Here is a 57,082-nt window from a genome sequence, read left to right as displayed (position 1 = left end):
TGCGCGACCTGTCGATTATGACGGTGAACGAACTCGCAGCAGCCTTCGACAATATGGACGCGATTGTCTTCAGCGCGGGTTCGAACGGTGGCAGCCGGGAAACCACGAAGGCGATTGACGGCGACGGCATCGAGAAGGCCATCAAGGCGACCCGCATGGCCGGCGTCGACCGCTTCCTTTCGGTATCTGTGCTACCTGAATCCTGGCGGGAACGGGCACTGGGCGACGACGTGGAGTACTACTTCGCCATCAAGAAAAGTGCGGATGTGATACTCAGCCGGAGCGATCTGGACTGGGTGATCCTGCGACCATCCCTGCTAACCGATGAACCGGGCTCAGGCACCGTCTCCCTCGGTCCGGCGGAGCATCACCACCAGATTGCCCGCGAAGACGTCGCCCGCACGCTGGCAGAGCTGATCCACGAACCCCGGATCAGCCGGCAGATTCTGGAACTCAATGCCGGTTCGACGCCGATCAGCGCGGCGGTTCGGGCGAATGTTCGTGCCGATACCTCACGGGCGAAAATCCCGGTGTCCACCACACCAACCGGGATTTCCAAGTAACGTCAGAGTCGTGTCATGGCCCGCTCACTGCAGGTTCAGTTCGTAGACGCGCTCGTTGTTGGCGTTAACCTCCAGGAAAGTCGCGTTCGGAGCCTTATCCGCCACAAAGTTCAGGGCCCGGTTGGTATTGGGCACCCGGAAGACCGGCTTGACCGACGTTCCGCTGCTGATGGTGGCGAACGACCAGTTGCCGTCGGCCGTCGGCGTCACCGGGCTGTTGTTGCGAATGTAGTTCGCCAGGATGGTGCGGTTGGCATCGGGCGAATTGATGACGATGTGGTCGCTGCCCGTGCCGGGGAAGACCCCGCCGTTGGCACGGTAGTTGTTGGTGGCGACAATGAATTCCTGATCCGACGTTACCGCCGCACCCTGGTATTGCAGGTTCTGGATGCGATGGGCGCCGTCGTTGATGACGTTGCAGTCGCGGTCGTCCCGGGGTGGTTGGGTCACGTCGATCTCGTAGGTCACGCCGTCGATCACGTCGAAGTTGTACGTGGGAAAGCCGGTGTAATTGACCAGTTCCTGGGGGGCGCTGCTGCCGGTGTCAATCTGGTAGAACTGGGAGGCCGAACATTCCAGCCAGCCCCTCAACTCGTCACCGGTGACCTTCACCGCCACCAGGGTGTTGGGGTAAAGGTACAGGTCCGCCGCGTTGCGCAGGGTCAGCTCGCCAGCGGGCACGGTGGTAAAGCTGCCTTCGTCGCTGCAATCGCCGTTGCGGTCACAGGCCTTGAAAGGTGCCGCCGCCGACAGCACCGGCAGGTCCTGCAGGTTGACGTCCCCCTGAATCAGATCCTCGACATAGGCCTTCTGGGCGTCGCTGACAATCTGGATCGAGGGATCGTCCTTCACCAGCGCCAGGAAGCTGAACATATCGTCCGTCGAGGAACCGATCGGCGTGCTCATGTAATCCAGAGTCGCCTGATGGTCACTCGCGACCGCGGCGGTGATCGTGCTGTCCGCTTCCACCACCGATTGGCCATCCACCATCACCGGACGTGCCGCCACCTGACTGTCGGTGATCGTCCAGGCATCGTCGGCCGCACTGTAGTCCAGGGTCAGGTCGATGACGCCCAGATGGTCGCCCCAATAACCCGGCATGACGGCGGGCACGCCCTTGATGGTGCCCTTGTCGACATCCACGTCCGGGGTGTCCGCAAAGGTGTCGGACGGGAACACCAGGTGGCTGTGACCCATCATGATCACATCGATGCCCGGCACGTCCGCCAGGTACCAGCTGCTGTTCTCAGTCTTGGCGGCGGGATCATAGGGCTTGGTGCTGATGCCGGAATGGGCGATCGCCACCACCACGTCGGCGCCTTCGGCCTTCATCTGCGGTACATAGCGCTCCGCCATGGCCTTGATGTCCTTGGTGATGACGTGACCCTGCAGGTTGGACTTGTCCCACTGCATGATCTGGGGCGGCACGAAACCGATGAAGCCGATCGTCAGCTCATGCACATTGCCGTCGCGATCCTGGACCGTTTTATCGACCAGCTTGTAGGGGCTGAAATACGGCTCGTCGTTGTCCGGATTGTCATCGCCATCGTCCTTGAAGATATTGGCGCTGATGTAGGGAAAGTCGGCGTCGTTGACGCTCTCGGCCAGGTAGTCGAGACCGTAGTTGAACTCATGGTTGCCGTAGTTGGCGACGGTGTAGTCCAGCAGGTTCATCGCCTTGTAGACCGGATGCACTTCGCCCGGCGCCAGCCCCGCGGCCTGACGCCAGTCGCCCATCGGGCTCCCCTGGATCAGGTCGCCGTTATCCACGAGCACGTAGTTGCCGGGCTCGCTCAGCTCGGCCCTGGCCTGACGGATCAGGCTGGCCGTGCGGACCAGTCCGATCTGGGGATCCGGCACGTCGCTGTAGTAGTTGTAGTCCATCACGTTGGAATGGATATCCGTCGTCTCCATCAACCGCAGGTCGACGGTGGCCTCGCTGGCCGTACTGTCATCATCGGAATTGCACCCGCTCAGCAAAGCGGCGCCGGCCATCACGCAGAGGGGCAGGATTCGGACAAAGTGACGCATTCAAGTTCCTTCTTATGCTGGTTATGCTGGTTTCAGGGTTGAGAGAGGCCTACTCACGATCGGCGCTCAAGGGCACCCGCTGGGCAACGTCAGTTGGGTGACCGATTCCACGCTGGGCGTGCTCATGTACTCGTCGCGCTGGCCGTCCACTTCCAGCACCTGACCAATCACTCCCGGGTTATTGGCCGGGCTGTAGTAGGCGCGTTGGTCGGCTTCCAGCTTGACGTAGATCGATGTGGAACCGTCCAGGTCAGCCAGTTCCAGGGCGTAAGGGTCGTTGATGCCCTGCACCACGGTGCCGATCACAGTCAGGGGCGTGCCGATTGAGCTGGCGTAGGCGGTACTGACCGACACCGCATCGGCGGATCCGCAGTCGGCGGTCGAACCACCACCGCTGCTCACCAGCTGCATGTCCGTGACGTATTCCACGCTGGGCTCGGACATATAGTCGTCCCGCGTTCCGGAGACCTGCAGGGTCTGGCCCACCAGCGACGGATCGTTCTGGGGACTGAAGGTGTCCCGGTACTGGCTGTCCAGCTTGACGTAGAGGGTGGCGGACGCGTCCTGCGGATCGGCGATCTCCAGTGCGTACTCTCCGTTGATCGCCTGAGTGATGGTGCCGGTGACGGTCACGTCCGTGCCATTGGGCTGGGCCAGTGCGGCACTGACGCTGATGGCGTCTCCGCCCGGCGTGGTGCTGCCGCCTCCGGCCGGATTGGCCGCCCCGTAGGCACCGTCGGCGAAGGAGGCGGCATCCCATGGGTTATAGCCGCCGGAAGGCGTGCTCCAGGGCTGGCCGCCGTCCGGATCGCTCTGCTCCTCGCTGGCCATGGGGTTGGGTGTGGCGTCACCGGCAGGGTGGGCGCTGCTGTCGAAGTGGGTATAGCTTTCCGGCTGGGCGAGCCAGTTCACCAGATTGACGGCGAGGACGGCGGCATTACCGGCGTCGGTCCAGCCGGGATAGGTGGACTTGGTGGAACCGGAGTCCTGTCGCAGATAGAGCGGCGAGTCGTCCTCGATGGGACTGGAATCCCCGATGAAAGCCGCCTTACCGGCGCCAGCTTTGGAAATGGCCACATAAGGCCCTTCATCCCGGCCGCCAAAATAAACACCGGAATCCACCGCATGGCTCCAGCGGGCCGGGCTGTCTGCATTGGAGAAATAAACCAGCCCCTTGGCCCGGGACGGATCAGTGATCGCCAGCGTGGAGCCACCGGCCATCAGGATCGGATCAACGCCCTGGGTAATCCCCTCCCCCTGACCGCTGCCAACGATGCCGCTGACGCCGGAGAGCCAGTCGATGGCATTGAAGCGAAAACGCAGACCGAAGGTCTGGGCCAGCCAGCCGGCGCCGGCCTGTCCTGGATTGCGCAGGTCGCCATAGGCGCCGCCGATATTGAACTGGCTCAGGGTCGCGCGGTTATAGCCGTTGAAGACTTCCGTACTGTCCCAGGTGTTGAGGTTGCGGTCGGCGTTGTAGTGGTCAGCGATAAAAAACACGCCTTTTCCGCTGGCCACGAAATCCGCCAGCGCCGACTGCTCGGCCTGGGTAAACGGGCGATTGCTCTCGGCCAGTATCAGTACGTCCGCCACGCTGATACCGGCTGCTGTAATGACCGCCTCGTTGGCGCTGGTGGCGGCGCTGCCTGGTGCCGTGTAGTCATCCACAAACTGGATAACGCCGTCGCCATTCTTGTCGACGCCACGATACTCTTGCACCGTGTAGCCCTCGGCCACCAGCGCATCGGCAAAGTCGGAGAACCCACCGTTGATGACCCAGTCGGCGTTGCCTTCGGTGCCGCCGTGGGACACATCAAACATCACCACCTTGCCGTTGCTGTTACCAGCCGCTGGCGTTTTGAGGGGAGCTGGGTAATTCCAGGTGTAGGGCGTCGCCAGGACACTGGCGGAGATGAGGGTGAGAGCGAGAGCAAACAGCAGGCGAAATCGGATCCATCCGGTCATGACATTCTCCAAGGGGGCGCAGAAAAAACGCCTCCACTCTGGAACACTCACATGACCGAATGATGGCCCTCAGTTGACCTTTTAATGACGTTCCTGTGTCACTGGCTACCTCCTTTCAGGCCGCCGGATGCTTCATACCGGCGGCAGCCAGGGGGGGAAGAATCAGTGATCCTTCCAGTCCGGCTTGCGCTTATCCAGAAACGCGCAGATGCCCTCCTGAGCGTCGTGGGCCTGCATGTTGTCCGCCATCACGGTGGAGGTGTACGCATAGGCCTCGGCCAACGGCATTTCCAGCTGGCGGTAGAACGCCTCCTTTCCGATTTTCAGCGTGTGGCCGGATTTGTCGGCAATCGTCCGGGCCATTTTGTGCACCGTGTCGTCCAGGACCTGCTCGTCGACCGCCCGATTCACCAGGCCGATTTCCTCGGCCCTCGCGGCGCTGATCATTTCCCCCGTGAGCAGCATCTCCATCGCGTGCTTGCGGGACACGTTCCGGGACAACGCCACCATCGGAGTGGAACAGAACAGCCCGATGTTGACGCCGGGCGTTGCAAAGCGCGCGGTATCAGCGGCCACCGCCAGATCACAGCTGGCCACCAGTTGGCAACCCGCGGCCGTCGCCACGCCCACCACCCGGGCAATGACCGGCTTCGGCAACGACACCATCTGCTGCATCACTTTGCTGCACTGGTTGAACAGGGCCAGCTGGAAATCCGGGTTATCAAATTGCTCCCGGATTTCGCCCAGGTCATGCCCTGCGCAAAACGTCGGCCCCTGTGCGGCCAGGATGACGACTCGGGTCGACGCATCACCCGCAATGGCGTCCAGTTCGACCGACAGGGCTTCAAGCATGGCCATCGATAAACTGTTGCGACGCTGCGGGTGGTTCAGGGTGAGCGTCGTGATGCCTTCTTCGGTCACTCGACTCACCAACGATTCCTGTCCTGACATGCGGATTCCCCTCCTCCCGACGATGGCCGGATGTCATGTACGCGCTGATTCAGTATCGAACAGGTGATCCGGGCTGTCGAACCCGGGCGGTACCTCGCGCCCTCCCGATTTTCGATACCGCACTCGCCCCAACCGGGCCATTTTGCGCTAAGGTAGCAACCCCAACACCCCGTACAGGAGATTCGCCATGGCAGCCCCATCACTCAAAGAACAGCTGGCCAGCGCCGTCAAGGATGCGATGCGCAACAAGGATAAAGATCGACTGACGACCCTGCGCATGGCCCAGGCTGCGGTCAAACAGATCGAGATTGATGAGCGCCGCGAGCTGGGCGATGACGAAGTGCTGACGGTGCTGGACAAGATGTTGAAGCAGCGCCGCGATGCCGCCAGTCAGTACGACGATGCCGGCCGCCCGGAACTGGCCGACAAGGAGCGGGCGGAAATGGTCATCATTGAGGAATTCATGCCCGCCGCACTCACCGAGGACGAGCTGGACGGCCTCATCCGCCAGGCCATCAGCACAACCGATGCCCAGGGCATGGCCGACATGGGCAAGGTGATGAACGAACTGCGCCCGCAAGTACTGGGACGCGTGGAAATGGGCCATCTGAGCAAGAAGGTCCGGGCGGCTCTGGCCGGATAACCCATCGCGCTGCCGTGACGATCTTGAATCGCAAGTCAGCTATCGAGAGATTCACGCCTCGACAGGCTTGCCGATGAGCGCCTGGCATCGCCTGGGCGCTCAGGGATAATGCCTATTAAATAAGATTGGCAATTATCGACACAACGGCGTAGAGTGCATCGGGTAGAAACGATAGAGCAAAGCATTTCAGAATAAGACGTTACATTGTCGTAGTGAGTCGTGCACCGTCCTGTTTTTGATTCCGCGCGTTTTTAGTTTCCGCACAACGCTGATCGGGCATCCTGTCGATGCGCCGAAGGCACTCTAAATTTTTGCATACAGGATTGATTATTATGTCGACCACTAACGGTACCGTTAAGTTCTTCAACGAAACCAAAGGCTTTGGCTTCATTACCCGCGAAGAAGGTCCGGACGTTTTCGTTCACTACAGCGCCATTCAGGGCGGCGGTTTCAAGACCCTGGCCGAAGGCCAAGCGGTTGAGTTCACCGTGACCCAGGGCCAGAAAGGCCCGCAAGCGGAAAACGTGGTTGCTGTCTGATTAGCTAGCCACCACCCGCTCTGAAAAAGGCAGCTTCGGCTGCCTTTTTTATAGCCGTTGACCCGTCCTGAATACACGCCGACCGGCACCTTTTAACTGTCTTTTTTGATCCAGGCCCTTGAAGCGGCCAATTCATCTCAATCCAGATCCCCTCTGCCCGCCAACTGCGCTACGCTGAAAGAGATTCTTGGCTTCAGGGAGGACATCCCGATGTTTGGGAATCGCCGGTCCCATTGGGTCGCGATCGGCCTGTTACTGTCAGCCAGTATGGCCAGCCTCTGGCTACGCCCACTCCTTCCCGTCGATGAAACGCGTTACCTGTCTGTCGCGTGGGAAATGTGGCAGAAAGGCGATTTTATCCTGCCCACCCTCAATGGCGATCCTTACACGCACAAGCCCCCGCTGCTGTTCTGGCTGATCCACGCGGAGTGGGCCGTGTTGGGTGTCAACGCCTATGCACCGCGCCTGATTTCTCTAGTGTGTGCGCTGGTTTCCCTGCCACTGGTCTCGAACCTGGCCGCCAACCTGTGGCCGGAGCGACCGGTTATCAGGGACTATACGCCTTTAATACTGGCCAGCTTCATGTGTTGGCTGGTGTACAGTACAACGCTCATGTTCGACGTGTTGCTGGGCGTGTTTGTCTTGGCCGCCATCGCCGCAGGTGTCAGGGCGTCGCTTTCGGGACGCATCGCCTGGTTTGCAGTTTGCGGGACCCTGCTGGGCGCAGGCTTGTTGACCAAAGGTCCGGTGATCCTGCTGAGCACATTGCCGGTCCTGCTGCTGATGCCATGGTGGCGCCGCTCGGAGAACCGGCTGCCGCTGGGCCGCTGGTACGCCGGCCTGGCGCTGGCCGTCGTTACCGGAGCCGCCATCATGCTGGCCTGGGTTTATCCGGCCATCCTGCGGGGCGGTCCAACCTTCTCCCATGAACTGATCTGGAAGCAGACGGCAGGTCGAATCGCCGAATCGTTTGCCCATGCCCATCCCTGGTATTGGTACTTGATGCTGCTACCACTACTCCTTTTCCCGTGGGGCGTGCTGGTCTGGGAGAAGGCCTGGCGCGGACGACTCTGGCGCGATCCGGGAGAGCGTTTCTGTGTCGCCTGGTTTGGCGTTTCCCTGATAGCGTTTTCACTGGTCAGCGGCAAGCAGGTCCATTACCTGATCCCCACCCTGCCCGCCATCGCGCTCTGGCTCGCGGCACGGTATGCAGACCGCCCCATCACCCGCGTGAGCCAGGTATCTCTGGGAGGCATTTCAATTCTGGCTGGCCTGGCGCTGCTGTTTACACCGGAATGGTGCGAGCTGAGTGGCGTCGAAGAGGTCTGCACAAGCTCCCCGCGCCTGGGCGCCCTGCTCCCCCTGGCCATCGGTTTCATCCTGCTGCGTGCCCGACCGGACGCCGCACCACGGATGGCCTGGATCGCCATCACATCGGGTGCTCTGTTCCTTGGCCTGCTGATGAATTTTGTGACCATCTTCCGGCTACAGGATGTCCAGCCCCTTGCCCAGCGGATCAAGGCACTCCAGGACCAGGACATCAAGGTCGTCAATGTGGACAAATACCACGACCAGTACCAGTTCGCCGGACGGCTGGAAAAGCCACTCCTGGAAATCCGGGAACCCACACTCGACTCGTGGGCTGCGGAACATCCTGAAGCCTGCCTGATTTTTTATGTTCACAGCACCGACAATCCACTGGCCGAAATCGCCAGTGAGGTGTACCCCTACCGCGGCAAACAGGCGTTGATGATCACCGCGGAAGATTGGCTGGCCTACAAGCGGCGCAGCAAACCACCAATACAGATGACACATCAGGATTAGCGCCGTTGTCCTGAGCAATCCCCTTCCGTATGGCCCGGCCTGCACATTCCGAATGCGCGCGCGATCTTACGCATAAGGTCAATAAATGTTCTCTGCCCTGTCGATCCTCGGCGTCACCGCTCGACAACCTATAAAACCCAGCCCCATCACAGGAGACTGACATCATGAACCACGCCAGGAATACAATCTGCCTCTGGTACAACGGCGACGCCGAAGAGGCCGCCCGCTTCTATGCGGAGACATTTCCCGATTCATCGGTTGATGCCGTACACCTCGCCCCGGGTGACTATCCGGCGGGCGCAGAAGGCAACGTGCTGACCGTCGAATTCACGGTGATGGGCATTCCCTGCCTCGGACTCAATGGCGGTGCTGCGTTCAGGCACAGCGAAGCTTTTTCATTCCAGGTGGCCACCGCCGATCAGGAGGAAACCGACCGCTACTGGAACGCCATCGTGGGCAACGGCGGCCAGGCGAGCGCTTGTGGTTGGTGCAAGGACAAATGGGGACTCTCCTGGCAGATTACACCCATGGCGCTGACAGAAGCCGTCACGGACCCGGATCGCGCTGCCGCCAAGCGGGCGTTCGAGGCCATGATGCAGATGGGAAAGATTGACATAGCAGCAATTGAGGCGGCGCGGCGGGGCTGATCCCTGCGATACCTGGCGCCTTTTATTCCTTTGGCGCAAGCTGAGGGGGTCGTCCCGCTTTTTTCAGGGTGGTGCCGGAAGACTGGGCCTCCGGCCTCGCCCCTTGCTGGCTGGTCCCTACGGGCATGATTTCATTGCGCTGGGTCAGGTTGTTCATGATCTGCGATAGTTCGCCGGTGTGTCGCAAATGCAGCAGGCCCTTATTGAAGACCTTCTGTAACTTGGCGCCCCGGGGCGTTGCCCGGGTAAACAGCAGATGCAGCGACTGCTTGTGCAGCGGCTTTTCATTGCAGGTGATTTCGGCCCATCGCTCCGGCGGATAGAGCTCGTGAAGCATCGCAAATCCGACGGCCTTATCCTGGGGGTATACCTGGATACGCCCTTTCATCAGCAGGCGCATGTTGGTGGCATCGCTGGCAATGCGCATGATCTGCAGCTTGCCCTGTTTTTCCGCCGCTTCAAAAGCCTTGCCATAGTAATAGCCGAGCGTGCCGCCAATGACATAGCCACGCAGGTCGTCCACCGACGCCCAATCCAGGGGCGTATCGACGCGATGGAACAGAACCTGTTTGCCAGTAATGACCGTGTCACTGCAGAGATAGACATCCGCCCGATCCGGCGAGCAGTATGCCGGCATGAGGACATCGGCATCGCCTTCAAGGACCTGATCCTTGCTGCGTTTCCAGGGCTGGAAGACGTACTTGACCTGATAGCCGGCGTCGTTGAAGACGCGATCGATCACTTCCGCCATTGGGCCGTGCGGGAATCCCGACTGGGTCACGTAGGGAGGCCAGTCGCCCGTCACTACCGTGACCGTCCGTGATTCCATCGGTACGGGTTGCGCCTCCACGCCCACCGGCGTAGCCAGAAACCCGGCCCCCGCCAGTAACAACGCCGAACAGCGCCACATGAATGTGCTCCAGGCTTGCCTCACTCAAAACTCTCTTCGATCCATGTGCACGCAAGACTCCCGGCGCACCTGACATCAGTGTAGCAACTTTGGCGGGCAAGCCTGTATCGCGGCACGTTACCATTTTGGCTTACTGGCGCCTTTCACGATCAATGCCCAGGAAAATTGTCCTGAAACGCCCCATTGCGGTCTAATACCCCAGCCACACCCTGACCTGCTGATACGCCTGACTCTATGCCCCAAGCCACATCGTCCCAGTCGACTATCTCTGAAAGCGAGATCCAGCAGGCCATCCAGCTTGGAATTGCACGCTACTTCGAGGACTGCCGGACGCGGATCCCTGCCTTTATTGACCGCCACTTCCATTACCCCGGCGCTATCGAGACCAATCGGAAGGCGCTGGGATGGGACATGCTGCGCGCGCCCTTCAATCTGCTCTGGGCGCCGGTTTACGCCCTGGCGTGCCTCGTCAAGGTTCTGGTTCGACATCGCGCCAGACCGATGTGGCTGTATCGCTTGGCCGATCATGTCCCCGCCGGTTTTACCACCCAGGTGCAGCAGCACATCTCGGACCTGATCCTGACGGATCTGTTGAACGACGGTCGGACCGGCTTGCTGCTGGAAGATTATCTGGTCGACGCCCTGGAGACCGTCTATTCGCGCCACGCCAGTGAGCCGGTTGATCGCCAACACTTCACCACGCTGATCGAGCCGCTGCTTGCCGATGCTCTCAGTCAGTACCGAATCACCCGCACGGCATCCGCCGACATCACCAACAGCATTTCCTGCACAGTTTTGGGCGCGTTTGCGTTCCAGAAATTTACCCCGGGTGGGATCGGACTCGGTGTGGTGCTCGCCTCCATGCTGGCCAAGTTCATGGCGGCCAGGGACTTCATATTGGGTGAAACGATCGGCGGGTGGTATTACAGCTGGTTTCCACCGGAGCCCTCATTGACGACGACAGCCGGAGTCATGGTCGCCGTCATGGCCGCCCTGGCGGCGATTGCGGCGTTATCCGGAGTGATTTCCGATCCTATTCAGGCAGCGACGGGTTTGCACCGTCGGCGCCTGAACAAGCTGTTGGATCACCTGGAAAGAGACGTGTCACTCAGTACCCAAAACAGCTTTCGCCCCAAAGACCAGTACGTGGCCCGGATTCTGGATATGTTTGACATGATTCGGTCGGGGTTGATTTAGCGGTTTATTTCAACGCCAGAAAACGAGAGCGGTTGCATTCAATTTCAGCGCTCCGGAGCTGGCGCATCCTGATAGTCCCGAAGCACCTCACGCAGGGAAAAATCATAATCCTTCAGATTCGGATTTTCGGCGCGGGAGTATTGGGAGAAATCCACCCGATACAGGCTGTCCGGTTCCTTTTCGATCCGCCCCAAAACCGTCTGGACGTTCTCCACGTTGTCGCGCGTCACGATCAGAAGCGGCGTGTGGAATACCAGCCCCTGATCCTGGAAGTCCTTTCCGGCCAGATAATCATGGGCCAGGATCACCGCCCAGGCGCCCTCTACGTAGTGTCCGCCCGCCGTGACCGCCACCCGGCCGTCAGCCACCTGGCTCAGGGCCTGGGGATTGATGTCGTAGCCATTCACCAACACGTCGCGCCCCGGCGTCCGTCCGGCGTCATCGAGCGCCTCAAGTATGCCGTTCGTCGTGCGGTAGTTGGCTGACCAGATCACGTTGACGGCAGGATAGCGACGCAGCAATCCAGCGGTGCGGACATAGGCTTGCCGAGCACCCCAATCGGTGTAGAACACCTGTTTGAGTTTGGCGCCATCGGCTTCTTCGGCCACCCGCCGCAGCCCCCCTTCCCGCTTGATGGCCGGGGCGTCCGCCTGGTATCCGTTGACTGCGGCGATCGCAATCGGGCGATCAGCGTTGTTCTGCCGTGCCTGCTGAATCAGCTCCCGAGTAATCGCCATACTGGAACCGGTGTCATCGGGAATCAGTTGGGCAATCCATTGGGGATTGGGACGACGTGGCGCTCCGAGCTGATCGTCGGCCAGACCACTGTTGAATAATATGCAGGGTGTTTCCAGGCGTTGGCACTGCACCAGGAAGTGGCCGGCCGTCCGGAGAAAATTGGGAAACAGCCACGCGTCGAAACGATCCGGCGTGCTCGACACCTGCTTGAGTTGACGCAGAAGCTTGAGCCGGTCGGCATCGGCATCAAACACCGTCAGTTGGACATCCAGATCACCCGCGGCCGCCTGGGCAAACAGCGCCACGCGATTCCAGAACGGGGTATCGTCGGGAAGGAACAGCGCCATGCGGGAATCGCCCCAGGCCGGCATCATGCCAAGCCAGAGCAGGATGACGAGGATTACAATTCGGGACACAGCCATACTCTTCTGTCGACAAATCTGCGCATGCCACAACATACGACGTTCGAGGGTATCCCTGCCTGCGGCCGGGTTATGCCGACCGATACATTGAATCATTTTACGGTGATTGTTTAACCCCATTATGGCGAAGGCCTGAGCGATGTCGAATCGGCCGTGGCAGATGATGCCATTTCAAACCGGCAGTTCGATGACCTCACCGACCACACCGTCTTCGGTCACTTCCAATCGCCCAACCGTGATGGGCAGCGTGAAACGCCGGGGGCCCGCGCCTCCGGGATTGAAATAAAGCACTCCATCGACCCTCTCGTTCCGGGGTTTGTGGGAATGGCCGGCGATCACCACCTGATAACGGCCTTGCGGATCGAAATCGAGGGTTTTGACATCGTGGAGCATGTAGACCGCATGGCCGAGGCATTCCAACGCCTGCACATCGGGCAGGTCGGCGGCGCGGCCTGTTTTGTCGATGTTGCCGCGAATCGCCACCAGCGGTGCAATCGCCTCAAGCGCATCCAGAACCTCGTCCCGCCCAACGTCACCGGCGTGAAGGATCAAGTCCGAACCTTCCAAGACGCGCAGGGCTTCGGGGCGCATTTTGCCGTGGGTGTCTGCGATAACGCCGATTTGCATGAGCCAGCCTTATATCACTATTTTCATAGAGGCGGGTGACTGGGAGTGGTGGTTCATTCCGGATTCTAGCTGAATCGGATGGCCAGAGCAGGTGGGTCTTTCCTAAATCTTTGGATCACCGAATATCACTATTCAGGGAGCATCGTTTCCAGTGTCACTTCAGCCGATTAACTTTGCGAAACAGTCAAAACCTCATTAAAGTGAATATGTATTCAAATATTGCATATACTGTTTTTTTGCTGCGCAGGAAGGCGGTGAATGAGTTCAGTTCAAGGTCCACATGAAACGCTTACAGTGGATGTCATTCTGGTGGCTCCGGGAGCGCCGCCCTGCGGCTGCGTGATTTCCGATGTCGGCCGCCTGAACCGTCAGGTCACGCTCTCGCTCAGCCAACTGACCTCCCCTTCGGCAAGACTTCATCTCTCTGACGGCCACGCCCATCAGGCTGAATTGCACTTGTTCCAGCTCACAGACGCCGAAGATCAGCGTATCCACTTCAAAGGCAGAGCCACCTGGGACAGCGGGCAGGCATTGACCTTCCAAGCGCAACCGAATCAGCCGGCGCTGGATGCACTACAGGCGCTGAAACAACCGCCATGGCCTCGCAACCATGTGGACGTCGAGCCGCTGAAGCCGCTCTACTGGCAACACAGCATTCGCCTGCTGGAAAGGCTGCTTCCCGAGTTTCTGGAGAACGCCCGGGACGGCATTGAAAAGGACCTGGACAACGCCGCCGAACTTCGCGAAATGACCCGGCTGAAAGACATGCGGTTTATCTTCAACAGCCGCCAGACCCAGATCTTTCGGGATTTCGAAGCCCGCTTTTCGGCCATCAATGGCAATCTGGCGACGGCAAGCGCCGCCAGCGACCAAAGCAATGAGCTGCACCTGCTTCACCAGCAGGTCTTTGAGGACTGGCTGGGCTTGCAACGAGTCGCCGCCCGGCTGGCCGACAGCCATGCCAATACGCTGTTTATCCTGAACCAGTTGCTCAGTCGGATTTCCGGGCAGGACGTGAGGGACCCCGATAATCCCCTGTCGCCCAGATCGTTGTGTGTCTGCCTGCAATACGCCGTCGACCGGTTGGGTATCAGCCGGGAACACCGGCAAACCATCTACCACGCGTTCGAACTTGCCCTGAACGAGGTCTGGCCCCGGGCGGTGCAGTCGTTGATCCGTGACGGCCACCGGGCTGGGCTCAGAACGCTGAATTACAGCGATCTACCATCAAACTGGTCACTGCGAGAAAGCACCCCGTCCGAAGCACCTCAGACGGACGATACCGCCACCGATACGTATCCACCCTCCCGGGACAGCGCCGCCCCTACGGAAGAAGCTCACAGCCCCCCACACACACCGGAACAATCGATCTTCCGTTTAATGGGCCTGCAGCACAGCCTCGATGGCAACCTGGAAGGCTGGCACCGATCCAATCCTCAATTCTGCGAAAACCTGAAACCCAAGCGGGCCGACCTGCTCAAAAAGCTGCGAACCGATCATCCGGAAATCAGCCGTGCCATTCATGAGCTGGCCGAGAGCGATCCCGACTTTTACGACTCCCTGGATCCGCAAACCCTGGAAAAGGCCGATCTGGTCGACCAGCTTTTTTTACCCCTGCAAAGTGAGAACGGGCTGTCCGATGCCCTGCGGAACCAATTGGAACAACTCCGCCTCCCGATCTTCGAAGACTTGCTCAATACGCCAGAGTTCATCAACGAGAAAGACCACCCCGCCCGAGAAATCGTTAATGACCTGATGAAGCTTAGCTTTGCGGACCGGATTTCCAGCAAGACCCTGGAATCCACCGTTTCCTCGATTGTCGAAGAGCTCATCCAGCCCGGAGCCAGGGACTCGGGGCGAATTCAGGATCTAAACCAGACCCTCAAAAAGCTGGTCGAACGGCAGGAGCAGTCCTTCCTCAGGAACTCCGAGCGGCTTGCCAAGGCCCTCGAAGGCAAGGAACGCCTGAGGAAGACTCGCAGGCACGTCCAGCGCGAGCTGAATACACGACTCGCCGGAAACGACGTGCCTGCTGTGCTCCTGGATTTACTGGAGTCGGGCTGGGAGCAGCTTATGGTCCTCGCCCTCCTGCGAGAGGGGCCGGAAAGCCCGCACTACGAAGAGCTGCTGGAAGTGGTAACCCTGCTCCTCGAGTGGTTGTCACCCGAGGGACAACCGGAGGAGCGGGCGTTTGAGCGAGAGCTCGAAAGCGGTACGGTGCTGAACCTTATTGACCGTGAGCTGCGAAGTGCTGGCAATAACCCACGCTTTCAGTCGATCATGGCGGAGCTCACGGACCAGATCCAACACCCGCAGAGCTCGCGCACGGTGCGGATCGAGCAATATGGGGAAGACGACGAGCAACAGACACCTCCCGAAGAGCCCGACGCCAGCCGCTGGATTCATCGGGCCCGGGCGCTGACAGCCGGCGACTGGGTCGAACTGGCGCTCAGCAGTGGCGAAAGGCGCCGCATTCGCATGATCTGGGGCGGTGAGGATGTGCTGCGCTTTGTGTTTCTCTCGCCTAAAGGAATGAGCGAGATCAGCTTCGAATTCACTGAATTTGTCCACAAACTCGCCACCGGCGAGGCCTGGCTCGTGGACGAAGGCGACGCGCCATTCGTGGACCAGGGGCTTTTCAATATCGTTCAGAACGTCTATCAGCGGCTGAACTTCCAGGCGACCCACGACGCCCTGACCGGCTGCATGTACCGGCACGATTTCGAGAAACATCTCGCCGCCGTGCTCACTGACTCCCCGGATAACGCTACCGGTGCCCTCGTCGTGCTCGACATCGACGAGTTCAGCGTCATTAACGCCTCCTACGGGTCTCAGTCCGGCGACGCCATGCTCAAGGCAACGGCTCAACTGATCCAGCGGCATGTCGAGAAACGGGAATCGGAAACCTACCTTGGCCGAATCAGTGGCAATGAATTCGCCATCCTGCTCGGCAGGACATCCGTTGAAGAAGGCCTCGATTTCGCCGAAATCCTGCGCCGGGATTTCGAAAAGCAGACCTTCCACCACGACGAGGCACGATTCGGAGCCACCATCAGCTCATGCGTCTGCCCGGTCACCCGCGATACCGGCTCGGCCGGTGACCTGCTGAACCGGACCAGCCTCTCGTTGAAAGCGGTCAAGCGCCTGGGCGGCAATCGTACGGAGCTGGTTCGGGACGCATCGACCCCTTCCCAGACGACAACGCCCCAATGGGTTTCCGAGATCGATCGCAGCATTCGCGATCGCAGCCTGTACCTTCGGGCCCAGCCGATCATTGCCCTCGATAACGTTCACGGAAAAGGCAAATCTTACGAACTCCTGCTGGGACTGACGGATCCCTCCGGCAAAGAAGTCTCGCCCCAGAACTACATTGAAGCCGCGGAAAAATTCCGACGGAGTACCCTGGTCGACCTCTGGGTGGTGGACGAAGTCCTGGACTGGATGAACAGACATCCCCAAATCGTCGCGGGGATTGAGAGCCTCAACGTTAACCTCTCCGGGTCGTCACTGAGCGACGACACTTTCATGCTCAAGCTTGAATCGGTTCTCCGGCAGAACCGCAGTCTGACCCCCAAAATCTGCTTTGAGATCACCGAAACCTCAGCGGTCTCCAACCTGCACTACACCGCCGACTTCATGAGAGAGCTGAAACGGCTGGATTGCCGGTTCGCCTTGGATGATTTCGGGACCGGAATGTCGTCTTACGCCTACCTTCAGAAACTACCGGTGGACTATGTCAAGATTGACGGAATGTTCGTCCGTGACATGGAAACCAACCTGACCAACTACGCCATGGTCCGCTCCATCAATGAACTCAGTCATTTCCTGGATCTGAAAACAGTCGCCGAATACGTTGAAAACCTGGAGATCCTTGAAACCCTGAAAGAGATTCAGGTGGATTTCGCCCAGGGATACGGCATCGCCAAGCCAAGAAGACTGGACAGCCTCAAAAAGGAATAAGCCAACGACACGGGTTCGCTCCCGGCGAACCCCTCCCATCGACTCGACGCACGTCCGGGTCGCCCCATAGCCCGACGACCCGAAATGCCCTCAGTGATGATGCCCACCTGGCCCATGCACATGACCGTGCGAGATCTCTTCCGGCTCAGCATCGCGCACTTCGATGACCTCGATGTCAAACGTCAGGGTTCGACCGGCCATCGGATGGTTCGTGTCGACATCGGCAAACTTGTGGCCGACCTTGGCGATGACCACATGGCGTGGGCCCTGTTCGGTTTGCACCTGGGCGATCATCCCGGGCTTCCAGCGCCTGGCACCGCGCAGATGTTTGATCGGCACGCGCTGGACCGCGTCCGGCTTGCGCGGGCCATAGCCTTTCTCGGGAGGCACGGTCACGCTGAAAGTCTCGCCAGCGTCGCGGCCTTCCAAGGCTTCTTCCAGGCCTTTGATAATGCCGCCTTGACCATGCAGGTAAGCGTTCGGTTCACCATCTCGGGAGGTTTCGACGACATTGCCCTGTTCATCACTGACGCTGTAATGAAACAGGACCACCTGGTTCTTTTCGATTGGCATAGGGTTCTCCGCGCCGGTTTTGGGGAAGCCATTATAGCCGGCCATGGCGTTGACTCCAGTAACTCCCATAGACAGTGACAGATCGCCAAATCCGCCTGGCGCTGGGCCACTGAGACAGTGGCCCGGTGCCTCTATATGACTGCCGGATCAGACTCGGCCATCAGCTCGGAAATTCTCGCATCGGCCCGTTTTTTGGCGGGACGCTCCAGCAGCGGGGTAACGTAGGCCTCGAATTCCGGCCTGCGCGGAATCACGCTGAAAGCCATCCCGAAGTTTAGCAACGAAGCCACATAGACATCCGCGGCACTGAAGCGATCACCCGCGACCCAGGAGCGTCCGTCCAGCCAGTCTGCCAGTGCGTCATAAGTCATCTCGAACGACCCATAGCCAAACTGTCGCTGCATCTCGGCCGTATCGACTTTCCAGCCGGCGGCGTGATTGGACATGGCCGGTTCGGCGCAGGCGGCGGTGAAGAACAACCAGCGGTAATAGTTGCCACGATCAGCCGGTGCCGGCGCCAGGCCGGCCTCGGGGAAGGCGTCGGCCAGATAGGCGCAGATCGCCGCCGCTTCGGTCACCACCACATCGCCGTGGCGGATGGCGGGCACCTTTCCCATGGGATTGATGGCCAGATAATCGGGAGCTTTCATGGTGGTGTCGAACGCCATAACCCGGGTCTCGTAGGGCTGGCCCACTTCCTCCAGCATCCATTGCACCGTGTTACCGCGTGACTGGGGATTGGTGTAGAAAATCAATTCCTTGCTCATGGTGTTCTCCTTCCACTTGGTGGGTGTCAGGAGACTCTAACGCTCACCACTGTCAGTTTTTGTCAGCAGCGTTTTCCGCCATTCCTTCACCATTTGATGACGGCGCTTGGGCGTTCTCTCGGGCAGCATACTGGCCCCGAGGATGCGATCAATGCGGAAGTGGCGGTAGGCGTTGCGCAGTTCACACCAGGCCGTCAACACCCGGGTGGAATCGAAGAAACCCACGTTCACCGGCCACACCACCCGTTCTGTCCTCGCCCCTTTCTGATCGGCATAGTCGAGGGCCAGCTTGCGCTCCTCACTCAGGGCCTGACGGATCAAGGGCAGGTCTTCCCGCTCCCGCGGCTGCCAGTTGGGGACAACCACCAGAGCATCGTCCTCAAAGCGAAAGCGCAGTTCCGCTGGCAACACCGCCCCGATCTTTGCCATGGCGTCCCGCGCAGCCCGCCCCATGGGCCCGTCGGTGCGCTGCCCGGCCCATTTGAGGCCCAGCGCCAGGGCCTCGATCTCCTGAGGCGAGAACATCAGCGGCGGCAACAGGAAGCCCGGCCTCAGGACATAGCCCATTCCCGGTTCACCCTCGATCTCCGCCCCCATGGATTGCAGGGTGGCGATATCCCGATAGAGTGTGCGCAGGGAGATTCTGGTTTCCCCCGCCAACACGGCACCACTCACCGGCCGGCGATGGCGGCGAAGAATCTGGAGGATGTCGAAGAGGCGTTCAGTTCTGGACATGGGCGCGCTTATGCTTGTGATGAAGCCCGGTTCGGGATCCGTTTCTAGGGAGCTTATAGATTCTATACCGGGATGCCACTTCCATTTCAGGGAGATCAAGCCCTGGGTGATCACAGTGCGGTCGCGTCTTCCATGCCGTGGGCGCTGCGCATTTCTTGCCCCATTCTGGAAGGTCGCTCCGACACCTTCCGTAGCCGACTCCAGCAGCGGCTGAGGGCGACATCAGCTACGCTTGATAAACTGAATTTGGCGATGAGCCAGATCGCCATTGTCTGGTTTCTTCATAGCCCGATCGATCGACGAGGTGATTGTGAGCAAACACGAAAAACGCCCCCTGTACATTCCCTACGCCGGCCCCTCCCTCCTGGAGATGCCGTTGCTGAACAAAGGCAGCGCGTTCACGCAACAGGAGCGTCGGGATTTCAACCTGATCGGCCTGCTGCCCAATAACGTCGAAACCATCGGGGAACAGGCAGAGCGAGCCTACAAACAGTACGAATTATGCCAGACCGATCTCGACCGGCATGTCACCCTGCGCGCGATCCAGGACGACAACGAAACGCTTTTCTTCCACCTGCTGGAAGATCACCTGGAAGAGATGCTTCCGATTATCTACACCCCGACCGTAGGTGAAGCGTGCGAGGAGTTCTCCAACATCTACCGCAACCACCGCGGCCTCTTCGTGTCCTATCCCGATCGGGAGCACATGGATTACCTGCTGCGCAGCGCCACCAAGGACAACGTGAAAGTCATCGTGGTGACCGACGGCGAACGCATCCTGGGCCTGGGCGACCAGGGCATCGGTGGCATGGGCATCCCCATCGGGAAGCTGTCGCTGTATACCGCCTGCGGTGGGATCAGCCCGGCCAACACGCTGCCCATCGTCCTGGATGTGGGCACCAACAACCAGGCGCTGCTCGACGACCCGATGTACATGGGGTGGCGTCACAAGCGCATCGGCCAGAAGGAATACGACGATTTCGTGTCCGCCTTCATGACAGCGGTGCAGCGCCGCTGGCCCAAGGCCCTGGTGCAGTTCGAGGATTTTGCGCAGACCAACGCCATGCGCCTGCTGAAGCAATACCGCGACGAAGCCTGCTGCTTCAACGACGACATCCAGGGTACCGCAGCGGTATGCCTGGCCACATTGCTGGCCGCGTGCAAAACGAAGGACGAGAAACTCAGCGACCAGACGGTTGTCTTTCTGGGCGCCGGATCCGCCGGCTGCGGCATCGCCGAACAGATCATCGTCGCCATGACGGACGAAGGCGTGTCGGAACGTGAAGCGCGGCAACGGGTCTACATGGTCGACCGTGACGGACTGCTGACCACTGATATGACCGGCCTGCAGGACTTCCAGTCCGCCCTGGCCCAGCATCCGGAGCGAATCAGGGACTGGTCAGGGCGAGAGCTGATCGACGTGGTGAAGGAAGCCAGGCCCACCGTGCTGATTGGCGTCTCCGGTCAACGTGGCCTGTTCAGTGAAGACGTGATCAAGACGATGCATGCGAACTGTGCGAAGCCCCTGGTGATGCCGCTGTCCAACCCCACCTCCCGGGTCGAGGCCACACCCGACGACATCCTGGCATGGACCCATGGCGAAGCGCTGGTCGCCACCGGCAGCCCGTTCAAGCCGGTGAAGCTGAACGGCCACAGCCACCCCATCGCCCAATGCAACAACGCCTATATCTTCCCTGGCCTGGGCCTCGGCGTCGTTGCCGCCGGCGCCACCCGGGTGACCGACGCCATGTTGATGGCCGCGGCCAATGCCTTGGCGAAACAGGCCCCCATCGTCCAGCAAACCGGCGAACAACTGTTGCCCAGCCTGGCCAGCATCCAGGACATCAGTCGAGTGATTGCTTTCGATGTGGCCAAGCAGGCACAGGAAGAGGGTTTTGCCTTGCGCTCCGACGATGACACCATTCACCGGGCCATTGAAAAGAACTTTTGGCGGCCACGGTATCGGCGTTATCTGCGGCGGGCGATTTAGGGGGGTAAAACCTGCGGCACGGCTGACCGGGAAGCGTGTTTTCGAGCCAGGCTAAGCGCCCGTTCTGCCACCGTCCCGGTGTTATCAGAATCTTGATCACAGAAACGATCCAGCTTTTCAGAACATCATCGGGACCGTGCCATACTGCCCCATGCCAACGATCAGGAATGCCTCAAACCAAGAAAAAAGGAAGACAAGATGAAACCTGAAACCCTTGCCCTGCACGCCGGCTTCAGCGGCGATCCAACCACTCACGCGGCCACCACCCCGATCTACCAGACCACCTCCTACACGTTCGACGACACCCAGCATGGTGCCGACCTGTTCGATCTGAAGGTCCAGGGCAACATCTATACGCGCATCATGAACCCTACCAACGGGGTGCTGGAAGAGCGACTGGCCCAACTCGAAGGGGGTGTGGGCGCGCTGGCCGTGGCGTCCGGGATGGCGGCGATCACCTACGCCCTGCAAACCATCTGCAAAGTGGGCAACAACATCGTCAGCACCAGCCAGCTCTACGGCGGCACCTACAACCTGTTCGCCCACTCGCTGCCGAACCAGGGCATCGAGACCCGATTCGCCCCGCATGATGATTTCGACGCGGTGGAAAAAGCGATCGACGACAACACCCGGGCCCTGTTCTGCGAATCCATCGGCAACCCGGCGGGCAACATCGTGGATATCCAGCGCTGGGCTGAGATTGCCCACAAACACGGCATCCCGCTGATCGTCGACAACACTGTGGCGACACCCTTCCTGTGTCGGCCCTTCGAACATGGCGCGGACATTGTCGTCCACTCCCTGACCAAGTACATCGGCGGTCACGGCACTACCGTGGCCGGTGTCGTGGTGGATTCGGGCCAGTTCGACTGGGCCGCCCACAAAGACAAGTTCCCGATGCTCAACGAGCCGGATCCGTCCTACCATGGCGTGGTCTACACCGAGGCGTTGGGTGCCGCCGCGTTTATTGGCCGCTGCCGGGTGGTGCCGCTTCGGAACACCGGCGCCGCGCTGTCACCGTTCAACTCGTTCCTGATCATGCAGGGGCTGGAAACCCTGGCCCTGCGCATGGAGCGGCACTGTGAAAACGCCCAGAAGGTGGCGGAATACCTGGAGCAGCACCCCAACGTGGAGTGGGTCAACTACGCCGGTCTGACCAAGAGCCCCTACCACGCCACCTGCCAGAAGATTTGCGGCGGACGCGCCTCAGGCATCCTCAGCTTCGGCATCAAGGGCGGCCGTGACGCCGGCGCACGCTTCATCGATGCCCTGCAACTGATCTACCGGCTGGTCAACATCGGCGATGCCAAATCCCTGGCCTGCCACCCGGCCAGCACCACCCACCGCCAGCTCAACCCCGAGGAGCTGGCCAGTGCCGGCGTGAGCGAAGATCTGGTGCGACTGTCGATCGGCATTGAACATGTGGATGACATTATTGCCGACGTCACCCAGGCGCTGGAGAAGGCCTGCGGCTGAGGTCGCTGGAAGCATCCTGCCACCTTGGCCCTGCCGAGGTGGCAGTCATTACAATCCTCAGTCCCCTCACACGTTTAAATCAGCGCATCCGGTCATGGCATTCTCCATGGGAATGCAAAAGAGTCGTGCCTTCCAGGGGAAACGCGGGTAATCGGAATATATCGCGAATTCGCCGCTTTCAGGACGACAGCGCGGTTTTCACGCGTGGTACGATGCTCTCACACCATCCGAGAAAAGGAACGCTCAGGGACTATGAACAATAACTACAAAATTGCCCTCCTGATCGACTGTGACAACGTCAGCCATCAGTCCATCGAAGGGGTGCTTCAAGAGCTGGCCAAATACGGCGCGGTGAACGTACGCCATGCCCATGGAAACTGGAACGGACCGCAACTGGGTGGCTGGATCGACAAGCTGCACGCCAACGCCATTCGGCCGGTTCAGCAATTTGCCTACACATCCGGCAAAAACGCCACAGACGCCTCGATGATCATCGACGCCATGGACCTGCTCTACAGCGGTAACGTCGATGCCTTCGCCTTGATGACCAGCGACTCCGATTTTACGCCGCTGGTGATGCGCATTCTCGAGGCCGGGCTGCCGGTGTTTGGCTTCGGAGAGCGCAAAACGCCGATGCCTTTCGTCAACGCCTGCTCGCAATTCATCTACACGGAGAATTTGCGCGAAGACAGCGAGGAACCCGATCACGTCAACGTCGACGGTCTTCCCAAATCAACCGTGGAAACCAAGTGGGGGCGCAATCAACTCCGGGGTGACTCCGTCCTGGTGCGGACGCTCAGAACCGCCGTAGAGCAGACGGCGGATGACGATGGCTGGGCGCATCTCGGCAAGGTGGGGCAGTACATTTCCAACAACAGCTCCTTCTCCCCGGTGAACTACGGATACAAAAAGCTGAGCGACCTCATCCGGGCCAGTGAACTTTTCGAGATGAGCGTCCGGGACAAGAACATTTTCTACATTAAAAGCCCCTAGGCCAGAGGGAGGGCCATCGGGCAAAAAACAGCCCGATCAGGTCCACGCCGAACGTCGTGACTGGAAAGGCCAGGGAGGGTTATCGTGCCCGGCTCGGGTTCAATGCATCGACTGACCTTGCGATGATCAGTTTGCCTTCAGATCAATCTGCTTTGTTCCTTTCGCATCGAATCGCCCACTTTTACCCTTGTCGACTTGCTCAACCTTCCCGCCGGACTTCAAAAAAGCCGCCGTCTGCTCCTCGATCATGGCGCTCGTTAAGGTCGCTTTTTCGGGCTTCTTGCTCATCATGCTCTCCCAGTTAACCGTTGGCCGATTCGCCAACGTCAAACCTCCATCATATGCTAAGTAGGAAATAATTGTTCGAAATGCCCCGCTTTATGAAACCGACCTTTCGTGCTTCCTCTATTCATATCAAAATTTCATGCCCACAACTTCCGTTAATTGGAAACTGGGATCATCACGCTGGCAAAAACAAAAGCGGCACCGATGGCTAACCCAACATAACGATCGCTTTGGCTTTCTTCTCTCCCACCCACAGTTATGGTTTCCAGGTGTAGAAAAAACGCGAGTACGTTGTACGTGCCAAGTGCGAAGGCGATAAAGCTGACTGCAACCACCACTGCATTATTCTCATTCATCGTGCCCAAGAGCACATAAATATAGAAACTTTCGAGCACGGTCAGAATGATCGTTAACAACATCGCCCGCGTTTTGGGGTCCTCTTCGACACTATTCTGAACTCCTTTCATAGCTCTCCCTTTAACACCGTTCCCTGGAAACTGACTTACAAAGCCAACTCAAAACGCCCGGGTTAGATCGATTTAAATTTGCAGACATCCCCGGCTGGAGACCTCACACCTCATTCGCCTTCCGATAGCTCCCCCGATAATCAAAGATCCGCTCCTGCACCTGCCAGTAGCGCTTTTGATGACGGGCGATGACGAAATCCGGTGCTGACAACAAGGCTTGCATTTCAAGCACCTCATCGGCGCGGCTGAACGTTCTCGGCGCTTGACCGTTCGCGAAACGACGGCCGAAAAGTTTGTTGAAGACATGGCGCTGTGGCGCCTTGCTGAAATCGAACGACTCGCTGAGCTCCTCCCCGTCTTCACCGTGATAGGTGATCTTCAGTTTGCTCTCATTGTTGCTATCCTGAGCATTCAGCGTGATCCCGGCGCAGCGGATCACCATGGCATCCTTGAGTTTCAGGGCATCCCGGAGCTGATCATCCGGGTCGATGATCGCCTTCTGGCACTGATGGCATTTGCGGGCCGCGATATCGTTCTCGCCACCGCAGTGGGGGCACTCCTTGAAACGGAAACGGTAATCGCACTGTTGCGGGCGCTCACTCTGCGTTGCAGCGCCCTCCTCTTGCGCAGGCTCAATCAGGCCCTGGCAACGGCGGCCGTAATGCTCAATCACATGGCCGTCATCGTCCGTTTTTCCCCAGAAAATGTTGGCGAAGCCACAGCCCGGGCAGAAGACCTGCACCGGCTCGCTGTCGGGGTTCGGTTTTGGCTCGCCCACCTCCGGGTGATGCAGGTTCACGTGGTTACCCGCGTAATCGATCACCAGACAATCCTGCTTCCCCTCATCCAGTCGCAGACCGCGGCCCACGATCTGCTGGTACAGGCTCACGGACTGAGTCGGGCGAAGAATGGCGATGAAATCCACATGAGGCGCATCAAAGCCCGTGGTCAGCACGGAGACGTTCACCAGGTACTTCAACTGGCGTTGCTTGAAGCGCTGGATCAGCGACGCCCGCTCGGCCATATCGGTGGCGCCGGTCACCAGGGCGGTCTGGTGTTCCGGCAGGTAGCCGGTGATCTCCCGCGCGTGATCCACCGTGGCCGCAAAGATCATCACACCCTGGCGCTGGTCGGCCAGCTCCATCACCTGCTCGATGATGGCCCGGGTCACCCGCCGGTGCTTGCTCAGCAGCTGGTTGACGTCCTTCTCGGCGTATTCGCCAAAGCGGTCCTGGGGCAGCGCGGAGAAATCGTATTGCGCCACCGCCGCGTTCACTAGCTCGGGTTTGGTGAGATACCCCCGGTTGATCATGAAACGTAAAGGCAGTTCGTAGATGCAATGCTGGAAGGGCTTTTCCTGTTCCTCACCAGAGCCTCGGACAAAGCCCCGGTAGTGATAGCGATAGATCCAGCCCATTGCCAGACGATAAGGTGTGGCGGTCAGCCCAAGCACTTTGAGGGCATCATTCTGTTGCCGCAGCAGCTCGATGATCCGCTGATACTGACTGGTGTCCTCACCGCTGACCCGATGGCACTCATCGATGATGACCAACGAATACTCATCCCGAAACTCATCCAGGTTCGCCGCCACCGACTGCACACTGGCAAACGTCACCTGATGGCGGCTTTCCTTGCGCTTCAACCCGGCCGAGAAGATGCCGCCCGTTAACCCATAGCTCTCGTATTTGGCGTGATTCTGCTCCACCAGCTCCTTGACGTGGGTCAGCACCAGAATCTTGCGTTTGGCGAGGCGCGCTAACTCGGCAATGACCAGGCTCTTCCCCGCACCGGTGGGCAGCACGATCACGGCCGACTCGTCGGATTGGCGGAAATGCCGCAACGTGGCGTCGACGGCTTCCTGTTGGTAGGGACGCAGCTTGAAAGGAGCGTTCATGAATGGCTCAACTTAACCGCCCGTGCATGTCCTTAATAATAATGTGACGGATACTACGCAGAACTTTTTCCTGTATGCCCCAGTGCCTGCGAGCCATCTCGGGATCCGGCGACTGTGTCGCCAAATGGCTATATTCAGCTTCAATCTCTTCCAAAAGTCGATCTGCGCTGGGTAAAACAGCATCCAGTTGCCGATCCAGTTCTCTTTCGACTGTTTTGCGGGCCAATCCTATGGTCTCGCCCGCATCCAATACGTCTTCTCGCGTTATTTGCGCAAATGTGCGGTGAGCGGCGCTGATTTGGAGTGCGAGCTCTGTATTTGGCCATCGAGCCCGGTCGTCGGCGATCGAGGGAGTGTCATAGACCGAAGTTGCCAACAGGTCATACCCTGGAGCAAGCCTGATTCCTTCCTGATCCACGATATAGGAAAGGTTCTTGAGATGGTTATCGCTGTTGCCGGTTAATACGTTGAAAATGAGCCATCGGGAGACATTCCTGCGCGCGGCAACTTTTGAACGGCATCGTGATATTGAGCGCTGCAGAGACTCGATCTTCGCTCCACTGTACTTGAATGTGCGAGCACGGTTCAGGAGTTGGCACGTATCGATGACGTGAACCCGTTCTATTGATTCTTGCGCTCCCCTCTGCCGATCAAAGCGCTCGACAATATATACCGGTTCCGGCACGCAAAGCAGTTTAACGGGGGGCACATCAAGGCCCAAATCCCCCGCCAAACGCATGGTGAAATACTCATTCAAGACGGAGGCAGGGTATCCATCCTGATCAGGATGATCGGGTTTGAGAATGTGAGTGGAAGGCGTACCCGCCTCAGGCTCGTAGATGGCCTCACCCTCAACTAGGACGAGCATCTTGTGCTGCGCGCCCGCCAACGACATCCGCTTAGGTGAATCCCTCTGAAGCGAAGCCTGGGGCAAGGATCGAATGCGCTGACTGAGCGCCTCGTAGGTCAACCGATTTTTGCCGGTTGGCAGGGCGTTATCCACATCCGGCGGTAAGAGGACCAAAGCCCCGGCGGATTCAGCACCGTAGTGCGATAACAGGCCAAATGAATCTTCCCAGGGAATATTGGCTTCCCTGGCCACAATATCCCGCAGCCTTTCTTCAGGCAGGAGATTATCAAAATACCACTGGACCGGCCGATCCGAAGCACCATCCCTTATGAGCCCCTGGGTCCTCTGGAGAGCCGGAGAGAGATCAAATGCGTCGGGGTAGTCGCACCACGCCTCTGCGTATTGGAACTGCCATAGGTCGTTCTCTTCCTTAAGGATGCCCACCAAAAACGTATTGAAGAAAACGTTGAGCTGTCTCATATACCGGACCTGCTGGCCGGCCCTTTCTCTTCGATGGCCGGCGCCTTCCGACCTTTTTCCTGTAGCTTACGGTAGATGGGCATGGCCGATTCGGGCACATCAAACTCCATCCGAATGCCAAGTTCATCCAGGAGCCGGAGGAATCGACCGAATTGAATCGTCTCTTTTCCGCGTTCGGCGTCACTCACAAAGACATAACCAACCCCCGCAGCCCCGGCCAAGTCATCCATCCGAACTCGTTCACTCTTACGGACGGCGCGGACAAGCATGCCAGCTTCTTTAACACTTGAGATGTTTACCTTCACAGCAGCCACCAAAAAAATATTAGAACTAATATATTTTTCGGCTAAAGACGACCATTTGTCAATTTTATATGCGATCAGATATTTTAAAGGCTAGTGGAGACACGCCTACCCCAAAAAATATGCGCTCGCATACTTTCGGCATGAAGAGTCCATAGTTTGAGCGACATTATATGTGAGCCGATACTTTTGGGCCCCTGCCCGGGTCCTGTTCATTTGAAGTGGAGCGGGCGAGACGGCTCTTTCTAACCCGTTAATCACGTTGCTCCCTCAGCCACCCACCGCCATGCGTATCCCCAGCCCAACAAGGCAGGCACCAACGACCTTATCAAGCAAACGCCCGAACGACTGCAGGCGCCGCTGCATCCCCCGGGTCACCATCAATCAACTGAGCAATGAGAACCAGGCGACGTGCGCCAGTACTATAAACACCCCATAGCCCACCTGAACCGACAGCGCCGTGTCTGACGAACCCACTTGGCTGAACAGGCAACCCACTCAACCTCCCGCGTATCGCTTGCGCCATTCCCGCGGCGACAACCCGGTCCAGCCCTTGAAGGCCCGGGTAAAATTGGCCGGGTTGAGATAACCCAGGGTTTCACCGATCCGGCGAATTTCCAGTTCCGGGTCCTGCAACAGCTGGCAGCTGTCGCGCCGGCGCGCTTCCTCCAGCAGTTGCCGATAGCTGTAACCCTGTTCGTGCAAACGGCGGCGTAGGGTGCGCGGGGTCATATGCAGGGTCTCGGCCAGATCCTCCGGCGATGGATAACCCGCCAGCCCTGGTACCAGGGCCGCGCGGGTGCTGCGCAACGTGTTGTCGGCTTCGTCGGTGAGGGCACTTTCCCGCTCACACTGCAGGAGCGCTGCGCTCAGCGCCTCCGGGTCTGCGGTGGGCTGGGGCTGGTCCAGCACGCGGGTATCACCCAGCAGGGAAAGACCCGCCCGCGGCATGTTGAAACGTACTGCCGGCAAACGGGACTGCCAGCGTTCAAAGCCGGCCGGTTGGGGGCCACGTAACCAGATCGACACGGTCACCGGCATGCCCGGCAGCAGGAACGCCATACCACGGTAGACACTGGTCAGCATGGAGCTGAACATCACCTGGTTGACCCGGGCCGGCACAGCGAATTCCGGCATCAGCTCCAGAAACCCGCCATCATCGCGTTCGTCCACAGATAACAGCGCTCCGCGCCCACGCAGATGCCAGAAACGCTCGAGAATGCGGATGGCTTCCCGGGGCGTGCCGGCACACAACAGCGCATATCCCAGACTGCCATGAGCGGTGAGGGGCATGCGGTCGCCGGTGGCAAAACCCAGCGACTCGTCGCCAGTCAGCACCACTACCGCCGCGGCGATGCACCAGACATCCTGCAGCGACACCTTGCCGCCGGGATCATCCACCCGTTCCGCCGATACTCCCGCCAGCGCCAGCAGATCCTCCCGGGCCACCCCGTAGGCGTTGGCGACATCCAGAAACGCCCGGGGATACGTGGACGCCTGATTGCGCTGGCGCGCCCAGGCCGGCAGAGCGGCCATCTGTTCCTTGGTCTGCGTTAACAGAGTGTTAGCCGTCACTTGGCCACCAATGATAAGCACAATGTCCGTGCAGAATCTCACGCTGACCGGGCATTCACCAGTACCGTAGAGGCCATATTGAGTGACAACCCGTTACCGGGCTTGAGAAAGGAGCACCGATATGAATGCCGTGGTTCCCCCACCCCTCAAGAAAACCGCCGATAAACGCCAGGCCGATTCCCAGCACCCCGCGCCCACATCGCCCAAGGTCCAGATTCCCAAGGTCCGCCGTCCCGGTTTCGACTTTGCCGGCAGTGGCGACAGCGTGCCCCGCTACTGGTGGGACAACGACCCGGTAAAAACCCTGTTGCTGGCAGCCCTGTCCGCCAGCTTCCCGGCGGGGGAGCGCTTCTTCATTGATTCAGTGCGCCACTACCAGGACCGCATCACCGACCCGGATCTGAAAAAGGCCGTGAAAGGCTTTATCGGCCAGGAGGCGCACCACTCCCGGGAGCACGACCTGATGAACGGCTTCCTGCAGGAGCGTGGCGTGAACCTGGCCCGGCTGGACCGGGAAATCCAGGCCTTCATGAACTGGATGCGCAAGAACCTGAGCCCGGAACGCCAGCTGGCCCACACCGTGGCGGTGGAGCACTTCACCGCCCTGATGGCCGAGGAATTCCTGCTCAAGTACGACGCCCTGGACCAGATGGATCCGCGCATGGCCCCCATCTGGGCCTGGCATGCCATCGAGGAATCCGAGCACAAGGCCGTCGCCTTTGACGTTTACAAGGCCATTGGCGGCAGCGAGTTTGTCCGGGTGACGGAGATGATGCAGGTCAGCATCATGTTCCCGCTGTTCAGCACCCTGCACGTGGTGCAATTGATGAAGGAAGATGGCCAGTTGGGCAACGTGAAATCCTGGTTGGGCGCCGTGAATTACATGTGGGGCAAACCCGGCGTATTCCGCAAGTTGCTGCCCTCCTACTTCCGGTTCTACAGCCGCAACTTCCACCCCTGGAACCACGACGCCCGGGATCTGGTGGAAAAGGCCAAGAAGAGGTGGCTGGGTGACTGGGTGACTGGGCCTGAAGGAAGTTAGCCTGGCAGTGCAGGCCTCACCCGGCCAGGCCGATAAATGGCAGACCGTCTCGGCTCGAGTGATCAGCCGATGGTGCTGAACCCAAGGCCGCTTTCATCCTTCAGGATTCAAAAAAGCCCGCATTGCGCGGGCAAGCACCACCTCAACAAACACTCCGTATTTTCTCTAGAACTTATAGATCGCACTGCCCTGAAGCCGGGTAATCGCGCCGTCCCGACCGTCCACCGTCTTACGCTGGGCGTGGGCGATCTCGATCCCGTATGTCACCTGCTCGACGGGATGCCACAGATAGTTGAGATGGATCAGTTGGTAAGTCTCGTCATAGGCGTTGACGAAACTGTCGCTGGCGTCGTTATTAACCACCACCAACCCATCATCGATGGCGTCGCCCCAATCCGTATGGGTGTAGGAGTATGCGACATTGAACGCTCCGGGGCCGACCTTCAGGGTGGCACCCAGCGTCCCGCCCCACGCGGGCAGCGCGTGCAGGGTATCGCCAATGCGATAGGCCGCCGGAGCCGGGTTGCCTTTCATGTAGCCGCCGATCCCCTCACCACCGGTAAGCTGTCCGCGCACCACCAGGGATGAGGTCACCGGATAGCTGCCAGCAACGAAGCCGCCCCACCCTAATGCCGAGTCGCTATGCGTACCATCGTCGAACCCGACCTCTCGAACGAGGGCAGCCGATGAGAAACGCCAGTCGCCATAGCGGGTCTCATACCGAATGGAGAGATCCGGCAGCGAGTCCTTGCGGTCGACATCCAGGCCGGCAATGGACTGACCGTTTGCTGTTCCGGTATAGCCCCCGGTGAACGACTTGCCGGATGAGGCGCCGCTGGGATCTTCCAGGGCTACATGAAGGTCACCGGTGCTGTATCGCAACTGGGCCTGGCGCAGCACCGAGTCGCGACCGATCGGACCGGTGAAATCCAGGGTTTCCGTCGTGCCCACGAAGGTGTGGAAGTTACTCCAGGTCTGGCCGGCGGTAATACCGTTCCAGCGCCCGTAGGCCTGCCGGAGACGAAACGCGCCGCCCCAGAAGTCCCCTTCGATCACCGTTGTCAGATCGCCTTTGTCGGTGTCCGTCGTGGTCTTCAGTCCAAGACGGGATTCGTTGGCCGTGAGATTGGAAAAACCACTGCGGCTTTGCTGTCCATCAACAGCAATATTCGAGAATTTGATGCTGTCTCCGACACCCTGGCTACCGCCGTCGACATCGCCGATGTCATACAGCATGTCCAGTTTGGCGTAGCCGTACAAAGAAGCCTCGGTGTTCAGTTCCCCCAAATTCAGGGCGTGGGCAGCCTGGGTGGTCATCACCAGGCCGAGCGAAGCCATTGCAGCCGCCGCGCGGCATGCAAACCGATTAATAGTCATAGAAACCTCTGATTCTTGTTGTGATCTGTTTTTGCTAAACGGAGAGCCGGCCCGCCTGGAAGCAGGCCGCTTCGGTTAACTGAAGAGCTTCACGATCAAGCGAATAGAGAGCGAGAAGATGGCAATCAGCCCGATCAGTCCCAGCACTTTCTGCCAGGGGCGATTACAGAGCTTGCCAACGACATCGCGGCGCGATGACAGGACAAACAGCAGAATGCCAAGGAAGGGTGCCGCCAGCACCGTCATGGCTTGGGCCACGATGATGAGCTGTATCGGGGAACCTTTGGCCAGAATGGTCACCGCCGCCCCCCAGGCCAGTATCACGTAGACCAGCGCCTTGACCCGGGGCGAAGACAGCGTGTTGTCCCATCCCAGACCATCAGCCAACAGGGTGCCACCCGCGGAGGCGTTGGCCGCCATGGACGAGAAGGCCGCCGCAAAAAAGCCCATCCCGAACAGGACCGAGCCGATTTTACCGGCAACCGGCTCCAGGACCTGGGCCAACTGCGGGAAGGTATGCACCACAACACCGGAGGCATTGAACACGGCGGCAGAGACGATAATGATCAACATGGCCATCACGCCGGTCGCCACGTTACCGGGAATGGTGTCGGCCAGGGTAATGCTGCGATATTGAGATGGCTTCAGCCCCCGCTCGCGGATGGCATAGCCGGTGTAGAACGCCGAATTAATCGAGAAATTCGTCCCCACGATGGCGATCAGCAGGAAACCCGCTTCCGGCGGAATCCGGGGAATAAAACCGGACGCCGCAAGAGACCAGTCCGGATCCGTGAGCACGGCAGATGCCAGGAACCCCACAGACATCAACCCGATCAGGGCAACGAGCAGACGTTCCATTATTTTATAGGTGTTGGGCAGGGCAATCAGTATGGCGACGGCCACAGTGCAGGCCAGGGTCCACCCCACCATCGAGCCGCCGAACAGCATTTTCAATGCAAGGCCGGAGCCCACTGCGTTACCCACCGCGAACATCAGGGTAATACCGAACACGGCAAACCCAGCCAGCACCCCTACGGGCCGACCCAGCGTCCGCTTGGTGGTCTGGACAAGGGAGTCATCGGTAGCCAGCCCAATACGGACCGCCATGTCGTTGAAGATAAACATCAGGATGGTCGATACCACCAGCACCCATAACAGGGCATAGCCAAACTGACTGCCGGCCTGAACCGCAGACGTCAGGGCGCCGGGGCCAAATCGCCACGCACCGGCCACGAAAGCAGGGCCAATCAGGGCGAGGGACTGGGGAATGGTCAACCCCAGTCTATTTTTGGGCGGTCCGGCCATCTTGTTTTCCGCAAGCGTGGTTGCCACGCTCTCTTCCGGCGAGGTTTTCATGGTGTTCTCCTGTATCTGGCGCAAATTGTTGTTGTATGCAATACAGCAGTCACGTCATGTCGCGTCCCGAATGCCGGTCTTGGCCGTCAGGCAGGTGCCCCGAATCCGGTTGATGACGTTTGGGCCTGAGTCTTGTTGATGCCTCTTTCTCACTGCAACATGCGCGTTCCGGATTCGCCGTGTCCCGCCGCAAAGGCGCAGGACACGGCGTAACCCGCCTCTAGACCAACCCGGCAGAGCGCAGGGCGTCGGCAATTTCCTGGTCGGCCCCGTCGGCCAGCGGCAGCAATGGCGACCGCACGGTGGCATGATCCAGGATGCCGCGCGCAACCAGGGCATGTTTCAGCGCCACGGTACCTTCCATATGGGAACCGCGGTGATAGACGCTCTTGGTCACCGGCATCAGGCGGTCATGGATAACGCGGGCTGCTTCGTAATCCCGCGCCTTTCCGGCCGCGATGAGCTCGATCAGGGGCTCCGGCGCGATACCGCCATAGCCCACCAGAGCACCATCCACATCAAACATCGTGTGCAGCAGGTACTCGTCGTGACAGGTCAGTACCTGCAGCTCGGGATTCTCACGACGGATCACAGGGATCTCAGTGTCCCAGCGGCGCATATTGCGTACGCCATTCTTCATGGCAAACACGCCCGGCTGGGCGGCAATTTCAAGCTGGGTTTCAAGATCGTAGGTGGCCTTGGTCACATCCGGATACTGGAACAGGATCAGCGGTAAGCCACTTTCCTCATGGATCGCGCGATACCGGTCCTGGGGCGCCCCCTTCTGGTAGCCGAACCGCAACCAACCGTGGGAAGGATAAAGCAGACCGGCTGAGGCTCCGGCCTTGACCGCCCGCTGCGCTTCTTTCGCCGCCACATGGGTTCCTTCACCGGTGATACCCGCAATGATGGGAATAGACCCACTGACGGATTCCGCAAAACTCTCGATAACGGCGGTCTGCTCGTCGGATGTCAGGAAGGTTCCTTCACCGGCATGCCCCAAAACCACCAGTCCCTTCACCCCATCGATACCCCCTAACCAGCGGCCCAGACGCTGAATCGCGTCATGGTCGACTTCACCATCGCGGGTAAACGGGGTTACGGGCGCAGGCACCAAGCCTTTCAGATCAATATTGTTCATCTTGTTCACCTCAAAAGATCGGCTCAATTTGAAAACGTTCATGCAATCGTTTCTGCAAACGTTTTCACAATATATGCCTCACCTCTTTGAGCTGTCAAACCGAATGGCCGGAATTTCCAGAAAGCGAAGTCACCGAATCCGGCAGAAATCACCAAAGTGGTTGATCGATAAAGAAATAAAAATCAGGCGTGGGTGCCATAAATTCTGATCAGGACGCTCATCCCAATGAAAACCGCCTCTCTCGGGGCAACGCGACAGCCCGGCAATCCGGATCGGTTCACCGCTTCCACAGTTGCCGGGCCGCAGGGCCGCCATTACACTCAATTCCCATCTGAAGCCCAACGATCAAGGACGTCATGCCCAATAAATCGCCGCAGAAACCAGCCGTTAGTCGCAGGACTGCTGACAAACCGGTGTCCATGCACGATGTGGCCAAGGCGGCCGGCGTTAGCATTTCGACCGTGTCGCGGGTACTGGACGAACGCTTCCCTCCGTCTCGCAGCAAATCGGCAGAACGGGTCCGGCAGGTCGCCAGGGAACTGGGCTACCGGCGTGACATCGTCGCGTCCAGCTTACGCAGGGGCGGCACCGGGACCATCGGCGTGCTGGTGCCTCGCCTGAGCGATACCGTGATGGCATTGATGTATGAAGCCATCTCCCGGGCTGCGCATCGCATGAGCTACTTTACGATTGTGGCCAGCAGCGGCGACGATCCAGAGGAAGAGAAGAAAGCGGCGGAATCGTTGCTGGGTCGAAGGGTCGACGGTCTTATTCTGGCGACCAGCCGACTGGATGACGAACTGCCCAGTCAGCTCCGCCAGCAGGATATTGCCCACGCCCTGGTTCTGAGGACCGACGGTGTCAGTCGCTCTTCCCTGGGCGACGACGAACAGGGCGGTTATCTCGCGACTCGCCACCTGATTGATTTGGGCCACCGGGAGATCGGCTTGGTGGCAGGTCCCAGCTTTACCTCCAGTGCCCGTGACCGGCAACGGGGTTATCGGCGCGCCCTGGAAGAGGCCGGCCTGCCCTGTCGCGAAGCGTGGATCTGCGAGTCCGGGTTCGGGATAGAATCCGGCGAAGAGGCCGGGATGCAGCTGCTGTCAGGGACGGATCGTCCAAGTGCCATCTTTGCCGTCAACGATAACCTGGCGATCGGCGTCATGTCAGCGGCCCATCGATTGAAGCTGGTCATCCCGAAGGATCTGTCGCTCGTTGGTTACAACGACATCCCGCTGGTAAGCCGCTTGCCGGTACCACTGACATCGGTCCGGGTGCCGTTCGACTACATCGCCATGCAAGCTATGGAATTATTGCTGGCCCCTCAACCACCTGCCGAGCTTATCCAGCGCACATTGCCCACACTGATGCCCCGGGAATCCTCGGCATCCCCGGCCCGTCGAAGGCGCGCAGCGGCTGTGAAATCCTGATCGACGTTGAAGCCAAATCCCTCAGCCTTGCGAATTCTGCCGCACTGGGGCTACCGGTTTGTCGTAAAGTAGCTGGAAATTCGAGCCGCTGGTCCGCCCAGAGGCGAGACCCAACCGAACGAAAAACAGGAGCAACCAATGACGTTTGATTTCCAAGGCCGGCGCGTCATCGTCGCTGGCGGCAGCAAAGGGATTGGGCGGGCTATCGCATTGGGATTTGCCCGCGCTGGCGCCACCGTTTCCGTGTGTGCCCGCGGGCAGGCGTCCCTGGATGCGCTGGCGAAAGAAGCGGCCGGCGAAGGGCTGGCACTGCATGTGGCTCCCTGCGACATCGGCGACAAAGCCTCGCTGGAGAGTTATTTGAAAAGCGCCATGGACGAGCTGGGCGGCCTGGACGTGCTGGTCAATTGCGCCTCGGCGTTCGGCCGGGAAGACAACGAGGAAGGCTGGCTGAGCAGCGTGGAGGTGGATCTGATGGGCACGGTACGCGCCGGTCATACCTGCCTGCCTGCGCTGAAGGAAAGCGGGGGCACGATCATCAACATTGCCTCCATCGCCGCCCTGCACGCTTCGACACGCACCGCCCCCTACGCGGCCATCAAGGCCGCCGTCGCCCACTACACCGGCAGCCTGGCGGTGGCCATGGCCCCACATAAAGTGCGGGTGAATGGCATTGCCCCGGGCTCGATCGAGTTTCCGGGCGGCGTCTGGGATCAGGCCCGTCAGCACAATCCGGAGCTCTACGAGGGTATTCGCAAGGGGATTCCCTTCGGGCGCCTGGGCACGCCGGAGGAAGTCGCCGACGTGGCGCTTTTCCTGGCGTCCGACCTGGCCCGGTGGATGACCGGCCAGACGCTGGTGGTGGACGGCGGCCAGGTTCTGTCCTGAGCCGCCAGGTCACGCAGGGCTTTCCAACGCAGACCCTGGCCCCTCTCCCGAAGGGGAACACGGGGTCCTGACGATCGCGGATCAGCCCTTCAAATCCGGGAAGTCGGCTTCGGTATAAGCAAAGTCTCCGCGGTCCCCGCTCGCGGCATGGGCCCGCAACTCAACACGACGGATCTTGCCGGAGATGGTCTTGGGCAACTCGGCGAACTCCAGCTCCCGAATGCGCATGTACGGCGCCATGCGCTCGCGGGCGAACTCGAACAGGGCCTTGGCCGCCTCCGGGCTGGGCTCGTAGCCGCGGCGCAACACGACATAGGCTTTGGGCACGCTCAGCCGCATCTCATCGGGTGCCGGCACGACTGCCGCCTCGGCCACGGATTCGTGTTCAATGAGGATGGATTCCAGTTCGAACGGACTGACCCGATAGTCCGAGCTCTTGAACACATCGTCCGCTCGGCCGACGTACCAGTAGTAGCCATCCTCGTCACGGCTGGCCACGTCGCCGGTGCGATAGAAGCCGTCGTGCAACGCCTTTGCCATGCGCTCCGGGTCGTCGCGGTATTCCTGCATCAGGCCAAGCGGACGCTGCTGGCGCACGTCAATGGCAATCTCACCTTCGTCCTGCTCGTTATCGTCGGCATCGAGCAGGACAATCTTGTAACCGGGCAATGGCCGGCCCATCGAGCCGGACTTCATCTTCTGGGCCGGCGGGTTACCGATCTGAGCGGTCGTCTCTGTCTGGCCGTAGCCGTCCCGGATTCTCAGCCCCCAGTATTTCTCAACCCGTGCAATGACTTCCGGGTTGAGCGGCTCGCCTGCGCCCACCAGACTCCGGAGCTTGACGTCGTAGGCTGACAAATCCTCCTGAATCAGCATGCGCCAGACCGTCGGAGGCGCGCACAGGGAGGTCACCCCCTTGTCGGCAATGACCTGCAACGTAGCAGGCGCATCAAAGCGTGGCTGCCTGTAAATGAATACCGTGCAGCCGGCGTCCCACGGCGCGAACAGATTCGACCAGGCATGCTTGGCCCAGCCCGGCGAACTGATGTTGAAATGGATGTCGTCCGGCTGCAGGCCAAGCCAGTACATTGTGGACAATGAACCCACGGGGTAGCTCTGGTGGGTATGCAACACGAGCTTGGGCTGCGACGTCGTGCCCGACGTGAAATAAAGCAGCATCGGGTCCGTAGCGAGGGTCACACCCTCCGGCTGGAATGTGACAGGCGATTGATACGAGGCGTCGTAGCCAATCCAGGGTCCGCTGGCCTCACCGGCCACGATACGGGTCAGCCCCTCGGCCACGCCCTCGAATTTCTGCACATAGTCGTCGGCGGAGAGGACGTGGGTGACGCCGCCGCGCGCGAGACGGTCCCCGAGATCCTTTTGCGACAGCAGCGTACTGGCAGGAATGACCACGGCACCCAGCTTGATGGCCGCCAGCATGGTCTCCCAGAGCTCGATGACGTTATCGAGCATGATCAGCAACGTATCGCCCCGACCGAGGCCGTTGCCGCGCAGGAAATTCGCCACCTGGTTGGAGCGTTGCCGCATCTGTTCGAAGCTGTAGCGTTGATCGGTGCCGTCGGCATCCACCAGCCAGAGCGCTATCTTGTCGTTGTCATTCGCGTAATCATCAAACCAGTCCAGCGCCCAGTTGAACTGGTCCAGCTCTGGCCATTTGAAGGTCTCGTAGGCGCGATCGTAATCGTCGCGCAGGTCCAGCAACTGCTGGCGTGCGGCTTTGAAGGCTTCGGCTGATGACATCACGTTCTCCTTATCTCGCGGTTGGCGGCCCGGAGATCGGCCACCCTGTTTTTGTTGTCCAGCGATACGACGTTATTGAACTGGCGCAGTCAACACATCGTCATGACATCATAGACCCACTTTCCATCATTGTTGATGCCAACCGCCATCGGGCGCTGGTGGTGAATGCCGCCTCCAGTAACCGTTTCATCTTTGCCGTGAATCTCACCACAGGCGAACGCGCCATGATCTCCGGGAAGAGTAAAGGTGCTGGCACCTGCCTGTATAAGCCGCATGGGGAGCTAGCAGCCAGGGCCCACGCATGGCCCACAAAAAAGCCCTCAACGCACAGCGTGAGGGCCAAAGTATTCCCGAGTCAGACTCATTGCCAGCAGGCTGCCGCTACCGGCGGCCGGCCCCATTCTCAGAACAGATAAGCCGCACCGGCTCCGCCTGCCGAGTTATCGCTCTGGTCGTCATTCACGCCCGTCGCGGCGCTGCTTTCACTATACGCGCCCACCGCCAGCGTGGTGCCATCCGAATTCAGGCTGACCGCCCTGCCAAAGGAATCCCCCGCATCCGTATTGCTCGCCTTCAGGTAAACCTGCTGCGACCAGGTGCCCGCTTCTCGGGTAAAGACGTACACGGCGCCAGCATAGTAGGCCGAGTTATCGTTCTGGTCGTTATCGACGCCTGTCGCGACGCTGGCCTCTTGATTCGCCCCGACCGCCAGTGTGTCGCCATCCGCACTCAAACTGATCGCATCGCCAAACTCGTCATCGGCGTCCGTATTACTCGCCTTCAGGTAGGCCTGCTGGGTCCATGTGTCGCTATCACGGATAAAGACGTACGCGGCGCCCGATGAGTCAGCGGAATTGTCGCTCTCATTAGCATTCACGCCGGTCATGCCGCCTTCTTCCCAATTCGCACCAACTGCCAGCGTGTTGCCATCCGCACTCAAACTGACAGCCGCGCCGAAGGCATCATGGGCATCCATATTGCTGGGCTTCAGGTAGGCCTGCTGTGACCAGTTGCCAGCGTCGCGGACAAACACATACGCGGCACCCGCTTCGGCGGCCGAGTTGTCACTCCCATCCGCGTTCACACCGCGATCGGCACTGCGCTCATGAAAGGCCCCAACTGCCAGCGTGGCGCCACCCGCACTCAGACTGACCGAGTTGCCAAAGGCATCAGAGGCATCCGCATTGCTGGCTTTCAGGTAAGCCTGCTGGGACCAGGTGCCGGATTCCCGGGTAAACACGTAGACAGCACCGGCGTCGTCGGCCGAGTTGTCGTCCTGATCCTGATTCACACCCTGCGCAGCGCTGGCCTCACCCATCGCGCTAACCGCCAGTGTGGCGCCATCCGCACTCAAACTGACCGCGTAGCCAAAGCCATCACCGGCGTCCGTATTCGAAGCCTTCAGATAGGCTTGCTGCGACCAGGTGCCGGCTTCGCGCGCGAACACATACACGGCACCGGAGTTATCGGCCGAGTTGTCGTCCTGATCCTGATTCACGCCTTTCGCTGCGCTGTCCTCAAAATAGGCGCCAACCGCCAGCGTGGTGCCATCCGCGCTCAAGCTGACCGCAACGCCAAAGAGATCACCCGCATCGGTATTGCTCGCCTTGACGTAGCCAATCCCCGACACCAGGTGACCACTGACCGACAGCGTGTCCGAATCCACACATCCCCCGGCATTGCAGGCCTGCAGGATGTACTGCGCATTGACCCGGGCATACAGCGGCACCGTCAGCCCCAGCGTCTCCGTGCCCGGCTCGATCGCCTCGCCCGCCTGCGTAAACCCGGACATGCCGTCCGGATTTTCCAGCAACCGGTACTCCGTCGCACCCGCCACATCCGCCCAGTCAAACCGGAAAGTCTTGACCGACTCAATGCTCAAACTCACGGTCGGTGCAGCTTGCGGGGTCGACGTGGACGCATCCGACGAGCCGCCCGATCCACCACCGCCACACGCACTCAATACCGCGGCCAACAACACCACGCAAAAACCCCTGAACCACGCTTGCGACAACAACATTCTCGAGTATTCCCTGACAGCATTCGTTATTCCGCCAAACATAACGATCTCCGGAACACGTCGGTACCCGACAGATGTTGGGGTTCAGGTGGAATTCAGCAGGAGGGAAGGACAGGCGGGGACAACGACGAAGTGACGCCTTTGGTGAAAAACAAATCTGCCCCAGTTCTGCAGTCTTGGCCCCTGGTCAGCGAGCCCTGCTACGCCTGCCCGCAGTTGTCGTACTCAAGACGATTCCTCTCGATCCTTTCCTGGTGCGTGATCGTCCATTCAGCCAGTTGCCGCAAGTGTTCGGCCAAGGAATAGCCGAGTGAAGTGAGGGAATATTCGACCCCGGGTGGCGAGCTTGTAAGAACGACTCGATCCAGGAGGCCATCACGCTCCAGGGATTTAAGCGTTCTCGTCAGCATCTGTTGCGAGATGCCATTGACCTTCCGCACGATCTCGTTAAAGCGTTGCGGGCCGGTATGAAGGGTCGCCACCACTTGAACGGTCCATCTCTCGCCGACCCGGCTGAGCATTTCTTTTATGCCGCTGCATTCAGCACCCGCTTTTGAGGTAGTCATATTCATCTGACTTACTCCTAAATATATGCTTTGACGGGATTTATTGTTCTCCATACTTTTGAGTTTCCAACTCACGGAACATCCTCAAACTGAACAGCTGGGGACAAAACCATTATATGGAGACCGCGATGATTCTTTACTACTTTCCGGGCGCCTGCAGCCTTGCCGATCATATGGCACTTATCGAAGCGGGACTGGACTACACGCTGATCAGCATCACCCCTGAGAAAAAAACCGAAGACCACCGTGATTTTCTGTCAATCAACCCCAAAGGCTATATCCCGGCACTTGAACTCGACGATGGAGAAATACTCACGGAGAATATGGTTATCCTTCAATATATTGCGGCGATCAGCGGCAAGCTTCTTCCCCAAACAAACATCTTGAAATGGCGAACGTTGGAAGCACTGGCTTTTATGTCTTCCGAAGTCCATGGAAGCTATGCCCCCTTCTTCAGGAACTTTCCGGAAACTGAAAAGGAGCGGGCTCGAGAAAAGCTGGCAAAAGCGTTCTCCCTGCTCGACCACCAACTGGGCGATAAAAACTATCTCATAAGCGAGCAGCTTACGATTGCCGATTTCTACTTGTTCTGGATCCTGATGGCATCGTCGAGAACGGGGCTCGAACTCTCGCAAGGGCTGCAACGCTATTATTCACGCATGAAGCGATTGCCCTCGGTAGCCCGTGCACTTCATGAAGAAGGTCTAAGCTGAATAACCGCTGGTCCGGGTTTCCCACAGAGACCACATCTGACGTGATGGCGCCTCACGTATCCGACCACGAGAATGTGATCGTCACGGGAACCTTCTGGCATGTCATCACGAAGAACGGTCAACCTTTCGCCTCACCGATGGTCGACCTCAAAGACCGCCCCAACAACCCCAAGACGGCAGGGATCTGGGAATGATGGCTTCGCCGGGGTTTGTTCCATCCAGGACGCCGGGTCAGAGGACTCGGCGTCCTGGATGTCCCCCGCCAAACGGGGAAATCCGGTTCGATCGACTACCTGGAATCACGGTTGCCATAATTGATGGGCACCCAATCGTAGCCTTCCCGTGCTTTACGAATGTGGCCTACACCCGGAAAGGGCATGTGGGGCACGGCGACCAGTTCAGATTGCTTGGCGAAAGCTGAGAACGCTTTGGAGCGCACGGCAATGGCCCCCTTCGGATCCACATCGTAGGCAATGGTCACCGAGGGATCCGGGAACTGAACCGCGGCCACATGAATGATGTCGCCAATGAATGTCACGCTCTGCCCTTTGCTATCCAGCCTGAAAAAGGCGCTGCCCGGGGTATGCCCCGGATGCAAGTCAGCGGTGACCCCGGGAAGGATTTCGGTGCTCTTGTCAAAGGCATCGATTTTCCCGGCATCAACATAGGGCGTCATGATCTGGATAGCCTGATTGAAGTAGTGCATGTCATAGCCGGATCGCTCGGCGTTTTTGCGATCCAGGAAGAAGTCCATATCCGGCTTGCCGACATGAACGGTCGCGTTAGGAAAGACCATCTGCCCCTCTCGGGTGAGCCCGCCCATGTGATCAGAATGGACATGAGTGAGCAGAACATCCGTCACGTCATCGGCCTTGAACCCCGCGGAATGCAGGCTATCAATCAGGTTGCCTCCGAGACCGGGGCCGAACAGCTCACCGGAGCCGGTATCCACAAGAGCAAGTCTGTCGCCGACCTCCAGCAGGAACGCATTGATTGACACTTCGACCGGGTTGGTCTGGTACGCATACGCCAGCCGTGAATCAATCCTGTCATGGGAGATACCATGCAGGAGCTTGTGAAGGTCCTGAGGCACCGAGCCATCGGACAATGCCGTGACGCGAACATCACCGATTTTGAAAGCGTAGGTGTCGACACCTTGGCGTTGCTGCGTTATTCCCGGCGAAAATGGTTCCGCGGCAAAAGCCGACCCGGTTGCAAAAAGGCCCAACACCAATGTGAAAAGCATGAACGAACGTACAGCCATATTTCCGTTTCCTGATTTGGGTGCATGTCAGCAACCGATCATAGAGACGTCTGAACTTGCTGAGAAAACAACCCGCGTTATACCTTGCATCACCTGGATTGATAGCCTCAGGACGGGCCTGTCATGGCCACAAAAGGAGAGAGCATCGACATGCCCGATCGCTTGAATGAAATGGATATTGGCCTGCTAAAAGCGTTCGAAGCCCTGATGGAGGAACGCAATGTCAGCCACGCCGCAGAAAGGCTCAGCATCACGCAGCCGGCTCTTTCCGGACGACTGACCCGCCTGCGCAGGCTCTTCAGAGATCAGCTATTTGTGCCGGTGGCTGGCCGCGGTGTCGTGCCGACGCCTCGCGCAGAGGAACTGGGGAGAAGGCTCCCCCAACTGCTGAGCGATCTGCGCGATTTCGTTGGCCATGCTCCAACGTTTAACCCAGCTGAAAGCAACCGCGAATTTGTGATCGCCGGCTATGACAACCCGGCGATCATGTTGGGGCCGGACCTGGTCCCCGCTCTGAACCGCACGGCGCCCAACATCCGGATGACGTTCGTACTGCCCGATCCAGAGACCATGGCGCAGAAGCTCGACCAGGGCGATATCGACCTGGTCATCGGTTCGCCTGGAATGGCGGATGAAGGGCTGATCGCTCGAAAGCTGTTTACGGATCGGTTCGTCACCGCCCAGCGCCGCCATCACCCTCGAGGCACTCACCCGATCTCGCTGGACGAGTTCTGCCGCTACGAACACGTCGTGGTGTCAAACAGCGGCCATGGCTATGCGGGAAGCGTGGATCGCTCACTTGACGAACTGGGTCGCTCCCGACGAGTTAGCCTTTCCGTACAGAGCTACGCGCTCGCTCCCGCGATCATCGCCAACAGCGATCACCTGTGTACGCTGCCTGGTCGATTTCTACGTCGTTTCGAGTCAACACTGGACTTGTTTACGCCGCCGCTCGAGATGGAAGCCATTGAGCTTTATGCGTTATGGCACCCACGCATGAAGGACGACCCGGCCCACCAATGGTTTCGTCATCAGGTTCTGGACATCGCGCAGGGGTAAGAAGCCAATCGACACTCGATGATTGGCTTCTTACCAAAAACCGTCTCTACACACCCGGTGGGCGTGTGCCTGCCATCGTTGGCATGACCTCGCGCATCAGGTCGATAAAGGTGCGCAGTCGGGCCGGGTAATAGGCAGCGTAGGGGTACAGCAGATAAATGGGCAGCGGATGCGCACACCACTGTGACTGGATACGGACAAGGCGCCCGGCCTCCAGGTCTTCCTGCACAATCCATGTCGACACGATCGCGACCCCCAAGCCTTCGAGCGCACTCTGGCGCAGGGCATAGAGGCTGTCGGTACTGACCCGGGGTCGGATATTGAGTTGCTGTGAGCGGTCAGCCCGCCGATCGACCAGGGTCACCTCGTTGCGGTAATAGGTGCTCAAGGCGACCCAGGGAAGCCGTTCCAGATCCTGCACCTGTTCTATGGGCGGGGATTGCTCGAGCAATGCAGGCGCCGCAACCACAATACGCGGAACCTCCGCCAGCAGGACCGCGATCACCGACGGGTCCGTCACGCTGCCCACATGGATCGCGCAGTCGATGTTGTCGGCGATAAAATCGGGCGAATGATCGTTCAGCATCCAGTCGATGGACACCCCGGGATAGCGCTGCAGATACCGGCTCAGTGGCCGGATCATCTGATCCTGGCCAAAGGCATGGGGAGCGCGCACCCGCAGGCGCCCCATCGGTTCCTCTCCCGCACCCCGCAGACCGTCTTCCAGCTCGGACCACTGCTCGATCAGCGTTCTCGCGTGGGCATAGCAGCGCTCCCCATCGTCGGTCAGCTTCCGGCCGTGGGTGCTGCGCAGGATCAGCTCGGTTCCCAGCAGTTTCTCCAGGGTCTTCAGGCGGCGGCTGATGGTGGGCTGGGTCGTGCCGAGCTGCCGGGCAGCCGCCGAGAGACTGCCGCTATCGACGATCCGCACGAATGTCTGCATCAGCTCTATACGGTCTATTGTCAGGCTATTCAGTTGGCTCATACGCCATGTGTATAACAGTCTTTCCCGTCAGCCGTCTACCGGCCAGACAGCGCATCGGTGACACTTCACCTCACCCGAACAGCCTCCTGACCGGTGGCACACCAGAACGTCGAACCAACGTTGATCTCTCCTGAGAGGAAACAGGCCGTATGCCCGTCGATAACAGACACACCGACGACACAGAGTCGCAGCCACTCCCATCGCATTATTTTCTGCTGATGGCGCTGATATTCGCCATCAACATGGCGGGCACCACCGTGCCAGCGCCGCTGTATCCGCTCTACCAGGAAGCCTTCGGCTTCAGCAATCTCACCGTCTCGATCATCTTTGCCACCTACGCCGTGGGCGTTCTGGGCGCGCTGGTGACCACCGGCCCCTGGTCGGATCAGGTCGGGCGCCGTCCGGTACTCTTCGCCGGTCTGATCGCGTCCGCCCTGAGCGCCCTGCTGTTCCTGTACCAGGGCTCGCTCCCGACCCTGCTGCTGGCCCGCTTGCTGTCGGGCATCTCTGCGGGCCTGTTCACCGCGACGGCGACCATCGCGGTGATCGAGCTGGCGCCCCTGCAACAACGCGGCCGGGCAACACTGGCCGCCGGCGTCGCCAATATGGGCGGCCTGGGAATGGGGCCTTTGATCTCGGGCCTCCTTTCCCAATATGCGTTCTGGCCGCTTCACCTCCCCTACCTGCTGCACCTGGCCCTGATCCTGGTCGCTGCAGTGCTGCTGTGGCGGCTGCCCGAAACCGTGACACCGCCGCCCCGTTTGCAATTGCGACGCCAGCCCCTGGGATTGCCGCCGGAAGTTCGCCCGCTGTTCTTGCCGGCCGCTGTGGGCTGTTTTGCCGGCTTCGCGGTACTCGGCCTGTTTACCTCGCTGGCCCCGGCAGTCATGGGCCAGGTTCTGGGCATGACCAATCGGGCCGGTATCGGCGTGGTGGTCTTCACCGTCTTTGCCGCTTCCCTCGCCGGCCAGATGGTTCAGCGTCGCATACCGGACTCGATGCGCCTGCCCCTGGCCTGCGTGGCACTGCTCATCGGTGTCGGGCTGCTCGGACTGTCGATTGCCTGCAGCGCCCTGTTGGCACTGATCGCGGCCGCGCTGATTGCCGGTGCCGGCCAGGGCGCCATTTTTGCCGCCAGTATCGCGGCGTTGGCCAGCGCCAGCCCGTCGGGGAAAAAGGCGGAGGTGACCTCGCTGCTGTTCGTGATTGCCTACGTTGCCATCTCGGTACCGATCGTCAGCCTCGGGCTTGCCGTCGAGGCATTTGGATTGCGGGACGCCGGCATCGCCTTTACGGCGGCCATCATGGTGTTGATTGCCTTCGCCCTGCTCGCCTTATGGCGTCTTCGACGCCGGGCCCCCTCCCCCGTTTGATGCACCTTTCCAGACCAGAGGCTTTTACCCATGACTGAACAGATTCAGCAAAACGCGCACGCCACAGCCCCCTTGCCTGCGTTTGACCCCGGTTCTTTCTGGAACCGCTTCAGCCGCAATTACGCCGTTCTGGGTGATATCCGTTTGCACTATGTCGAAGGCGGGGCGGGCACCCCCATCCTGCTGATCCCCGGCTGGCCGCAGAGCTGGTACACCTGGCGCCACGTCATGGAACGGCTGGCGACAAGCGGCCACCGGGTGATTGCCATCGACCCGCGGGGAATCGGCGACTCGGACAAACCACTCGGCGGCTATGACCTGGCGACGGTCGCCCGCGACCTGCACCGGTTTGCCCGGCACCTGGGACTGACCGACAACAGCGCCCTGAATGTGGCCGGACACGATATCGGCGCCTGGATCGCCTACGCCTGGGCCGCCGACTGGCCGGACGATATCCGCCGACTGGCGCTCTACGATGCAGCCCTGCCCGGCATCAGCCCGGCCGGCCCCGGCGGCATTCCCGATGAGACCACCAACGTGCGCACCTGGCACTTCGGCTTCAACCGGCTGGACGACCTCCCGGAATTGTTGATCCGTGGGCGCGAGCGGCCCTATCTGGACTGGCTGTTCAGAACCAAGACACGCAACCCCGCCGCCATCACCCCGGCGGACCTGGATGAATACACCCGCCTATTCAGCGCGCCGGGCGCCATGCGGGCCGCGTTTGCCTATTACCGCACGCTGTTCAATGCCGGGGGACTCGAACAGAACCGACAGCGCGCCGACAAGAAACTGGCCATGCCGGTCATGGCCTGGGGTGCAGACGGCGGAGTCGGAAACCGGCTCTACACCACGATGCGGGATATCGCCGACCGGGTTGAGGGCGGCGTGATCAAGCAGTGCGGGCACTTCCCGCCGGAGGAGGCCCCCGATACGGTCGCCGACCAACTGGCAGGTTTTTTCGGGAATTGACGGCTGACAGTCACACGCCTCATAAGCCCTTCCAAATGGAGGGGCTTTTGTCTGGCCTTGATACGGAGTCAATCACTCAGCCCGGGGTCGGATCACAATCCGGCGACATGCACAATCGATGAACGTGAAAGCGGGGCTGGTTCAATCTGCCCCCTTCCGTTGTCTCCGGAAATGACATCTGCCTATATCGCCGTTCCCGCAAGCGTGCTAAAAGACTCCTCCCGGCAATAGCTCGGGTATTCTCCTCACCAGGATGTCGCGATGTCAGATAAATTTTTCTACAAGGGTCGGCAGGACGCTCGCCAGCACCACACCGCTTACGGCGGCTTTCAGACCAACGCCAGCCAAAAAAGTGGCAGCAGGAAGTATCCGCTAACGCTGGTCGTGACCAGTGAAGCGCGCAAGCAGGAAGTTGAGGCACAGGTGGCCAGGGCGAAGCTGCACGCGACTATTTCGGTTGATACCCGCGAGGGCGCCGTTGAATCCCTCAACGAGCTCACCGCTATCCTGAACAAAGGCGGGACCGTCACCACAGCAAAATCACCCTCCCGCAACGACGTTTGCACCTGCGGTAGTGGTATCAAATTCAAGAAGTGCTGTGGCTGAGAACAGTCTGGGCACAGAGGGCGATGGTTATGATTGTTTGCGGGGTTGAGCTGACGGGCAGCGATGCGGTGGTGTGTTTGCTGAACATGGATAAGGGGCAGTTCAACCTGCCGGAGTGCAAGGTCCGCAAACTGTCCCTACCGAAAAACCACAGCCGTGACGATCTGAAGCGGTTCCAGGCGGCGTTTGCGGAATTAATGGCCGAGTACGGGGTCACCCGTGTCGCGATCAAAGAGCGGATGCCAAAAGGCAAGTTTGCCGGTGGTGCCATCAGTTTTAAAATGGAAGCGGCCATTCAACTGATCACCGGTATTGAGTTGACGGTGTCCCTGCTGCCCCCGGCTCTGATCAAGTCCACCCTGGCATCCAACCCGCTGCCCATTGCATTTGCCGACACGGGCCTGAAGGCGTTTCAGGAAACGGCTTTTATTGCTGCCTATGTGGGGCAGCTGCAAGGTCGTTGAGCCGGCCAGAGGGTACTCAGAAAATCGATGGGTACCGGCTCTCTATGCCGGTGGAGCATTGAATTCGATGGTCGTTCCGCCGCTTTAATCGCTGGTGCGCATCTCGCGAATGCGCATTGGCATGGCGTCAATACGGCGGAAAACAGCGTCAAGATCGAGACTGGACTCCCGGCTTTTGATACCGCCGTCTTTGCCGATCAACAGGACCCTAAATATGCGCTCTAAACCCTTTTTATTCTGACCCCATTAATTGAAGGCTGAGAACCTCAGGATAGCTCATGGATTCAAGGCAAGACCGTGTGATGGCCGGCGATCACCAAATCATCACCCTGGCCCGGGGATGTTTTTCAGAAGCTCGGCATTTGTGGGGTATTTCTCAAGCAGTTCAACCAGCTTTTTTGTGCCCTCGAGCGGTTTGAGACCGCCAAGCGCCCGGCGCAATGCTCTTATCTTGTCGAAATCTTTTGGATCCAACAGCAGCTCTTCACGACGCGTACTGCTTTTCGAAATATCCAGCGCGGGAAAGATTCGCTGATTCGCAACGTCTCTCGATAAAACCAGCTCCATGTTCCCCGTGCCCTTAAATTCCTCAAAGATAACCTGGTCCATACGGCTGCCGGTATCCACCAAAACGGTTGCCAAAATGGTCAGCGAGCCGCCATTCTCAATGTTTCGTGCAGCGCCAAACAACCTCCGCGGGATCTCCATCGCTCTAGCATCCACCCCGCCAGACATAGTACGACCGCTGCTCTTTCGCTCCGCATTATGCACACGCGAAAGCCTCGTGAGAGAGTCAATCACAATCATAACGTTGTGACCCTCGCCCGCTTGTTTGCGGGCGATATCAAGAAGTTCATCGGCAACGCGAACGTGATGAGCATAGCTTTCATCCGAAGAGGAAGCATGTACCTCAGCCGGGACACTACGCCTGAAATCAGTGACCTCTTCGGGCCGCTCATCGATCAATAACGCGTAAAGTTTAATCTCGGGATACGCCTTTCCCACCGCCTGGCAAACATGTTTTAAAACCGTCGATTTTCCTGACCCCGGCGGGGCCACTATCAAACCTCGCTGCCCCATTCCAATCGGCGTGATCAAATCCATCGCGCGCACCGTGAGTTGTTCTGAACCAGACTCCAAGCGAATCCCCGGCGCTGGATTGATAGCCACCGCATTTAAAAAACGTTTTTGTGGATCAGCCTCACGGTCAACCTTAAGCTCAGCTTCGGCTTTCTCAGCCACTGGTTTAGCGTCTTTGTTTCGTTTTCGAGTTAAACCTAATGTCTTTCTCGTCATGATTGTTTAATAGCTCTTGTTGGGTCGGTATTTTTCGAAATGAGCTGATAACGTCAAAAAACAGAAGCCCTAACGGATTTCTGAATAGCATTTTCGACAAAGACAGCCCAAGGCAAAAACCGGTGTACGTCGCAAAGGTCTGCGCTGAGCGATGGGTTGGATGCGTTGTGTGGGATTATTGATCGGGTGTGAGCGAACGAAAATTGGGAACAAGGCCGCACTTGGCAGTATTCAGCTTCCGTACAGTATAGTATCCAAAAAATATATCTGTCCCGGTTTTTCAGTAGATATCTCCCCTTGAGCCGACCTTCAATACCAGAATGACCAGCTCCCCATCATCGATACTGCAGATCGCGCGATAACTGCCAAGCCTCCAATAAATATGCGCTCTGACACCTTTTATTCCTAATTTCCGACATCCAAGTTGGCCAATGACTTACTGCGAAGACCGCGTCGAGCGGTGGCCGCGTTTGTGGCGATATGCTAACTTCACCGGCGTTTTTTATAGGAATATCAACACAGTTGCCAAAAGGAGATTGGCATGAATCACGATGACCGCGAATACATCGCGAAAGCGATTAATTACTTCTGGGGCGATGGCACTGCGGCGCCCCATACGGTCAATCAGAAGGCCGCATCGGTTCTTTATGAAGCGCTACAGGAAGCTCAAAGCTGTTCTGCCGCCATGGATTTGGTACCTCGGCCGGCATCTGGCAAACCGGGCCTTTCATACGTCATCAAACAGGTCGCCAAGATTGGCAAGCGCATCGCTGCTCGGGACACTCAGCTCTACGAAGCTTGTCGAGTGCAAGTCGCTCGAAACTATCGATCCGAAATCAAACTTGCATTAATGGGGCTCTGACATGATTCGATTTCTGCTCACCGCGATATGTGCTCTGGCACTGAATGGCTGCGCAACGACGGGCAGCGCCGATCGTGTCAAAGTGGTCTACTCCGGCCTTAACTTCTATATCCCCACGGGTGTTGTCGCTGTCGGGTCGGTCGGAGGCGAACAGGGCTTCCTCGCTTTCAAGTACAGCACGACGCCCGGCGAACAGTTTGTCGCGTTCTCCGATGAGAGCGGAATTGATAACGGCGGCTGCGGCTATTCCGCGTTTTTTCAGCAAGTGCTCGAATTATCGGACAAAAGCACCTGTGATCAGGACGCTGTTAATAGCTTCCGGATCGTCTTCGACGTTGGCAGCCAATCCGGCGTCTGGCAGGGCGATCAGTATCAGGCGTATTACTTTCCGGGCGACGACCAGAAGTTCTTTGTGTTTCTGGTGTTGGACGACAGCAAGGCGATAAAGATCGACACCGATTTCCTGGACAAGGAGCAGATGCGCGCGATCGTCGCTGAGCAGGTATCGTCCTGAGCAAACGGACACTCGGGGCGGCCCTTATGCTTTGAGGCCTGACGGTTTGTTGTCAGGCTTCAAACAAGTACTGAATCAGATTAATAAACCGTATGTCTTGGCGACCGTCTCAAGACTCGGGCGGGTCAATCTCCCACCAGATCGTCCATATCCACGCGGAGCGTTTCAGCTAACTTTTTGAGCACTTTGGCCGAGCCCGATTTGTTACCCGCTTCGATCTGGCTGATATAGGATTTGCCGACACCGGCAGCTCTCCCCAGGGATTCCTGAGTCAGACCACGATACTCGCGCCAGACCTTCAAAGGGTGCTCGTTGCCGGAGAGCAAGCGGTTGGCAACCTCGGCCGGGATTGCTTCATCCTCACCGCTGGCCAATTCGCGCATGGCTTCCCGGGCATCCGCCGCATCCTGTGCCTCTTCCGCCAAAGCCAGCAAAGTCAGGTACTCGTCATAGGGCAGCACGGCGTATTCCGGCTTTCCCTCGCGCTCAATGATTTGCGCACTCATTTGTAGACATCTCCCCTTGAGCCGACCTTCAGTACCAGAATGACCAACTCCCCATCATCGATACTGCAGATCGCGCGATAACTGCCAAGCCTCAATCGCCAGTAGGGCTCGCCCTTCATTGGCTTCCAATCGCCCTGGTAACCATAAGGATCCTGTGCGATCGAACCCAATGTTTGCTGAAGCTTTTTTGCTTGTGGTTGCGGCATCTTCCGTAACGCCTTCAATACCGACTTTTTGTAGGTCAGTTTGTACACCATACAAGTTTACTTTCCGTGTTTACTATTGGTCAACTCTCGTAAGTAGGCCGCCCGATCCTTGGCCGCCCGGCACTCGCGTAACCGACTTTCCGCCCCAAAGTCGCCTCAACCTGCTCCTTGAATCGACTGCTCCCAAGCACGTGACTAGCGGAGAGACACTCGGCAATGGCTTTGCGATCCTGATCCGGCAAGCTGAATCGAAACAGATCGTGGTAAGCCGCCTGCCTGGCCTCCAGGTCGCGGGACAATCTCGTATAGATCGAGTGCTCTGTGACCAGCGGATCCGGCTCGCCCAACGCGTTACGGCGAAAGCTGCTCCAGCGGTACTGCTCGGGCCGCTCGACCATGCAGGCCGTGACTGGATTCAGCTCGACGTAGCGGTAACAACTGAGCAGATAATTTTCCGCATCCACCAGACTACCCTTGTGCCGCCCTTCCCAGAGCGTGCCTGATCGGCGATAAGTGCGATTGATGTAGCGAACGTACAAGCTCCCCACATGCTGCATCAGTCGGGAGAGGCTGTCGGGCTGGTGGGGCGTGAATAGCAGATGAACGTGGTTGGTCATCAGGCAATAGGCATGGAGTTCGGCGCCATACCGTTTCATGCCTTCGGCAAGCAGGTGTTGGTAGTAGCGAAAATCCTCATCCGCAAAGAAACAGGCATCCCGATTGTGCCCACGCTGGACAACATGCACGGGAACGCCGGGGAGATACATCCGTGTCTTCCGAGGCATTGCAGCGTCCGTATTTTGGCCGCTCACCCAAAGATCACTACGCCACCCAGCAAAAAAAAGATAACTGAAACAGCAAGCCGCCCGTGCTGCTGGTAACCTGCCCCCCCAATGATATGTTTCTTCATCGAGGAGGACACTAGCACGATTATTACATCGCCCAGTGACATAATCAGATTAGCCAGTGTTCCAACGACAAACAGCGTTAAAACTGGCTGGGGCGTCGCTTGGGGAAGAAACTGCGGGATGAACGCAAGATAAAATAACGAGCTCTTGGGGTTCAAAATCTCGACAAGAGAGCTCTCCTTAAAAGATGATGGCTGGATGGCTTCAAAGCTACCCGGCCCCTGCGCCCTAACTTGGACGAGTTTACGGAAACCTAGGTAGATAAAATAGGCCCCACCAGCATAACGCAGGTAATCGAAGAGCACCGGACTGGCAAGCAGGAAACTAGCCGCGCCCGTAGCTGCAATCAGCACATGCACCTGAGACCCACAAAAGATCCCCGTCACTACGCGAAACCCCGCAGCTCGCCCCTCCGACATAGTCCGCGAGACCGTGTACAGCATCGCCGGTCCTGGGACAAAAGCAAAAACCAGACAGGAGGAAAAAAACAGCACGTAATTATCCATTGCTATAGCTCATCGCCAACGACTATACCTAGATTTCTGCTGTAGCGCCGGATTTCATCCCTGACAGAAGCAATGTCCTCCTTGCAAAGTTCTGGCATCATCGCTTTAATGTAGTCATTTATTGCTATATCTCTATCAAATATATCTTTACCCTCATAGTAGGATGATATTTCATCTAATACTTTTTCTTCGGAAATCTCAACTCCCAGCATTTCTGCTTCCCGTTTTGCGCAATCAGGATTAGTTAAGTACTCATAATCTTTAGACCCCGGTTCAGGCGATAGTAGCTCCACATCAACACTTACAATAACATCCCGCCCCAGCTCCAATATCCTCTTATACTCCCACAAATTCTCATCCAGCAACTCTCTATTCATTCCCAAATGACCTAAAACAAACCCCGCCTTGATTTTCACACCAAACTTTCTCGCATTATCGATTGCGCTCAAGTTGGCCATATACATGCTTTCGGTAGATGCAATGAGGTTCTTCTTTTTCAGAGGTTTTTTGAGTGCCCGCAGAGACTTCATAGCACCGGCATCAATCCCTACAAAAAGAATCTTGAAACCTAGACTAGCCATGGCCTCCATGACATTACGTTTTTGCATACCATCCGCTCTCGCATACCCAACCAGCATTGGGCGCTTATGAGATGGTAAATCCAACCACCACTCAGGCTTGAATCTATCCATATCAAGGAGTAAGCGAGCAAAAGTTAACGGTAGCTCGTCTGCTGTTATATATAGGTATTCATACCCATTCTCATAGGCTACCCTTATCGCCTCCCAGGCTTGCTCATGGCTAAGGTAGTTTCTCCACACGAGGAATGCCGGGGTCAGGTCTTGTGTTTTGCCTCCGGAATGCCGGGGTCAGGTCTTGTGTTTTGCCTCCCGGATAATTCGGCTGACGCGCGAATAGTGAAGCCCAAAGAAATCGCCTATTTCTTTCAGCCTGTATCCGCCACTCGCATACGCTAAACAGATGGCTTCGTTTCGGGACGACGCAGAGTCCACATAGAACTGTAGTGGTTTGGCCAGGGGGCGGCGCTGACTCGTGGGAATTTCACTGAGACGTTCAGCCCCCTCAATTCGCCTCTGCATGTCATCAACGAATTGATCGCTCCCGAGATAGACCTGGTTTTTTAACCTTTCCCATGGAGATGGTTGGTTCTTGCCGTCAGCGACAAACTGCTCGTAGCTTTCTACTGCTCTGTCCCGCCGTTCACCAAAAGCAGCCAGAATCCAATCAGTATCCAGTGCCTTTAAATCCCCTTCGTAACCCGCCGTTGCACGGTAACTGCTCCAGGGCCATTCCAAAGCCGATCGAACCATCGCCGCTCGAACAGGATTCAGCACGATGTAGCGGCACAGCTCCAATAGGTATGAGTCCTTCTCAACGAGAATCGCTTTATAGCGCCCCTGAAACACATGCCCGACACGGCCATGGTGCCGATTGAAAACTTGCGTGTAGACGCCGTTCAGTTGGCGCATGCCTTTCGATAAATTGCCTTCCGGCGTTTCGATCAACAGGTGGTAGTGATTGCCCATCAGACAGTAAGCGTGGCATGCCCAGTTGAAGGTCTCGCAGACCTCATCGAGGATCGACAACCAGGCGCGGCGGTCGTCGTCGGATTCGTAAATCATCTCCCGACGGTTTCCGCGAGACGTCACGTGATACAGCGCGCCGGCAAATTCCAGTCGCAACGGCCTGGCCGTTCCTTGGCTCCTTCCGTGGTTCTAATAGAGGCGGGATAGACTGCGGTGATCGGATCAAAATGGCAAGGCGGGGCAAAACGCAAGACCTGACCCCGCGCACTGCTCGTTTACCCATCTGCACCAGTTCGTGCCGGGGGTTGAGGATGTCTTCGAGGTAGGTTTCCAGCAGATCTCGCTGTGGTGCCTGGCGCTTATCCCGTGGGATCATGGGGCTTTCTTCCGGTTTTTGGACGAAACGGGGAGATTTATGATGGATATTATACCCCGAAGTCAGGCCAACTCATTGCCTTTGTTCAGGTTTTTACTTTTGCAGGGGCGACTAATTACCTTCGGTGAGTTCATTGAGAAACGTCGCCTTCCTCCTCATCAACGTGCACTGATAACACTAAATCCAGTTCTGCTCCTAAACCCATACACAAATCCTTGGAATTATTTAATCATTAAAATAAATAAAAACCTCACATTCTTGCATTTCCCTCAACATCTTTCGACAAATTCTCGATTCAAATAACAGCAACATCAAGTTACTAATAAAGTTAAACGTAACCTCTACTTGGAGTTTGCTAAGTGAAAAATATAACTATTGTCGGCGGCGGTAATCAGGCGCATGCATTAATAGGAGTTCTTTCCGGAAAAGACTATTCAGTCTCAATGCTAACTAGAAAGGCACCGGAGATTACAAAAACCATGCATCGGCATAATGGAATCAATATCTATCACGCCGACAAGAATGTAACTCAACATGCGAAACCGATTAATGTAGCTAGTAACGCATCCGAACTCATACCCAATTCGGATATCATTATTATTACAAACCCAGCAAATGATCGAGCTCGTGTCCTTAAAGAAATAGCACCATATATTTCTAAAACCAAAACCGTTTTGGTGGGAGCTATCCCAGGATGGGGTGGTTTTCATTGGTTGGCGGAAAATAAGCTAAATCATGCCAAAGGTGCAATCATATGGGCCCTTAAGGACACGCCTGTAATGGCATCACACCTTGAGCCAGGGAAAAAAGTAACCCAACTGGGAAAGAAGGAAATACTATATTATGCCGTAAACAAACCAGATGAAGAAAAGAAAAAGCTCGTACGCTCTGAGCTCGAGAATATATTTGAAGAAAAATCAATTTATTGCGATGACTTTATAGAGTTTTCTCTGTGTGCAGGCAATCCTATTGAACACCTTCCTATAATTTATGGAAAAATTGGCCCCTATTCTCAATGGGATGGAAAACCGTTCAAAACTCAACCGTTCTTTTACGAAAATATCAGTGAGCTTGAGGCCTACTTTGTAAAAAAAGCCGACGAAGAGCAACAGTCACTAGTTAACAAAATACGAGAAGAGCATGGTATAACGCTATCGCACGCGATTCCGCTTAAAGACGACATCATCAAACTATACGGAGACCAGATAGAAAACACCTCCACCTTATATCAAACGATCAGAACTAACGCCGCATATAAAAGTATAAAAATCCCGATGAAAGCTACAGATGGCGGCTATCAATTCGATCTTAATCACAGAATATTTTCTGAAGATATCCCATATGGCTTGGATATATTTATAGAGATCGGAAAAAGATTGGGACTAGAAACACCATTCCTAATCGAACTACGGACTTGGCTTTCATCGATAGGCGCATCGTATACAGAAAGCGCGGTTGACTACATACCAAAGGATGCATTTATTTAAGTCCGCAGAAAGGAATCGCGAACGATGATACATCTTCCTCCCAAAACCGACAGTGTAACTTTATATAAAAGCCATATAAAAGAGCTTGCAAATAAGATACAAGCGCCTTTTCATGCCATTCTCCCGCACAAAATGAAAGAAAATGTAAGTCAGATAAGAAAGGCCTTGGAAGCCAATCATTCGATAGACTATAAGCTGCTTTATGCAATGAAAGTTAATCGATCGACAGCGCTACTGAGAACGGCAGTGCAACAGGGACTAGGAATTGACGTGTCTTCAGAGCACGAATTTAAGGCCGCATTAGCAGAAGGAGCAAACGCTAAGTAGTCGCCCCTGCAAAAGTAAAAACCTGAACAAAGGCAATGAGTTGGCCTGACTTCGGGGTATAATATCCATCATAAATCTCCCCGTTTCGTCCAAAAACCGGAAGAAAGCCCCATGATCCCACGG

At 58.1% G+C, this 57,082-nt stretch carries 56 protein-coding genes (1 of these 56 cut by a window edge); 24 read left to right on the top strand and 32 right to left on the bottom strand.

The features are described 5' to 3' along the window. Nucleotides 1–563, top strand: the 3' portion of a protein-coding gene (locus tag J3364_RS14675; protein WP_349559063.1) for an SDR family oxidoreductase. Its footprint begins 145 nt before the window's first position; only the last 563 of its 708 coding nucleotides appear in the window; its start codon lies off the left edge, out of view; the stop codon is at nt 561–563. Between the two features lie 24 nt (nt 564–587). Here J3364_RS14675 and J3364_RS14670 read toward each other — a convergent pair whose 3' ends face one another. From J3364_RS14670 to J3364_RS14660, 3 genes are all read right to left on the bottom strand, one after another. Then, nucleotides 588–2,594 (bottom strand): bifunctional 2',3'-cyclic-nucleotide 2'-phosphodiesterase/3'-nucleotidase, encoded by a 2,007-nt coding sequence (locus tag J3364_RS14670; RefSeq protein WP_349559062.1) that lies wholly within the window; start codon nt 2,592–2,594, stop codon nt 588–590. Between the two features lie 66 nt (nt 2,595–2,660). Next, on the bottom strand, nt 2,661–4,559 hold the full coding sequence (locus J3364_RS14665; RefSeq protein WP_349559061.1) for a DUF6359 domain-containing protein: 1,899 nt from the start codon (nt 4,557–4,559) through the stop codon (nt 2,661–2,663). 162 nt (nt 4,560–4,721) lie between these two features. Further along, nucleotides 4,722–5,510 (bottom strand): enoyl-CoA hydratase, encoded by a 789-nt coding sequence (locus tag J3364_RS14660; protein WP_349559060.1) that lies wholly within the window; start codon nt 5,508–5,510, stop codon nt 4,722–4,724. 187 nt (nt 5,511–5,697) lie between these two features. On the opposite strand from J3364_RS14660, the gene J3364_RS14655 reads away from it, so the two are divergent. The 4 genes from J3364_RS14655 (at nt 5,698) to J3364_RS14640 (ending at nt 9,163) form a co-directional block, all read left to right on the top strand. After that, on the top strand, nt 5,698–6,153 hold the full coding sequence (locus J3364_RS14655; protein ID WP_349559059.1) for a GatB/YqeY domain-containing protein: 456 nt from the start codon (nt 5,698–5,700) through the stop codon (nt 6,151–6,153). A 332-nt stretch (nt 6,154–6,485) separates the two neighbouring features. Continuing rightward, entirely contained in the window at nt 6,486–6,692 is a 207-nt protein-coding gene (locus J3364_RS14650) for a cold-shock protein (protein WP_349559058.1), read from the top strand. Between the two features lie 210 nt (nt 6,693–6,902). Beyond that, the gene (locus J3364_RS14645; protein WP_349559057.1) at nt 6,903–8,516 is read left to right on the top strand and encodes an ArnT family glycosyltransferase; all 1,614 of its coding nucleotides are present in this window, start codon (nt 6,903–6,905) and stop codon (nt 8,514–8,516) included. 164 nt (nt 8,517–8,680) lie between these two features. Next, the gene (locus J3364_RS14640) at nt 8,681–9,163 is read left to right on the top strand and encodes a VOC family protein (RefSeq protein WP_223808060.1); all 483 of its coding nucleotides are present in this window, start codon (nt 8,681–8,683) and stop codon (nt 9,161–9,163) included. 22 nt (nt 9,164–9,185) lie between these two features. On the opposite strand, the gene J3364_RS14635 is transcribed toward J3364_RS14640, so the two are convergent. Continuing rightward, nucleotides 9,186–10,073 carry a substrate-binding periplasmic protein gene (locus tag J3364_RS14635; protein ID WP_349559056.1) on the bottom strand — a complete coding sequence of 296 codons (888 nt, stop codon included), beginning with the start codon at nt 10,071–10,073 and terminating at the stop codon, nt 9,186–9,188. Between the two features lie 234 nt (nt 10,074–10,307). Here J3364_RS14635 and J3364_RS14630 point away from each other — a divergent pair, with 234 nt between their 5' ends. Next, on the top strand, nt 10,308–11,270 hold the full coding sequence (locus tag J3364_RS14630; protein WP_349559055.1) for a DUF6635 family protein: 963 nt from the start codon (nt 10,308–10,310) through the stop codon (nt 11,268–11,270). Nucleotides 11,271–11,314: 44 nt separating this feature from the next. Here J3364_RS14630 and J3364_RS14625 read toward each other — a convergent pair whose 3' ends face one another. Both J3364_RS14625 and J3364_RS14620 read right to left on the bottom strand, forming a co-directional pair. Next, nucleotides 11,315–12,424, bottom strand: a complete 1,110-nt coding sequence (locus J3364_RS14625; protein WP_349559054.1) for an ABC transporter substrate-binding protein — start codon at nt 12,422–12,424, stop codon at nt 11,315–11,317. Between the two features lie 177 nt (nt 12,425–12,601). Beyond that, nucleotides 12,602–13,057 carry a metallophosphoesterase family protein gene (locus J3364_RS14620; RefSeq protein ID WP_349559053.1) on the bottom strand — a complete coding sequence of 152 codons (456 nt, stop codon included), beginning with the start codon at nt 13,055–13,057 and terminating at the stop codon, nt 12,602–12,604. 258 nt (nt 13,058–13,315) lie between these two features. On the opposite strand from J3364_RS14620, the gene J3364_RS14615 reads away from it, so the two are divergent. Continuing rightward, nucleotides 13,316–17,017: a DUF1631 family protein gene (locus J3364_RS14615; RefSeq protein ID WP_349559052.1), complete on the top strand. Its 3,702-nt coding sequence runs from the start codon at nt 13,316–13,318 to the stop codon at nt 17,015–17,017. Between the two features lie 90 nt (nt 17,018–17,107). Here the strand turns inward: J3364_RS14615 and J3364_RS14610 are convergent, their stop codons facing one another. From J3364_RS14610 to J3364_RS14600, 3 genes are all read right to left on the bottom strand, one after another. Beyond that, nucleotides 17,108–17,590, bottom strand: coding sequence for an FKBP-type peptidyl-prolyl cis-trans isomerase (locus J3364_RS14610; protein WP_349559155.1), 483 nt, complete (start codon nt 17,588–17,590; stop codon nt 17,108–17,110). 131 nt (nt 17,591–17,721) lie between these two features. Continuing rightward, nucleotides 17,722–18,357 carry a glutathione S-transferase family protein gene (locus tag J3364_RS14605; RefSeq protein ID WP_349559051.1) on the bottom strand — a complete coding sequence of 212 codons (636 nt, stop codon included), beginning with the start codon at nt 18,355–18,357 and terminating at the stop codon, nt 17,722–17,724. Nucleotides 18,358–18,393: 36 nt separating this feature from the next. Next, nucleotides 18,394–19,092, bottom strand: a complete 699-nt coding sequence (locus J3364_RS14600; protein WP_349559050.1) for a helix-turn-helix transcriptional regulator — start codon at nt 19,090–19,092, stop codon at nt 18,394–18,396. A 304-nt stretch (nt 19,093–19,396) separates the two neighbouring features. On the opposite strand from J3364_RS14600, the gene J3364_RS14595 reads away from it, so the two are divergent. The 3 genes from J3364_RS14595 to J3364_RS14585 all read left to right on the top strand — a co-directional run bounded on the left by J3364_RS14595 (nt 19,397) and on the right by J3364_RS14585 (nt 23,551). Then, on the top strand, nt 19,397–21,082 hold the full coding sequence (locus J3364_RS14595; protein ID WP_502882520.1) for an NAD-dependent malic enzyme: 1,686 nt from the start codon (nt 19,397–19,399) through the stop codon (nt 21,080–21,082). 198 nt (nt 21,083–21,280) lie between these two features. Next, a complete protein-coding gene (locus tag J3364_RS14590) occupies nt 21,281–22,558 on the top strand; it encodes a bifunctional O-acetylhomoserine aminocarboxypropyltransferase/cysteine synthase (RefSeq protein ID WP_349559048.1) in 1,278 nt (425 codons plus the stop codon). Between the two features lie 252 nt (nt 22,559–22,810). Further along, the gene (locus J3364_RS14585; RefSeq protein WP_349559047.1) at nt 22,811–23,551 is read left to right on the top strand and encodes an NYN domain-containing protein; all 741 of its coding nucleotides are present in this window, start codon (nt 22,811–22,813) and stop codon (nt 23,549–23,551) included. A gap of 126 nt (nt 23,552–23,677) precedes the next feature. Here the strand turns inward: J3364_RS14585 and J3364_RS14580 are convergent, their stop codons facing one another. The 6 genes from J3364_RS14580 to J3364_RS14555 form a co-directional block, all read right to left on the bottom strand. Next, nucleotides 23,678–23,839: a PFL_1563 family small protein gene (locus J3364_RS14580; protein ID WP_349559046.1), complete on the bottom strand. Its 162-nt coding sequence runs from the start codon at nt 23,837–23,839 to the stop codon at nt 23,678–23,680. Nucleotides 23,840–23,991: 152 nt separating this feature from the next. Continuing rightward, on the bottom strand, nt 23,992–24,303 hold the full coding sequence (locus J3364_RS14575) for a hypothetical protein (RefSeq protein ID WP_349559045.1): 312 nt from the start codon (nt 24,301–24,303) through the stop codon (nt 23,992–23,994). A 103-nt stretch (nt 24,304–24,406) separates the two neighbouring features. Beyond that, complete coding sequence (gene radD, locus J3364_RS14570; RefSeq protein ID WP_349559044.1) at nt 24,407–26,197, bottom strand: DNA repair helicase RadD; 1,791 nt, start codon at nt 26,195–26,197, stop codon at nt 24,407–24,409. A gap of 7 nt (nt 26,198–26,204) precedes the next feature. Then, nucleotides 26,205–27,527: a HipA domain-containing protein gene (locus tag J3364_RS14565; protein WP_349559043.1), complete on the bottom strand. Its 1,323-nt coding sequence runs from the start codon at nt 27,525–27,527 to the stop codon at nt 26,205–26,207. After that, entirely contained in the window at nt 27,524–27,832 is a 309-nt protein-coding gene (locus J3364_RS14560; RefSeq protein WP_328797787.1) for a helix-turn-helix domain-containing protein, read from the bottom strand. Before J3364_RS14560 ends, J3364_RS14565 begins: the two co-directional genes overlap by 4 nt. Before the next feature lie 495 nt (nt 27,833–28,327). Further along, entirely contained in the window at nt 28,328–29,404 is a 1,077-nt protein-coding gene (locus J3364_RS14555) for an AraC family transcriptional regulator (protein WP_349559042.1), read from the bottom strand. Between the two features lie 121 nt (nt 29,405–29,525). On the opposite strand from J3364_RS14555, the gene J3364_RS14550 reads away from it, so the two are divergent. Beyond that, complete coding sequence (locus J3364_RS14550) at nt 29,526–30,446, top strand: metal-dependent hydrolase (protein ID WP_349559041.1); 921 nt, start codon at nt 29,526–29,528, stop codon at nt 30,444–30,446. Between the two features lie 165 nt (nt 30,447–30,611). Here J3364_RS14550 and J3364_RS14545 read toward each other — a convergent pair whose 3' ends face one another. The 3 genes from J3364_RS14545 to J3364_RS14535 all read right to left on the bottom strand — a co-directional run bounded on the left by J3364_RS14545 (nt 30,612) and on the right by J3364_RS14535 (nt 34,320). Next, entirely contained in the window at nt 30,612–31,784 is a 1,173-nt protein-coding gene (locus J3364_RS14545; protein ID WP_349559040.1) for a DcaP family trimeric outer membrane transporter, read from the bottom strand. A gap of 114 nt (nt 31,785–31,898) precedes the next feature. Next, on the bottom strand, nt 31,899–33,179 hold the full coding sequence (locus J3364_RS14540; RefSeq protein ID WP_349559039.1) for an Nramp family divalent metal transporter: 1,281 nt from the start codon (nt 33,177–33,179) through the stop codon (nt 31,899–31,901). 220 nt (nt 33,180–33,399) lie between these two features. Next, nucleotides 33,400–34,320 (bottom strand): dihydrodipicolinate synthase family protein, encoded by a 921-nt coding sequence (locus tag J3364_RS14535; protein ID WP_349559038.1) that lies wholly within the window; start codon nt 34,318–34,320, stop codon nt 33,400–33,402. 419 nt (nt 34,321–34,739) lie between these two features. On the opposite strand from J3364_RS14535, the gene J3364_RS14530 reads away from it, so the two are divergent. Then, a complete protein-coding gene (locus tag J3364_RS14530) occupies nt 34,740–35,750 on the top strand; it encodes a LacI family DNA-binding transcriptional regulator (protein ID WP_349559154.1) in 1,011 nt (336 codons plus the stop codon). A gap of 138 nt (nt 35,751–35,888) precedes the next feature. Then, nucleotides 35,889–36,638, top strand: coding sequence for an SDR family NAD(P)-dependent oxidoreductase (locus tag J3364_RS14525; RefSeq protein WP_349559037.1), 750 nt, complete (start codon nt 35,889–35,891; stop codon nt 36,636–36,638). An 81-nt stretch (nt 36,639–36,719) separates the two neighbouring features. Here J3364_RS14525 and J3364_RS14520 read toward each other — a convergent pair whose 3' ends face one another. After that, a complete protein-coding gene (locus J3364_RS14520) occupies nt 36,720–38,402 on the bottom strand; it encodes an AMP-binding protein (RefSeq protein ID WP_349559036.1) in 1,683 nt (560 codons plus the stop codon). On the opposite strand from J3364_RS14520, the gene J3364_RS14515 reads away from it, so the two are divergent. Then, nucleotides 38,396–38,818 carry a hypothetical protein gene (locus J3364_RS14515; protein ID WP_349559035.1) on the top strand — a complete coding sequence of 141 codons (423 nt, stop codon included), beginning with the start codon at nt 38,396–38,398 and terminating at the stop codon, nt 38,816–38,818. The genes J3364_RS14520 and J3364_RS14515 overlap by 7 nt on opposite strands. Here the strand turns inward: J3364_RS14515 and J3364_RS14510 are convergent. Both J3364_RS14510 and J3364_RS14505 read right to left on the bottom strand, forming a co-directional pair. Continuing rightward, nucleotides 38,806–40,290: an FG-GAP repeat protein gene (locus J3364_RS14510; protein ID WP_349559034.1), complete on the bottom strand. Its 1,485-nt coding sequence runs from the start codon at nt 40,288–40,290 to the stop codon at nt 38,806–38,808. The genes J3364_RS14515 and J3364_RS14510 overlap by 13 nt on opposite strands. Nucleotides 40,291–40,622: 332 nt before the next feature. Next, nucleotides 40,623–40,994, bottom strand: coding sequence for a winged helix-turn-helix transcriptional regulator (locus tag J3364_RS14505; RefSeq protein ID WP_349559033.1), 372 nt, complete (start codon nt 40,992–40,994; stop codon nt 40,623–40,625). A 122-nt stretch (nt 40,995–41,116) separates the two neighbouring features. Between J3364_RS14505 and J3364_RS14500 the strand changes: the two genes are divergently transcribed. Next, on the top strand, nt 41,117–41,701 hold the full coding sequence (locus J3364_RS14500; RefSeq protein WP_349559032.1) for a glutathione binding-like protein: 585 nt from the start codon (nt 41,117–41,119) through the stop codon (nt 41,699–41,701). Nucleotides 41,702–41,990: 289 nt separating this feature from the next. Here the strand turns inward: J3364_RS14500 and J3364_RS14495 are convergent, their stop codons facing one another. After that, nucleotides 41,991–42,965 carry an MBL fold metallo-hydrolase gene (locus J3364_RS14495; protein ID WP_349559031.1) on the bottom strand — a complete coding sequence of 325 codons (975 nt, stop codon included), beginning with the start codon at nt 42,963–42,965 and terminating at the stop codon, nt 41,991–41,993. Nucleotides 42,966–43,088: 123 nt separating this feature from the next. Between J3364_RS14495 and J3364_RS14490 the strand changes: the two genes are divergently transcribed. After that, complete coding sequence (locus J3364_RS14490; RefSeq protein WP_349559030.1) at nt 43,089–44,024, top strand: LysR substrate-binding domain-containing protein; 936 nt, start codon at nt 43,089–43,091, stop codon at nt 44,022–44,024. 46 nt (nt 44,025–44,070) lie between these two features. Here the strand turns inward: J3364_RS14490 and J3364_RS14485 are convergent, their stop codons facing one another. Continuing rightward, entirely contained in the window at nt 44,071–44,967 is an 897-nt protein-coding gene (locus tag J3364_RS14485; protein ID WP_349559029.1) for a LysR family transcriptional regulator, read from the bottom strand. A gap of 191 nt (nt 44,968–45,158) precedes the next feature. Here J3364_RS14485 and J3364_RS14480 point away from each other — a divergent pair, with 191 nt between their 5' ends. The 4 genes from J3364_RS14480 (at nt 45,159) to J3364_RS14465 (ending at nt 48,424) form a co-directional block, all read left to right on the top strand. Then, nucleotides 45,159–46,382: an MFS transporter gene (locus J3364_RS14480; protein WP_349559028.1), complete on the top strand. Its 1,224-nt coding sequence runs from the start codon at nt 45,159–45,161 to the stop codon at nt 46,380–46,382. 30 nt (nt 46,383–46,412) lie between these two features. Then, entirely contained in the window at nt 46,413–47,354 is a 942-nt protein-coding gene (locus tag J3364_RS14475; RefSeq protein ID WP_349559027.1) for an alpha/beta fold hydrolase, read from the top strand. A 261-nt stretch (nt 47,355–47,615) separates the two neighbouring features. After that, on the top strand, nt 47,616–47,960 hold the full coding sequence (locus J3364_RS14470) for a PBPRA1643 family SWIM/SEC-C metal-binding motif protein (RefSeq protein ID WP_349559026.1): 345 nt from the start codon (nt 47,616–47,618) through the stop codon (nt 47,958–47,960). 29 nt (nt 47,961–47,989) lie between these two features. After that, a complete protein-coding gene (locus J3364_RS14465; RefSeq protein ID WP_349559153.1) occupies nt 47,990–48,424 on the top strand; it encodes a DUF3010 family protein in 435 nt (144 codons plus the stop codon). Between the two features lie 84 nt (nt 48,425–48,508). Here J3364_RS14465 and J3364_RS14460 read toward each other — a convergent pair whose 3' ends face one another. From J3364_RS14460 to J3364_RS14450, 3 genes are all read right to left on the bottom strand, one after another. Continuing rightward, complete coding sequence (locus tag J3364_RS14460; protein ID WP_349559152.1) at nt 48,509–48,640, bottom strand: DUF4174 domain-containing protein; 132 nt, start codon at nt 48,638–48,640, stop codon at nt 48,509–48,511. Between the two features lie 108 nt (nt 48,641–48,748). Then, entirely contained in the window at nt 48,749–49,720 is a 972-nt protein-coding gene (rho, locus tag J3364_RS14455) for a transcription termination factor Rho (RefSeq protein WP_349559025.1), read from the bottom strand. Between the two features lie 280 nt (nt 49,721–50,000). Next, the gene (locus tag J3364_RS14450; protein ID WP_349559151.1) at nt 50,001–50,123 is read right to left on the bottom strand and encodes a type II toxin-antitoxin system RelE family toxin; all 123 of its coding nucleotides are present in this window, start codon (nt 50,121–50,123) and stop codon (nt 50,001–50,003) included. A 138-nt stretch (nt 50,124–50,261) separates the two neighbouring features. On the opposite strand from J3364_RS14450, the gene J3364_RS14445 reads away from it, so the two are divergent. Both J3364_RS14445 and J3364_RS14440 read left to right on the top strand, forming a co-directional pair. After that, nucleotides 50,262–50,582, top strand: coding sequence for a hypothetical protein (locus tag J3364_RS14445; protein WP_349559024.1), 321 nt, complete (start codon nt 50,262–50,264; stop codon nt 50,580–50,582). Nucleotide 50,583: 1 nt separating this feature from the next. Continuing rightward, nucleotides 50,584–51,096: a hypothetical protein gene (locus J3364_RS14440; RefSeq protein WP_349559023.1), complete on the top strand. Its 513-nt coding sequence runs from the start codon at nt 50,584–50,586 to the stop codon at nt 51,094–51,096. A gap of 125 nt (nt 51,097–51,221) precedes the next feature. Here J3364_RS14440 and J3364_RS14435 read toward each other — a convergent pair whose 3' ends face one another. The 6 genes from J3364_RS14435 to J3364_RS14410 form a co-directional block, all read right to left on the bottom strand. Beyond that, nucleotides 51,222–51,602 carry a helix-turn-helix domain-containing protein gene (locus J3364_RS14435; protein WP_349559022.1) on the bottom strand — a complete coding sequence of 127 codons (381 nt, stop codon included), beginning with the start codon at nt 51,600–51,602 and terminating at the stop codon, nt 51,222–51,224. Continuing rightward, on the bottom strand, nt 51,599–51,859 hold the full coding sequence (locus J3364_RS14430) for a type II toxin-antitoxin system RelE family toxin (RefSeq protein ID WP_349559021.1): 261 nt from the start codon (nt 51,857–51,859) through the stop codon (nt 51,599–51,601). The genes J3364_RS14435 and J3364_RS14430 overlap by 4 nt, the downstream gene beginning before the upstream one ends. 29 nt (nt 51,860–51,888) lie before the next feature. Next, on the bottom strand, nt 51,889–52,593 hold the full coding sequence (locus tag J3364_RS14425; RefSeq protein ID WP_349559020.1) for a transposase: 705 nt from the start codon (nt 52,591–52,593) through the stop codon (nt 51,889–51,891). A 23-nt stretch (nt 52,594–52,616) separates the two neighbouring features. Beyond that, nucleotides 52,617–53,222, bottom strand: coding sequence for a LysE family translocator (locus J3364_RS14420; RefSeq protein WP_349559019.1), 606 nt, complete (start codon nt 53,220–53,222; stop codon nt 52,617–52,619). 2 nt (nt 53,223–53,224) lie between these two features. Continuing rightward, nucleotides 53,225–53,830, bottom strand: coding sequence for a hypothetical protein (locus J3364_RS14415; RefSeq protein WP_349559018.1), 606 nt, complete (start codon nt 53,828–53,830; stop codon nt 53,225–53,227). A gap of 261 nt (nt 53,831–54,091) precedes the next feature. After that, nucleotides 54,092–54,925: a transposase gene (locus tag J3364_RS14410; protein ID WP_349559017.1), complete on the bottom strand. Its 834-nt coding sequence runs from the start codon at nt 54,923–54,925 to the stop codon at nt 54,092–54,094. Between the two features lie 579 nt (nt 54,926–55,504). Between J3364_RS14410 and J3364_RS14405 the strand changes: the two genes are divergently transcribed. After that, nucleotides 55,505–56,632: an NAD/NADP octopine/nopaline dehydrogenase family protein gene (locus J3364_RS14405; RefSeq protein WP_349559016.1), complete on the top strand. Its 1,128-nt coding sequence runs from the start codon at nt 55,505–55,507 to the stop codon at nt 56,630–56,632. 24 nt (nt 56,633–56,656) lie between these two features. Continuing rightward, the gene (locus J3364_RS14400; protein ID WP_349559015.1) at nt 56,657–56,959 is read left to right on the top strand and encodes a hypothetical protein; all 303 of its coding nucleotides are present in this window, start codon (nt 56,657–56,659) and stop codon (nt 56,957–56,959) included. Nucleotides 56,960–57,082: the final 123 nt, after the last annotated feature.

Origin of the sequence: Marinobacter sp. NFXS9, from assembly GCF_040148665.1 — a bacterium.
GTDB lineage: Bacteria > Pseudomonadota > Gammaproteobacteria > Pseudomonadales > Oleiphilaceae > Marinobacter_A > Marinobacter_A mangrovi.
This window is presented reverse-complemented; position numbering and strand designations above follow the sequence as displayed.

Coding starts and splice junctions, on each gene's coding strand:
- J3364_RS14590 (WP_349559048.1), top strand. CDS start 21,281: ATGAAACCTGAAACCCTTGCCCTGCACGCCGGCTTCAGCGGCGATCCA.
- J3364_RS14645 (WP_349559057.1), top strand. CDS start 6,903: ATGTTTGGGAATCGCCGGTCCCATTGGGTCGCGATCGGCCTGTTACTG.
- J3364_RS14440 (WP_349559023.1), top strand. CDS start 50,584: ATGATTCGATTTCTGCTCACCGCGATATGTGCTCTGGCACTGAATGGC.
- J3364_RS14580 (WP_349559046.1), bottom strand. CDS start 23,839: ATGAGCAAGAAGCCCGAAAAAGCGACCTTAACGAGCGCCATGATCGAG.
- J3364_RS14485 (WP_349559029.1), bottom strand. CDS start 44,967: ATGCAGACATTCGTGCGGATCGTCGATAGCGGCAGTCTCTCGGCGGCT.
- J3364_RS14425 (WP_349559020.1), bottom strand. CDS start 52,593: ATGCCTCGGAAGACACGGATGTATCTCCCCGGCGTTCCCGTGCATGTT.
- J3364_RS14515 (WP_349559035.1), top strand. CDS start 38,396: ATGACATCACGTTCTCCTTATCTCGCGGTTGGCGGCCCGGAGATCGGC.
- J3364_RS14470 (WP_349559026.1), top strand. CDS start 47,616: ATGTCAGATAAATTTTTCTACAAGGGTCGGCAGGACGCTCGCCAGCAC.
- J3364_RS14445 (WP_349559024.1), top strand. CDS start 50,262: ATGAATCACGATGACCGCGAATACATCGCGAAAGCGATTAATTACTTC.
- J3364_RS14565 (WP_349559043.1), bottom strand. CDS start 27,527: ATGAGACAGCTCAACGTTTTCTTCAATACGTTTTTGGTGGGCATCCTT.
- rho (WP_349559025.1), bottom strand. CDS start 49,720: ATGACGAGAAAGACATTAGGTTTAACTCGAAAACGAAACAAAGACGCT.
- J3364_RS14665 (WP_349559061.1), bottom strand. CDS start 4,559: ATGACCGGATGGATCCGATTTCGCCTGCTGTTTGCTCTCGCTCTCACC.
- J3364_RS14605 (WP_349559051.1), bottom strand. CDS start 18,357: ATGAGCAAGGAATTGATTTTCTACACCAATCCCCAGTCACGCGGTAAC.
- J3364_RS14610 (WP_349559155.1), bottom strand. CDS start 17,590: ATGCCAATCGAAAAGAACCAGGTGGTCCTGTTTCATTACAGCGTCAGT.
- J3364_RS14520 (WP_349559036.1), bottom strand. CDS start 38,402: ATGTCATCAGCCGAAGCCTTCAAAGCCGCACGCCAGCAGTTGCTGGAC.
- J3364_RS14550 (WP_349559041.1), top strand. CDS start 29,526: ATGAATGCCGTGGTTCCCCCACCCCTCAAGAAAACCGCCGATAAACGC.
- J3364_RS14585 (WP_349559047.1), top strand. CDS start 22,811: ATGAACAATAACTACAAAATTGCCCTCCTGATCGACTGTGACAACGTC.
- J3364_RS14545 (WP_349559040.1), bottom strand. CDS start 31,784: ATGGCTTCGCTCGGCCTGGTGATGACCACCCAGGCTGCCCACGCCCTG.
- J3364_RS14670 (WP_349559062.1), bottom strand. CDS start 2,594: ATGCGTCACTTTGTCCGAATCCTGCCCCTCTGCGTGATGGCCGGCGCC.
- J3364_RS14650 (WP_349559058.1), top strand. CDS start 6,486: ATGTCGACCACTAACGGTACCGTTAAGTTCTTCAACGAAACCAAAGGC.
- J3364_RS14540 (WP_349559039.1), bottom strand. CDS start 33,179: ATGAAAACCTCGCCGGAAGAGAGCGTGGCAACCACGCTTGCGGAAAAC.
- J3364_RS14420 (WP_349559019.1), bottom strand. CDS start 53,222: ATGGATAATTACGTGCTGTTTTTTTCCTCCTGTCTGGTTTTTGCTTTT.
- J3364_RS14600 (WP_349559050.1), bottom strand. CDS start 19,092: ATGTCCAGAACTGAACGCCTCTTCGACATCCTCCAGATTCTTCGCCGC.
- J3364_RS14480 (WP_349559028.1), top strand. CDS start 45,159: ATGCCCGTCGATAACAGACACACCGACGACACAGAGTCGCAGCCACTC.
- J3364_RS14635 (WP_349559056.1), bottom strand. CDS start 10,073: ATGTGGCGCTGTTCGGCGTTGTTACTGGCGGGGGCCGGGTTTCTGGCT.
- J3364_RS14660 (WP_349559060.1), bottom strand. CDS start 5,510: ATGTCAGGACAGGAATCGTTGGTGAGTCGAGTGACCGAAGAAGGCATC.
- J3364_RS14530 (WP_349559154.1), top strand. CDS start 34,740: ATGCACGATGTGGCCAAGGCGGCCGGCGTTAGCATTTCGACCGTGTCG.
- J3364_RS14495 (WP_349559031.1), bottom strand. CDS start 42,965: ATGGCTGTACGTTCGTTCATGCTTTTCACATTGGTGTTGGGCCTTTTT.
- J3364_RS14500 (WP_349559032.1), top strand. CDS start 41,117: ATGATTCTTTACTACTTTCCGGGCGCCTGCAGCCTTGCCGATCATATG.
- J3364_RS14415 (WP_349559018.1), bottom strand. CDS start 53,830: ATGCAAAAACGTAATGTCATGGAGGCCATGGCTAGTCTAGGTTTCAAG.
- J3364_RS14490 (WP_349559030.1), top strand. CDS start 43,089: ATGGCCACAAAAGGAGAGAGCATCGACATGCCCGATCGCTTGAATGAA.
- J3364_RS14435 (WP_349559022.1), bottom strand. CDS start 51,602: ATGAGTGCGCAAATCATTGAGCGCGAGGGAAAGCCGGAATACGCCGTG.
- J3364_RS14505 (WP_349559033.1), bottom strand. CDS start 40,994: ATGAATATGACTACCTCAAAAGCGGGTGCTGAATGCAGCGGCATAAAA.
- J3364_RS14400 (WP_349559015.1), top strand. CDS start 56,657: ATGATACATCTTCCTCCCAAAACCGACAGTGTAACTTTATATAAAAGC.
- J3364_RS14575 (WP_349559045.1), bottom strand. CDS start 24,303: ATGAAAGGAGTTCAGAATAGTGTCGAAGAGGACCCCAAAACGCGGGCG.
- J3364_RS14620 (WP_349559053.1), bottom strand. CDS start 13,057: ATGCAAATCGGCGTTATCGCAGACACCCACGGCAAAATGCGCCCCGAA.
- radD (WP_349559044.1), bottom strand. CDS start 26,197: ATGAACGCTCCTTTCAAGCTGCGTCCCTACCAACAGGAAGCCGTCGAC.
- J3364_RS14640 (WP_223808060.1), top strand. CDS start 8,681: ATGAACCACGCCAGGAATACAATCTGCCTCTGGTACAACGGCGACGCC.
- J3364_RS14615 (WP_349559052.1), top strand. CDS start 13,316: ATGAGTTCAGTTCAAGGTCCACATGAAACGCTTACAGTGGATGTCATT.
- J3364_RS14525 (WP_349559037.1), top strand. CDS start 35,889: ATGACGTTTGATTTCCAAGGCCGGCGCGTCATCGTCGCTGGCGGCAGC.
- J3364_RS14430 (WP_349559021.1), bottom strand. CDS start 51,859: ATGGTGTACAAACTGACCTACAAAAAGTCGGTATTGAAGGCGTTACGG.
- J3364_RS14465 (WP_349559153.1), top strand. CDS start 47,990: ATGATTGTTTGCGGGGTTGAGCTGACGGGCAGCGATGCGGTGGTGTGT.
- J3364_RS14630 (WP_349559055.1), top strand. CDS start 10,308: ATGCCCCAAGCCACATCGTCCCAGTCGACTATCTCTGAAAGCGAGATC.
- J3364_RS14475 (WP_349559027.1), top strand. CDS start 46,413: ATGACTGAACAGATTCAGCAAAACGCGCACGCCACAGCCCCCTTGCCT.
- J3364_RS14655 (WP_349559059.1), top strand. CDS start 5,698: ATGGCAGCCCCATCACTCAAAGAACAGCTGGCCAGCGCCGTCAAGGAT.
- J3364_RS14535 (WP_349559038.1), bottom strand. CDS start 34,320: ATGAACAATATTGATCTGAAAGGCTTGGTGCCTGCGCCCGTAACCCCG.